Origin of the sequence: Chryseobacterium echinoideorum, from assembly GCF_007474535.1 — a bacterium.
GTDB classification, from domain to species: domain Bacteria; phylum Bacteroidota; class Bacteroidia; order Flavobacteriales; family Weeksellaceae; genus Chryseobacterium; species Chryseobacterium echinoideorum.
In genome coordinates this window covers 115343-156838 of sequence record NZ_VKNW01000010.1, presented here as the reverse complement: position 1 = coordinate 156838, position 41496 = coordinate 115343, and the positions used below count along the sequence as shown (strand labels likewise).

36 protein-coding genes (1 of these 36 running past the window's edge) are annotated in these 41496 nt (G+C 34.6%); 12 read left to right on the top strand and 24 right to left on the bottom strand.

The annotated features are described in order from the left end of the window. The 9 genes from FOL89_RS14000 to FOL89_RS13960 all read right to left on the bottom strand — a co-directional run. On the bottom strand, window positions 1-681 hold a 681-nt coding region (locus FOL89_RS14000), incomplete at its 3' end, for a restriction endonuclease subunit S (RefSeq protein WP_185146985.1). 138 nt (window positions 682-819) lie between these two features. Continuing rightward, the gene (locus FOL89_RS13995; protein ID WP_144283422.1) at window positions 820-1305 is read right to left on the bottom strand and encodes a hypothetical protein; all 486 of its coding nucleotides are present in this window, start codon (window positions 1303-1305) and stop codon (window positions 820-822) included. Further along, window positions 1302-2048, bottom strand: coding sequence for a DUF3800 domain-containing protein (locus tag FOL89_RS13990; RefSeq protein WP_144283421.1), 747 nt, complete (start codon window positions 2046-2048; stop codon window positions 1302-1304). The genes FOL89_RS13995 and FOL89_RS13990 overlap by 4 nt, the downstream gene beginning before the upstream one ends. Window positions 2049-2057: 9 nt before the next feature. Beyond that, entirely contained in the window at window positions 2058-3617 is a 1560-nt protein-coding gene (locus tag FOL89_RS13985) for a type I restriction-modification system subunit M (RefSeq protein ID WP_144283420.1), read from the bottom strand. Between the two features lie 113 nt (window positions 3618-3730). After that, window positions 3731-4894, bottom strand: coding sequence for a hypothetical protein (locus FOL89_RS13980; protein WP_144283419.1), 1164 nt, complete (start codon window positions 4892-4894; stop codon window positions 3731-3733). A gap of 259 nt (window positions 4895-5153) precedes the next feature. Then, window positions 5154-6107: a toprim domain-containing protein gene (locus FOL89_RS13975; protein WP_144283418.1), complete on the bottom strand. Its 954-nt coding sequence runs from the start codon at window positions 6105-6107 to the stop codon at window positions 5154-5156. Between the two features lie 221 nt (window positions 6108-6328). Next, window positions 6329-7555, bottom strand: a complete 1227-nt coding sequence (locus tag FOL89_RS13970; protein WP_144283417.1) for a primase-helicase family protein — start codon at window positions 7553-7555, stop codon at window positions 6329-6331. 62 nt (window positions 7556-7617) lie between these two features. After that, window positions 7618-7896, bottom strand: a complete 279-nt coding sequence (locus tag FOL89_RS13965; protein WP_144283416.1) for a helix-turn-helix domain-containing protein — start codon at window positions 7894-7896, stop codon at window positions 7618-7620. A gap of 315 nt (window positions 7897-8211) precedes the next feature. Beyond that, window positions 8212-9435 carry a site-specific integrase gene (locus FOL89_RS13960; RefSeq protein WP_185146984.1) on the bottom strand — a complete coding sequence of 408 codons (1224 nt, stop codon included), beginning with the start codon at window positions 9433-9435 and terminating at the stop codon, window positions 8212-8214. A gap of 390 nt (window positions 9436-9825) precedes the next feature. Here FOL89_RS13960 and FOL89_RS13955 point away from each other — a divergent pair, with 390 nt between their 5' ends. The 3 genes from FOL89_RS13955 (at window position 9826) to FOL89_RS13945 (ending at window position 15203) form a co-directional block, all read left to right on the top strand. After that, entirely contained in the window at window positions 9826-12354 is a 2529-nt protein-coding gene (locus FOL89_RS13955; protein WP_228444924.1) for a DUF5686 family protein, read from the top strand. A gap of 161 nt (window positions 12355-12515) precedes the next feature. Next, window positions 12516-14633: a methylmalonyl-CoA mutase gene (gene scpA / locus FOL89_RS13950; protein WP_144283413.1), complete on the top strand. Its 2118-nt coding sequence runs from the start codon at window positions 12516-12518 to the stop codon at window positions 14631-14633. A gap of 66 nt (window positions 14634-14699) precedes the next feature. After that, window positions 14700-15203, top strand: coding sequence for a hypothetical protein (locus tag FOL89_RS13945; protein ID WP_144283412.1), 504 nt, complete (start codon window positions 14700-14702; stop codon window positions 15201-15203). A gap of 40 nt (window positions 15204-15243) precedes the next feature. Here the strand turns inward: FOL89_RS13945 and FOL89_RS13940 are convergent, their stop codons facing one another. Then, on the bottom strand, window positions 15244-17628 hold the full coding sequence (locus tag FOL89_RS13940) for a TonB-dependent receptor (RefSeq protein WP_144283411.1): 2385 nt from the start codon (window positions 17626-17628) through the stop codon (window positions 15244-15246). Between the two features lie 573 nt (window positions 17629-18201). Between FOL89_RS13940 and FOL89_RS13935 the strand changes: the two genes are divergently transcribed. The 3 genes from FOL89_RS13935 to FOL89_RS13925 all read left to right on the top strand — a co-directional run bounded on the left by FOL89_RS13935 (window position 18202) and on the right by FOL89_RS13925 (window position 20840). Next, the gene (locus tag FOL89_RS13935; protein WP_144283410.1) at window positions 18202-19593 is read left to right on the top strand and encodes an RtcB family protein; all 1392 of its coding nucleotides are present in this window, start codon (window positions 18202-18204) and stop codon (window positions 19591-19593) included. A gap of 61 nt (window positions 19594-19654) precedes the next feature. Then, the gene (gene prfH / locus FOL89_RS13930) at window positions 19655-20353 is read left to right on the top strand and encodes a peptide chain release factor H (protein ID WP_144283409.1); all 699 of its coding nucleotides are present in this window, start codon (window positions 19655-19657) and stop codon (window positions 20351-20353) included. Further along, window positions 20340-20840 carry a tetratricopeptide repeat protein gene (locus FOL89_RS13925; RefSeq protein WP_144283408.1) on the top strand — a complete coding sequence of 167 codons (501 nt, stop codon included), beginning with the start codon at window positions 20340-20342 and terminating at the stop codon, window positions 20838-20840. The genes prfH and FOL89_RS13925 overlap by 14 nt, the downstream gene beginning before the upstream one ends. A gap of 19 nt (window positions 20841-20859) precedes the next feature. Here FOL89_RS13925 and FOL89_RS13920 read toward each other — a convergent pair whose 3' ends face one another. Both FOL89_RS13920 and FOL89_RS13915 read right to left on the bottom strand, forming a co-directional pair. Further along, complete coding sequence (locus FOL89_RS13920; protein ID WP_144283407.1) at window positions 20860-21147, bottom strand: cytochrome C; 288 nt, start codon at window positions 21145-21147, stop codon at window positions 20860-20862. Window positions 21148-21174: 27 nt separating this feature from the next. Further along, window positions 21175-21468, bottom strand: coding sequence for a c-type cytochrome (locus FOL89_RS13915; protein ID WP_144283406.1), 294 nt, complete (start codon window positions 21466-21468; stop codon window positions 21175-21177). A gap of 244 nt (window positions 21469-21712) precedes the next feature. Here FOL89_RS13915 and meaB point away from each other — a divergent pair, with 244 nt between their 5' ends. Continuing rightward, on the top strand, window positions 21713-22696 hold the full coding sequence (gene meaB / locus FOL89_RS13910) for a methylmalonyl Co-A mutase-associated GTPase MeaB (RefSeq protein WP_144283405.1): 984 nt from the start codon (window positions 21713-21715) through the stop codon (window positions 22694-22696). A 13-nt stretch (window positions 22697-22709) separates the two neighbouring features. Here the strand turns inward: meaB and FOL89_RS13905 are convergent, their stop codons facing one another. Then, on the bottom strand, window positions 22710-23255 hold the full coding sequence (locus tag FOL89_RS13905; protein WP_144283404.1) for a DUF4251 domain-containing protein: 546 nt from the start codon (window positions 23253-23255) through the stop codon (window positions 22710-22712). Between the two features lie 103 nt (window positions 23256-23358). On the opposite strand from FOL89_RS13905, the gene FOL89_RS13900 reads away from it, so the two are divergent. Both FOL89_RS13900 and FOL89_RS13895 read left to right on the top strand, forming a co-directional pair. Continuing rightward, window positions 23359-24165: a M48 family metallopeptidase gene (locus FOL89_RS13900; RefSeq protein ID WP_144283403.1), complete on the top strand. Its 807-nt coding sequence runs from the start codon at window positions 23359-23361 to the stop codon at window positions 24163-24165. Between the two features lie 64 nt (window positions 24166-24229). Continuing rightward, the gene (locus FOL89_RS13895) at window positions 24230-24541 is read left to right on the top strand and encodes a hypothetical protein (RefSeq protein WP_144283402.1); all 312 of its coding nucleotides are present in this window, start codon (window positions 24230-24232) and stop codon (window positions 24539-24541) included. Between the two features lie 30 nt (window positions 24542-24571). Here FOL89_RS13895 and FOL89_RS13890 read toward each other — a convergent pair whose 3' ends face one another. The 9 genes from FOL89_RS13890 to FOL89_RS13850 all read right to left on the bottom strand — a co-directional run bounded on the left by FOL89_RS13890 (window position 24572) and on the right by FOL89_RS13850 (window position 33518). Then, complete coding sequence (locus FOL89_RS13890; RefSeq protein ID WP_144283401.1) at window positions 24572-25210, bottom strand: outer membrane beta-barrel protein; 639 nt, start codon at window positions 25208-25210, stop codon at window positions 24572-24574. Then, complete coding sequence (locus FOL89_RS13885; protein ID WP_144283400.1) at window positions 25194-26009, bottom strand: ABC transporter ATP-binding protein; 816 nt, start codon at window positions 26007-26009, stop codon at window positions 25194-25196. Before FOL89_RS13885 ends, FOL89_RS13890 begins: the two co-directional genes overlap by 17 nt. Then, window positions 26009-26761: an MlaE family ABC transporter permease gene (locus FOL89_RS13880; protein ID WP_144283399.1), complete on the bottom strand. Its 753-nt coding sequence runs from the start codon at window positions 26759-26761 to the stop codon at window positions 26009-26011. Before FOL89_RS13880 ends, FOL89_RS13885 begins: the two co-directional genes overlap by 1 nt. A gap of 81 nt (window positions 26762-26842) precedes the next feature. Further along, window positions 26843-28213: an exopolysaccharide biosynthesis polyprenyl glycosylphosphotransferase gene (locus FOL89_RS13875; protein ID WP_144283398.1), complete on the bottom strand. Its 1371-nt coding sequence runs from the start codon at window positions 28211-28213 to the stop codon at window positions 26843-26845. Window positions 28214-28256: 43 nt separating this feature from the next. Continuing rightward, entirely contained in the window at window positions 28257-28886 is a 630-nt protein-coding gene (locus FOL89_RS13870; protein WP_144283397.1) for a 7-carboxy-7-deazaguanine synthase QueE, read from the bottom strand. A gap of 7 nt (window positions 28887-28893) precedes the next feature. Continuing rightward, a complete protein-coding gene (locus FOL89_RS13865) occupies window positions 28894-29778 on the bottom strand; it encodes a bifunctional 5,10-methylenetetrahydrofolate dehydrogenase/5,10-methenyltetrahydrofolate cyclohydrolase (RefSeq protein ID WP_144283396.1) in 885 nt (294 codons plus the stop codon). Window positions 29779-29798: 20 nt separating this feature from the next. Continuing rightward, window positions 29799-30623: a class I SAM-dependent methyltransferase gene (locus FOL89_RS13860; RefSeq protein ID WP_144283395.1), complete on the bottom strand. Its 825-nt coding sequence runs from the start codon at window positions 30621-30623 to the stop codon at window positions 29799-29801. A gap of 2 nt (window positions 30624-30625) precedes the next feature. Continuing rightward, on the bottom strand, window positions 30626-32266 hold the full coding sequence (gene pgi / locus FOL89_RS13855) for a glucose-6-phosphate isomerase (RefSeq protein ID WP_144283394.1): 1641 nt from the start codon (window positions 32264-32266) through the stop codon (window positions 30626-30628). A 337-nt stretch (window positions 32267-32603) separates the two neighbouring features. Further along, a complete protein-coding gene (locus FOL89_RS13850; protein ID WP_144283393.1) occupies window positions 32604-33518 on the bottom strand; it encodes a DUF4349 domain-containing protein in 915 nt (304 codons plus the stop codon). Between the two features lie 202 nt (window positions 33519-33720). Here FOL89_RS13850 and FOL89_RS13845 point away from each other — a divergent pair, with 202 nt between their 5' ends. After that, window positions 33721-35079 carry an acyl-CoA dehydrogenase family protein gene (locus FOL89_RS13845; protein WP_144283423.1) on the top strand — a complete coding sequence of 453 codons (1359 nt, stop codon included), beginning with the start codon at window positions 33721-33723 and terminating at the stop codon, window positions 35077-35079. A gap of 74 nt (window positions 35080-35153) precedes the next feature. Here FOL89_RS13845 and FOL89_RS13840 read toward each other — a convergent pair whose 3' ends face one another. After that, window positions 35154-36266 (bottom strand): AI-2E family transporter, encoded by a 1113-nt coding sequence (locus FOL89_RS13840; protein ID WP_144283392.1) that lies wholly within the window; start codon window positions 36264-36266, stop codon window positions 35154-35156. A gap of 139 nt (window positions 36267-36405) precedes the next feature. After that, entirely contained in the window at window positions 36406-38814 is a 2409-nt protein-coding gene (gene lon / locus FOL89_RS13835) for an endopeptidase La (RefSeq protein WP_144283391.1), read from the bottom strand. Window positions 38815-39073: 259 nt separating this feature from the next. Between lon and FOL89_RS13830 the strand changes: the two genes are divergently transcribed. Beyond that, window positions 39074-41215, top strand: coding sequence for a peptidylprolyl isomerase (locus FOL89_RS13830; RefSeq protein ID WP_144283390.1), 2142 nt, complete (start codon window positions 39074-39076; stop codon window positions 41213-41215). 128 nt (window positions 41216-41343) lie between these two features. Next, window positions 41344-41496, top strand: the beginning of a protein-coding gene (locus FOL89_RS13825) for an MlaD family protein (protein WP_144283389.1). It continues 798 nt past the right edge of the window; 153 of the gene's 951 nt are visible here — the first part of the coding sequence; the start codon lies at window positions 41344-41346; its stop codon lies beyond the right edge, outside the window.

Here is a 41496-nt window from a genome sequence, read left to right as displayed (position 1 = left end):
CTTCTCAAATTTTTTAAATCTAATTTTTTGAGAAAATAAATTTTCACTTAGCCCTTTAATTAAGGTTTCTAATTGTTCAATTATTTTACTTTGGGTTGTAATGCGTTCGTCAATGAGTGAAAGAAAGGTTGCAATTTTGGTTTGCTCATTTTTATCAGGAAAAAATAATTTAATTCCTTTAATACTTTCAAAATTTAACCCTTCTCGACCACTTCCTGTTTGTAAGCTATTAAAAATGGTTTGCCCTTTATTCGAAGACAATATTGGTTGAACAAATCTAGGGTTATAATTTTGAGTCAACCTTACTATGCATACGTGTTGATTAACATTTCCAATCTTAAAGTTTTCAGGAACTACACAACTTCTTCCTAGTGATGCACCTGTTATATTTAGAAGTATATCGTGAGGTTTTACCACACTGTTTTTCATTTGAATATTTACCGATTCTGGAATAAATACAGAATTTTCTAATTCTAATTTGTCATTATTTACATTTTGACTTCGTATGAATAAGACTCCCTCATTTGTATAAACTGCATCTCCACCTAAAGGAGTTTTACCACTATTTACTTTTTCTGCTACATCCCCCAACTTCTTCACTTCCCACTCTCCTTCAAAGCTTGGGAATCTCAAATTTGGAACTTTACCACCACTTTTATTTTCTTTTTGTATATCGGTCATACTATTATCTTCTTTTTCAGCATTAAGGATTTAATCTATTTGCTTTTTTATTTTTATTGTGTATCTTTGCAAAAGCTCAGTAACCATTCCTTTATTGGTTGTAAGTGTTAAAGGAGTATAAGAAGCCGTTTAGTTCCGCTAAGCGGTTTTGGCTTTTATATACGCTTCGTATTCTTTTAATAGCTTTCTTTTTCTATGTTCTGTTTCAATATAGTAAGCCGTTATGAACATATAATATTCTCCTCTGTCGGTTAAAATCACAATATAATTTTCGGTTTCATTAAACAAAACAATCCGTTCGTCTTTACCTCTTACGTTTTTCCAAATGAGGATTTCTTCGTGTTCAAAGTTTTCTATAACAAACTTTGGAAAACGGATACGTTCCATTCTTCTAAAATCTGGTTTTCTATTAGCTTCGTCTTCTCCTTCGTGGGTAATATGGTAAAATGTACGATGCATTCCGTCCACTTCAGGATATTTTCTTACAGCTACTTTTAGCCCTTCATAATTGGGTTGAGTTTTAATAAAATCATTATGAAAAACCAAATAAACTGCTTCAAAATATGACGTGAAATCACCGCCAAAATCACTAAATGGTATTAATTCAGGAAATACTAAACTCATACAAAATAAGGTTTTTGTGGTTCCCAAATAAAAACATTGAACTTTCTCTCTTTTAGCAATGTAGATTTTGTTAAGGAATATTTAGAACGGTGTTTAATGAGATTGATTAATTCATTTTTTGCTTTACTGTTTGCTAATCCTCTATTCACATAAGCGGTAGCTCCCACTAACAAATCTGTCAATTGCAAAATTTCTACTTCGTGAGATCTTACCTGTTGTACTTTTTTAATAATTTCTTTAGAATAGTCGTATTTGTCATTCCTTAAAACCTGTTCCAGTTTGTGAACTTTTTCTTTACTTCTGGTATCTTTAATATCTATGTAGATATGATGAGAGTTTTCAGGATTCAAGATAGCTTTCAACATTCCAAAATACATTTTATAGTAAAATGTATCGTGTGTATGATTGAACTTTTCATAATCTATTGCAGATTTATTAGAAACTACAAGCACCCGAAACTGCAAGTCATCATCATCAAAAAAATAATTGATTACATCTTTGTAATACTCGATTTTTGATTTTGAAACTTTGTTCCATTTTAGTTCATAGTAGGTGCGATTTTCATTATCATTCTTTTTATTTTTAGGAATAAGGTTGTGTTTGAGTTTAAAACTATACAATCTTTCAAAAATTTCTTCCTTCTTTTCAATCGGACAATAAACAGCCCCGATAACCATAACAGGCTCTTTGTCATTCTGTAAATGACAACTTTCATCGCAATATATATTGATTGTTGGCTTCATTATAAAAAATTAAAAAACAAGTCCCAATTCTTTGAAATACACATCAATCTCTTTGTCCAGCTCTGCACGTTTTGCTTCCAAAGATTTTATTTCTTGCATTACCGCTTGAATGTCAATTTCTTCTTCGGCTTCAAAAGTATCTACATAACGAGGAATGTTAAGATTGTAATCATTATCTGCCACTTCTTGTAAGGTTGCCAAATGACTGTATTTTTCAATAACTGTTCTATTGCGAAAGGTTTCTACAATTTTATTGATGTGTTCTTCCCTCAGCATATTTTGGTTTTTTACCTTTTCAAATTCTTTACTGGCATCAATAAACAAAATGTGTTCAGGATCTTCTTTACATTTTTTAAACACCAAAATACAAGTAGGAATACTGGTTCCGTAGAAAATATTGGCAGGTAAACCAATGACGGCATCCAAATAATTTTTCTGTTCAATTAAATATTTACGAATATGCAATTCGGCTGCACCACGAAACAGTACACCGTGTGGTAACACAATAGCCATTGTTCCGTTTTCTGCCAAATGATAAATCATATGCTGAACGAAAGCAAAATCGGCTTTGCTAGAAGGTGCTAACTTTCCGTACTGACTAAAACGGTCATCGTTTAAAAACAAAGGATTCGCACTCCAATTCGCCGAAAAAGGAGGATTCGCCACAATGGCTTCAAACGGCATATCGTTCAAATGCTGTGGATGCTCCAACGTATCTTCTTGCTTAATATCAAACTGACGATAATGTACGCCGTGAAGAATCATATTCATTCGAGCAAGATTGTACGTGGTGCGGTTCATTTCTTGTCCGTAAAAATTGCTTACATCTTTTACTTCTCTTGCAACCCTTAATAACAAAGATCCTGAACCACAAGTAGGGTCGTAAACCGATTTCAACCTATTCTTACCTGTAGTAACAATTTTTGCCAAAATTTTAGAAACTTCCTGAGGCGTATAAAACTCGCCTGCTTTTTTTCCTGCTCCGCTTGCAAACTGACCAATTAAATATTCGTAAGCATCGCCTAAAACATCTAATTCGGTATCATTGAGTTGAAAATCAATTTCATCTAAATGTAGTAACACCTTTACAATAATTTCGTTTCTTGCATCGGCGGTTTTGCCCAGTTTGGTACTGTTGAGATCCATATCTTCAAAGAGATTATCAAAATCTTCTTCGCTTTGGGTTCCCATTGTGCTCAACTGAATATTGGTCAATATTTTTTGTAAATCTTCTAGAATAAATGTGTTGGTATCACTATTTCCACGTTTGGCTATTTCGCTAAAAAGTTCAGAAGGTTTTAGAAAGTATCCTAAGGTTTCCAATGCTTCTTCTCTAATCGCATCAATATATGCTGAACCTTCTACGGTATCTTCTTTTATTTCTCTGAATTGGATTTTATCTTCTTTTAAAATGGAATTGGCGAAAATTTCCATTTTTTCAGCCAAATATTTATAAAAAATAAATCCCAAAATATAATCTCGGAATTCATCGGCATTCATTTTCCCACGTAGCGTATTGGCTATATTCCAGAGCTGTTGTTCTAGTATTTTCTTTTGTTCTTCTGACATTTGAAAAATGTGTGTTATTAAATTAAGGATTTTGAAACCCAAAGGTTTTGCTAAAATACTAATTTTTTGACTTAGTACATTACTTAAAAAAATCTAATAATTAGAATAAATCATTATCGTCCCAATCTTTTATTTTTAACATATTCTCTAATGTCCTCATTTTGGTTTACTGTATATTTTCTAACAGTCAACAAATTAAAAATATAAGCAGTTTTATTTGAATCTTTAAAAATCTCCACAAACGCAGAATCTGGAATATTATTTTCCTGTGCTATTTTTTCACAAATCCTAGCAACTTCATCAGAAATTTTGAAATTATTAGATTTTAAGCGGTCATAAAAAGATACTTTCAAACGTTCATTTTCAATGGTTCTCTTAATCACATTAACTATTGATTCCAGATATTTTTTCTTTTCAACAGCAAAAACGGTTTCATTGGTTAAGAGAGCGGAGTTTTTGCTTTTGAAAAAGAAAACTTCTTTTTTTAGACTTTCAATTTTGGTTTTCAGTTCTACAATTTGTTTCTCTTTGGATTCCAGTTCTGTTTTGTTTTTGAGGATTAGAATGTTATTCGTTTTGATTGCCTTTTTGTAGTTTTCAATGGTTTTATCCGTTTTTATTTTCTGAAAACCCAAAAAATCGGATTCTTTTACAATTAAATCTTCAGATTTTTTAGATTCCAATTCAGTTTTTATTTCATTGTATCGTTCCTCCAAAATTTTCAAATCTTCTTCCTTTTTCTTGATTTTAAATTCAACAGCTTCCAATCTTGCTAATGAACCTGAAATACCTCTTTCCATTTCCAAACATTCCGCTGCCAAATCCTGCATTTTGGAATAATGAAAAGATTGATGTTTTAAGGTTTTTCCAGTTTCCAAATCTTGCCAATCTGCAACTAAATGAGCGTGATAATTCGGTTTCCATTCTTTGGTGTCTTTATCATAATGTCCTTCATCTTTGTGGATAGCAATTTGAAAAACTCGGATTTTCAATTCTTCCTCAAGTCTTTTTGATAGGTTATGCAAATCCTGCATCGTTGTATTTTCTTTAATTACTACAACCGCTTCCCGAATGGGCATTGCATTTTTCTGTAATTTTCTGCCCGATTTTTCTTTGCAAAAAGCTTCTATTTTTAGTAGTCGGTCTGCAATTTTTTGTTCCATCCAATATTCGTTTTTATGAGTTAAATCTTTGCGGATGTAATCAAATGATTTCTTCCTGAAATTATGAATTTCGGAATCAGATTTTGCCGCTTTGAAATTGATTGATGTCTTCATTTTTGTTACATTTGATGATGATTAAACCTGTGTCTTTTTTATTCAGGTTACATAACAAGCTGTATCTATTTTATACAGGTTGTACAATGACCTTCCATTATTTTTTACAGGTTAAGAAGATTGAACCTTGTACTATTTTATACAGGTTAAAGCCTCGCAGAGCGAAGAAGAAACTTTGTTGGGAGAGTATCGACCTTCAAAGTTGCGAATGAGCTCCTAACTTCTGCGTGTAGTTGGTAAAAAATATGCGCTCGCATTTTCAACGTTTTCTTTGGTAAATTTGATGGGGTTGTTTTATTTCTTCCTCTTCAGTTTTCAGAATGGAGTTTGAAATTTCTATTGAATTTTTGTTTTCCTTTTTTGATTTTAAATAGTCATTTAAATCTTTGTGTAGAGCATAAATTTCGGAATGATCTTTTGCTTCGGGAAATGATTTCAGAATTGAATTTTTACAAGTTTCTCCAGCTTTGTCATTGTCTAAAAACAAATGGATTTCGGAATAGTTTTTTAAATATTCTTTGGTTCTATTCAATAATGAAATGGAATTCATCACCAATACATCGCCTTTGTAAAATGGTTTCATTTCAACAAAAGATAATGCATCCATAAAACCTTCAAAAACGACTATTCTTTTTCCTGTTTCATTTTGACTGTGGCTTTCATTATTGAAATTTAGGATTGAAATATCTTTCTTTAGTAATGAACCTTTGTAGAATGAATTCCTCAGTTCCCAACCTCCAGAAAGATTTTCAAAACCGATAGCATAAAGGTTTTTCTGGTCAATCCTAAAATGAATTTCTTTGACTAACGGATAAACCTTTGTCGAAAGCCCCCTTTGTTGAAGATAATCTTTCAAATTTTCATTTTGAAGTTCTTTAATTTCTGTGATTTGATAGTTTTGTTTTAAGCTATTTTGTTTTTGAATACTATTTTGCAGTTGAAAAGAAGAAAAAATTTGATTTTCTGCCCATTCTAAAACCACTTTTACGGAAGCTTTCAAATATTTTTGCATAAAATCGGTATTGTTTCCGCCAATGCCTTCGGAATGGAGATACCAAATGTTGTTTCTTTTATCCAGTTTAAAAGAGGCTTGGTTTTCTGTGGAAAAAGGATTGCAATACCAAGCTTCTTTTTCATTTTGTTTTGTTGGAAGGTGTCCGAGAATTTGAAGGACTTCTTCCAACGGAATTGTATTAAATTGTCTGCAATTCATCTTGTAGATTTTTCGGGTATTAATTATTGTGATTTTCTGTAGAATTGTTGAGAAAACACAATAAATGATTGATTTTATAATAGTTAGTCATTCAACAAAAGCTCAACAACTCAACAAACTTGAATTTTTATGCTCAACAAACATTCAACAAAAAAGTGGGTTTAAAAGTTTGTTGAGGATTTTGTAGAGAACTAATTGTTTGATTTTCTTTTTTTTATGAATCAATTCAACAATTCAACATATTTTTGAAGAACGAAATCTTTTTTAACGGTAAAAAATCGCCCAACGGAATTGTTTTGATAGAAAATTCCTGCAAAATCAATGTCGTATCTGATGTAGGTTAAGCCGTTGTTTTGTGGATTCAGCTTCCAAGTTTCTTTTAAAATTGTTCGAATGTCGTTTCTTGTCCAATACATTGGTCGAAACATTCGGTTCATCATATTGAGAATATCTTGCGGAACGACATTAATTTCTTCATCGTTGTTGCTTTCAAAAAATTCGTACAACAGCTCAATCATTTTAGATTCTAGCTTATTGTTATTCTTGAAAACCAGTTTTTGAAGTGCTTTTGTTCTTATTTCATCAGCTGAAAACCACATTCTTGTTTTCTTCTCAGTTGAAAATGGTCTCTCAATTAAAAACCGAAGAAAATGGGGTATTTCGGAGATAAGATTGTCGAGAAACTCTGTGTTTTCAACCTTTATTGGATTAATTTTGAGAATCCAAAACCTGATTTCGTTTTCATCGATTTTAATAAAATTTTCTTCGTTATTGGAACACAAAATAAACTTGGCGAAAAAATCAATTTCCTCTCGGTCTTTTCCCTTCGCTTCCAACTTATCTTTATTTGTGGTCGATAAATATTTTAATCTTTCCGTAATTTCTTTTTTATCAAAAAATACTTCATCAATCGCTACAACAAGCATTGCCGCCCAATCCGAATTAAATTGACTTCCGAAGGAGTCACCTTTAATGTAAGTCATATTCAATCCGAAAATTTCTTTCAACCATTTGATGAAAGTTGATTTTCCAGTAGCTCTTTCTTTGGAAACCAAACAAAGAATCGGTAAAATTTGCGTGGGATATTGAAGAAGGATTTTCAAATAATCTAAACCTAATTCCAATTGTTCCCCGAAAATATGCTTCACAAAATTCAGAGAAAAAGGAATTTCATTTTTGAAGTTTTCGTTTTCAGATGAAGGAGAGAATGGAATTTCGTTGTAAATATTATAAAAACCTCGAACAATTTGTTGATAATCTAAATGCTCCGGGATACAGCAAAAACCATCATATTTTGAAATCGACGAAAGGAAAGATTTGCCGTGATCGCTAATGATTGTTTCGCGATTCCAACGCACCAAAACCGAGGTTGTGTCCCCCGAAATTAATGGTTTTTCTATGATTTTGTAATAGGTGGTTCCGACTCGGATGTAAGGTATTTTGCTCATTTTAAAAAGGTTTTTAATACGAATTGTTATACAATAGAAATTATACAGTGCAAACTGACCGTTTACTTTCTTTGGTTTTTTCCGTATTCCAAAAGTTCCTTTTTAGAATAATAGTATCGCCCATTAAAATTGTAATGGGGCAGATTCTTGTTTTTCCGCCATTCAATAATTGTTGGAACAGAAATGTGCAAAAATTTTGTGGCTTCGATTTGAGAAATTAAATCTTCGGGTTGTTCTTCTGCTTTGTTAGTCGGCAATGTAAATTCGGTTGCTTTCTTTAGAATGATTTCAACCGCTTTTTCCAAATCGGATTTGGAGTGGGAGTAAAGTTGTACTGACATTTGATTGTATTTTAATTATTTTAAATTCAAATGCAATAATATCAACTTAATTATTGAAAATCAAATAGTTGTGATTAGTCCAGAACAGTCTAAATTAATCCAAATTAGTCCAGAATAATTTTTTTGCAATCCAGATTAATCTAAATTAATCCAGATTAGTCTTTTCAGCGAAATTCAATTTTTAACTAAATTTAACTAAAATTTTTTCTTTTTAACAAAGTTTAACGTTTTTTACTTGATTCAAAAATAAAGGATGCTGTATTTCGTTTAAAAATCCTTTTATTGGATTTAACAAAACGAGAACTTCTAATCAATTTATCCCCACGCTTTATTCATTTGTTCGTCTGTAAATGCTTCCGTCACTTTCATATATTTGTCCAAAACTGCATCTTTTTTGATGTTTGCAATCTTCTTAATGGCTTTAGGTTCCATTCCCAAAAGTAGAGAATTGGTTATGAATGTTTTTCTTGCTGTGTGACTTGTAATAAACTTACATTTTGGTTGAGTTAAAGACTTTTTCTTGTTGCCAACAAACCAATGAACAGTAAAAAGTTGATTGATTTCTGCTATCTCACAACATTCTTTGATGTATTCATTAAATTTTTGTGATGAAATTATAGGTAAAGGTTCATAGATTGTTCCTTTGTATTTTTCCAAAATAGCTTTTGCATATTTATTGAGTTTAATGGCGTGATTTTGGGTTTTAGTTTTTTGGATAGAAAGAACAATATGATCTTCAGAAATATTTGCTAAATGTAATTTCGACAAATCAGAAAATCTTAATCCAGTGAAACATCCCATACAATAGAAGTCTCGGACTTGAGATAGTCTATCATTATCAAAATCTTTTTCATAAAGTTTCATCAACTCATCAAATGATAGATAAACAATATCAATATCGTGTTCAGTTGCTCTGAATTTTTCAAACGCTCGTTTCGTGTTATATCCTTTTTCGGTTGCCCAATTTAAAAATGATTTTAAAACCTTAATTACTTTTGCAAAGTAATTTTGTTTCATTTTTTTGGTTTCATAAGAATAGTCTCTCAATTGTTCAAAAAAAGCATCGTCAATATTGTCAAATGAAAGCGAAAATCCATTTTCTTTACAAAAGAATTCCAAATAGTTTTTTATTGTGTTTTGTCCCTTAATTGTATTAGGGGTTTTAGTGAGTTTTCCTTTTTCGATGTATTCTTCAAAGCAAGAAAAGAAATCAAATTTATTATCTGCAGGGTCTTCTTTCTTTTCAAATATTTCATTGAATTTTTCAACCGAAAAAGGAATGTCATTACCCTTTAAAAAAAGAAATAACTTGTTTACTTTTTCTTCAATTAGTTGTAACTCATTATTTATTATTTCATAATTGTTGTTGGGTTCTTTTTTAAAGTTGGGTTTAACTCTATGTCCATTCCAATGGCTTTCTAATACAGAAAGACCTGTGTTTTTTCTTATTCTTTTTCCGCCGTGTCTTACAACGAGTTGAATTGGAATTAAACTATTTTGAGCTATTTTTTCTTTTCTTAATTCAAAAACTATCTTCATTGTGAAATTAAATTTAATAAACATAAATAAAGGGTGGCTAAAAGGGTGGCTAAATTTGAAATTAAATTAACTAAATTTCAAAAAAACCAAAGTTTATTTTTCCTTTATAAATCAAAGATACTGAATATAAACGGATTAAAAATAAGAAAATTTTAGAAAAGTATTATGGTAGTCCCGTATGGGGTACTTAAAAAGCCTGATGATCATTGATTGTCAGGCTTTTTTGTTTTAAAAATTTTGATGATAGTAGGATGTAAATTTTTTAAATATAATATCCGTCACTTATTTTCGTTAGATTTGCAGTTTTATACAAAATGATGAACTTTAATAAATAATAAACTGTAAAAATGCAGCACACTTTTTGTTTATGCTAAATGCTCGAAAAAACGAATGATGTTTACCCACTACTTTAAATACTGTATACTCTATATTACCCTCGTTTTTACAGGATTACTACACGCACAAAATACAGCAGTTGGAAGAATTGTTGACGAAAAGACCAGTAAAGATGTTTCTGGCGTTGAAATTTTTATTAATGATCAATCTGCTCCTTTTTTAACAACGGCTTCTGGAAATTTCACTATAAAAGCAGATACTGTTATTTATAAATTAAGATTCTCAAAAAAAAATTATTCTCCAGAAACAGTAAATATTACTCCGGAAAACACCGATGATATTTTAGTTAAGCTGTCTTCAGAAAAAATAAGTAATATTGAGGAGGTTGTTATCAACAATCAAAAAACTAAGTTTAAAAATAAAAAGGAAAATCCGGCGTACAGAATCATGCAGGAAGTCTGGAAGCGTAAGAGAAATAATGGTCTGGAAAAATTTGATACATATACTTTTAAAGAATATGAAAAGATTCAGTTTGATGCAAATAATCTCGACAGCACTTTTATGAATCGAAAGATTTTTAACAAACTGGATTTTATTTTTGACTATGCAGATTCTACAGCCAATGGTAAAATGGCTTTGCCGGTTTTTCTGAATGAGTCTATTTATCATAATTTTGGAGAGAATAAGCCATCTAAAAGAAATAAAAAGCTTTTGGTAGCGCAAAAAACTTCCGGTTTTCAGGATAATCAGGTGATTACGCTTACAGCAAAAAATCTTTATAGGGATATTAATATTTATGATAATACCTTAAACTATTTTGATATCGGCTTTCCAAGCCCGGTAGGAACAGATGGTTTCAGTACGTATGATTATAATTTAATAGACACTGTTTCAGTTCGTGGCGAAAATGCCTATAAAATCCGTTATCAGCCAAGAAGAACTGAAGTATTGGCATTTCAAGGATATTTATATATTGATACAGATTCTTATGCAATTCTTGAAGCTACGCTAAAATCAACCAACAAAATCAATGTCAATTTTATCAATGCTATTTCAACAGAACTTGAATATGATAATCCTGATGATGAGACTTTTCTGCCGAAAAAATTTGTCACAGCAATAGAGATGACACCTTTTTCCAAAAAGAAAACGGCAAAAAGTATCATTGCAAGAAGGTCTGTCGATTATTCAGATTATGAGTTTAATAAGCCTCTGGCAGATTCTGTTTTTACAAGAAAAAAAGAAGAATATGCTGCTGATTTTGTAGATAAAGATGAAGCTTACTGGAGTCAGGCAAGACCAGACTCTCTATCCAGGGAAGAAAAAGGAGTCTATGAAATGCTTGATAAATTGCAACAGACTCCAAAATTCAACAGAATTGTAAAACTTTACGAAACATTAGCTTCAAGATATTACAATATTACGAAAGGAATTGATTTGGGACCCATTACTTCTGTATATGGCAAAAATGAAGTGGAAGGAGACAGAATAAGAATTGGGGCAAGAACGTATTTCGGGCAGAATGATCCTTGGAGGATTGAATTTTATAATGCTTATGGTTTCAAAGATCAGCAGTTCAAATATGGAGTTGAAGGCCGTTATATGTTTAATAGAGTCAATCGTTTCATGATCGGGGCGGGAACCAAAAGAGATATTACTCAGCTTGGAGTACAGCTAACTACGGAGGATGGTATTCTATCGCGTTCATTCGCGTCATCGACCGTTTTTGCCAGAGGAGAAAATGCTTCTTTAAGTTCAGTAAATCAAACCAGCTTTTTTACTTCAATTGAGCCTTGGAAAAACTTTCAGGTAAGAGTAGACGGGACATTGCAGAGCATCAAATCTGCCAATCCTTCAGGGTTTAATCTGATGTATTATCAAAACGGAAATCTCAGAAAAACAACCAACGATTCTCGTGTTACATTAAGCTTAATTGCAAGACCTGGAGCAAAATTTTCTCAGACAGGTGTCGACAGATATGAGCACGGTACTTTAGCACCCACGATTGTATTAAAATATACAAGAGGTATTGAAGGTTTATTTAATGCAGATTTTAATTATAACAAGCTGCAGTTTATGTTTTACAAACCTATTATTTTAGGAAATTTAGGAAAAACTTTTTTAAGCTTTGAGGCAGGGAAAACATTTGACACCGTTCCTTTGGCTTTACAGAATATTATTCCGGGTAACCAGTCGTACGGAATCGTTCCTAATACTTTTGCGCAGCTGAATTATTATGAATTTGTAGCTGATACCTACACAACGCTTCATATTGAGCATCATTTTAACGGTAAAATTTTGTCCTATATTCCTTTAATAAAAAAATTAAAGCTTAGAGAAGTTGTCTTTATCCGTGGTGCTTACGGGTCATTAAGTGATGCCGCGAAGAATATCAATGTGGAAGGGTTTAAATATTCTGCTCCAAACCAACAGGTATACTACGAATACGGTTTCGGAATTGAAAACATCGGTTTCGGAAACATCAGACTTTTACGCATAGATTTCAACTGGCGAGGAAATTATCTTGATCGTCCGGATATTTCAAAATTCGGAATCAAAGCAGGTTTTCAGTTTAATTTTTAGATAAAATATAGTTTTGATAAAGTTTAAAACTTAATAAATCAATAATACCCACCAATTTCAGTGGGTATTTTTTTATTTAATATAGCTCTTTTTACTACTGAAAATTAGTATTAATATATTCTTTCAAAATTGCTTATTTTTAAAATCTTAAATCTGAACTCATGCGCAAGCAAATCAAAAACAAAATTCCACAATTTAATATACCTGAAACCCAGCATACTATCTATCCCTTTGAGAAAGACGGGTTAGAATTGAAATCAAGATATATCGGCGAAGATGTAAAAGATAAGAGCATTGCAGAAAGTTCTCCGGGAATTGCGCCCTATCTTCGAGGTCCATATTCTACCATGTACGTTCAAAAACCATGGACAATCCGTCAATATGCAGGATTTTCTACTGCCGAAGAATCTAATGCGTTTTACAGAAGAAATCTTGCCGCCGGACAAAAAGGACTTTCAGTAGCCTTTGATTTGGCAACACACAGAGGTTATGATTCAGACCACGCAAGAGTGGTTGGTGATGTCGGGAAAGCAGGTGTTGCAATTGATTCTGTCGAAGATATGAAAATCCTTTTCGACCAGATTCCTTTAGATGAAATTTCAGTTTCAATGACAATGAACGGTGCCGTTTTACCGATTTTATCTTTTTATATTGTGGCAGCAGAAGAGCAGGGGGTATCTCAGGATAAACTGTCAGGCACGATTCAGAATGATATTTTGAAAGAGTTTATGGTGCGGAATACTTACATCTATCCTCCGACACCATCCATGAAAATTATTGCTGATATTTTTGAATACACTTCAAAAAATATTCCTAAATTCAATTCGATCTCAATTTCCGGATATCACATGCAGGAAGCGGGTGCTACGCCGGTTCTGGAAATGGCCTATACGTTAGCCGATGGTCTGGAATATGTAAGAACAGGAATAAAAGCAGGAATGAACGTGGATGATTTTGCACCGAGATTATCCTTTTTTTGGGCAATCGGGATGAATCATTTTATGGAAATTGCCAAAATGCGTGCAGCAAGATATATTTGGGCAAATCTTTTAAAACAGTTTAATCCTCAAAATCCTAAATCTTTAGCTTTAAGAACGCATTCGCAGACTTCTGGTTGGTCTTTAACCGAACAGGAGCCCTTTAATAATATAACCAGAACTGCTATTGAAGCGTTGTCTTCAGCCTTGGGTGGAACACAATCTTTACATACGAATGCTTTGGATGAAGCCATTGCTTTGCCCACAGATTATTCGGCAAAAATTGCAAGAAACACCCAAATCATTCTTCAGCAGGAAAGCGGCATTTGTGATGTTGTGGATCCAATGGGCGGAAGTAATCTTGTCGAATCTCTCACACAACAGATGATTGAAGAAGCAATGAAATATATTGATGAGGTAGAAAAAGAAGGCGGGATGACCAAAGCCATCGAAGCTGGGATTCCGAAAATGAGAATTGAGGAAGCTGCCGCCAGAAAACAGGCGAAAATTGACAGCGGAGAAGAGTTTATCATTGGTGTTAATTCTTTTAAATCTTCTTTAAAACAAAATCCGATCGAAATTCTTGACATCGACAATACCGAGGTTCGCAGAAAGCAGATTGAAAGATTAGAAAAAATAAAGTCTGAACGTGATTCAGCATCTGTTGAAGATATTTTAAATCAAATCCGTGAAACAGCAAAATCAGGATCCGGAAATCTTTTGGAACTTTGCATTGAAGCGGCGAGAAGACGGGTAACTTTGGGGGAAATGAGCGATGCAATGGAAGAAAGTTTCGGGCGTTATAAAGCTAATATCAGAACTATACAAGGTGTTTACGCTATGAATGCAGGTAAAAACGAATATTTTGGAAAAGCCCTTGAACTGACTCAGAAATTTGAGGAAGAAGAGGGTCGAAGACCAAGAATTATGGTCGCAAAAATGGGACAGGACGGTCACGACAGAGGTGCAAAGGTAGTTGCAACTGCCTTTGCGGATATGGGATTCGATGTGGATGTTGCTCCGTTATTCCAGACTCCGGAAGAAGTTGCCAAACAGGCGGTGGAAAACGATATCCATATTTTGGGTGTTTCATCTTTAGCGGCTGGACACAAAACATTGGTTCCACAAGTGGTTGAAGAACTGAAAAAGCTTGGAGCAGATGATATTACTATTGTAGTCGGAGGAGTAATTCCACAACAGGATTATGAGTTTTTATACGCAAACGGAGCCGATTTTATCTTCGGACCCGGAACCAACCTGCCGAAATGTGCAGTGGATATTCTAGAAGGGTTTCTAGATTAAAATGTGATTAGAATCTGATAAATTGCACAGCTTTTGTACTCTAAGTCATAATCAAAACAAAATATTATGGCTTATACAGTAATTTCAGTATTTCCTTCAACAGTAAATTCGGAGGATATTATTTCAAAACTAAAAAATCACGGGATTAATAATGATGATATTATCGTTTCTAGATCCAATGTAGAAAGTGCAGAACCTGATCATCAATATGAAGAAGATGAAAAAACAAAAAGCTTTTGGGATCATCTTTTTGTTAATGACAATGAGTTGCTGCACGCTTATAAAACTAAAAGTGTAGGAAGTTTGAATATAGTGGTGTATGCTGATACTTTTGAAAAGGCTCAGAATGCAAAATCTATTTTAGATGAAAACGGAGCGATAGAGGTTTATAAAAAAACAGATGAAAACAGAGTTGATAATAATGCCTCAGATCTTCCGCAAGATGTTTATAATGGAATTATAGCTAAAGCAAGACACAATCTTTACTTTTTAGGATCTGAACGAGTGTATCACTCTAATGTTATCAAAGGAATGGATGATCCGATGGATGATTTGGGATCTGAAGATTAAATAAAAAAGGCGTTATAAATTTTACTAACGCCTTTTTTATTTAAAATTCAAAAATCAATCCAAAATAGGGCAGCGGTGTATTTCTGTCCTGTTTTCCGGTTTCCAAAAGATAGGTTTGCTGGTCTTGCGGAGCAGAAGGATTACTGATGATGCCGTTATAATTTTCATCACGCTGAAGATTCACGACAGGCAGATTACTCGGGCTTTCAGAACCATAAATATTTACAACATCTACGTAAGCAGTTAGCTGCCATTTTTTGAAAATCCATTTTTTCTCTGCACGAATGTCCAATTGATGCGCTACATTTCCTCTTAATGAATTAAGCTGTGTGAAATTCTGAAGAGGACCATTATTGATATTCCAGATATTTACCAAAGCACTTCTCTGCAAATCGTATGGCGTTTCAGGGAGACCGCTCTGCAAACGGAATCTTGCACCGATGTTCCAGTTTTTACCAAAATATTTTCCGGTTGTTAATGTCAAAATGTGTCGGCTGTCCCAGGATGATGGCAACAGCTTTTCATTCACATTGCTAAATTTTGAATAGCCGAAAGTATAGGCAGCAATTCCGTAAAAATTATTAAGTGTTCTTTTCTGCGCCAATACTTCAAACCCATAGGTTTCTCCGCTGCCTCTTGAATCTAGGGGTTCATTTCCGACCACGCCAAAGTCAGCACCAATGTTAGCAATACTGATCTGGTTTCTCAGTGAGAACGGATAATTTTTGTAGCGTTTATAATAACCTTCAAGGGTAATTCTCAGATTATTTTTACCGTTAAATTCAAAACCGCCTACCAAATGTGAGTTTTTGATATAGCTTAAAGTATTTTTGTTGGTGAAGTTTCCGTTTTCAGAAAAACCCAAAGCCGTGTAAGCTGGAAGCTGATAGAAAATTCCTGAATTAAAATTAAATGTAAACTGTGGCACAAAACGATAACTTAATGATAATCTCGGCGAAAATTGTTCGAGCGGATTATTGGTCTTATCGGAATAATTGCTTGCATCAAGACGTGTTCCCGCAGAAATCTGAACTTTCTCGTCGAAGAACTTTTTGGCTGCCTGAATATAAACACCGTATTGCATTACATTGAGATTCACATCAAGATTATCAAAATTAACCGCATTTTGAGTGACATTTTTTATAATCGAATGATTCTTATAAGTGGCAAAATTCAGATTGGTTCCAAAGCTCAACTGAACATCTTTAATGCTTAGGTTTCGGTCTATGCGCAACTTGTTTTCTATTTCCTGAGATTTGTAATCGTACAGAAGATTTTCAGGTGTTTCAATATTTCTTAAATATTTTATTGCTTGATTATCAAGTGTATTTCTGCTTACCGTAAACAGCCAGTTTCCGTTTTCCGCAAGATGTCTGTAGCCGGCTCCCACAGTATAGTTCCATTGAGGCGATTTTGGAAGACGTTCTATTAAGGTAAGGTTCGTTAATGTTTTTTCTGCGTCATTATTAAATTCAAAACGGTCGACTGCGCCAATTCCAATAAAATATAATTCATCACCGCTTTTATATTTTTTAGAAACTTTAAAATTAGCATCATAATATGAAGGCAAAAAAGGCAACCCTATAGCTTTGAATAATAATTGTAAATTTGATTTTCTCACAGAAAAAAGCCCGCTCCAACTTTGATCCTTACTCAAAGGTCCGTCTGCCATCAATTGTAAGTCATCCAAACCTATAATCGCTTTGTAGCCGAGCTTATCTTTTCTGGCTTGCTTGAGATTGAATTCAAAAAGAGAAGACAAAACACCATTTCGTCTTGCCGGAAAAGCACCGCTGTAGAAATCCACATCTTTAATGAAATCCACGGTTATGATTCCTCTCGGTCCGCCACTTGCGCCCTGCGTCTGGAAATGATTGATGACCGGAACCTCGATTCCGTCGATATAAAATTTGTTTTCTGCCGAACTTCCGCCACGGATAAAAAGGTCGTTCCGAAACGTTGCTGTACTTCCCACACCCGGAAAACTGAGAATTGCCTTCGAGACATCGCGGTTGGAGCCCGCATTTTTCTGGATTTCCTCACTCGTAATATTTCTCAGGGAAACCGGACTTTCTGCCATAGTTTTATAGACTTTTTTGCTGATGACCACTTCCTGAATGTTCTGCTCGGATTTTTGAAGTCCAACCGAAAAACTTAGGTTTTGATTGGGAACCACATTAATATCGTTTAGAAATCTAGCCGCATAGTTCTCCGCCGAAATCTCGAATGTGTAATTTCCCGGTGTCAGTTCCGAAATCTGCACATTCCCTCTTCCGGAAAAAACCATCTCCGAATTCTGGATTTTCACGTTCACATCCAGAGGTTTCTTGCTGAACTCATCATAAACCGTGATGTTCACACTTCCCAACTGTGCAAAAATAAAGTTGGAAATCAAAAAAAGAATGACAATAAAACTGCGTTGCATTTTAAAATTTTCACAAAAATAATTCAAAAAAACTCCTAAATTATTGTTGTAACTAGAAAAAATAATATATTTGCATCTGAAAATCAAGTTCAACCAATAAAAAACAACGAAGCAATGTTCAGATATAATCAACATTCAACAGTAGGATTGCCTTTTGCAAAGGCAGGGCTTCGTGGTTTGGTACATTCATAGAATAACAGTATATTGAAATATCAAAACCCGAAGTCGTAAGATTTTCGGGTTTTTCATTGCGCAATATTTCAAACTCAAAACAGTTTCCCCGAAATCAAATTTTATCAGGAGCTTAATCCGGCTTTCCGCTATATCTTTTTTTGCCAGCGCATTTTCACGCCAACGCAAAAAAAGGATGTCGCTACAATCCGGGCTAGTTACAACGCTGTGTCATTCTGAAAGTAGCGAAGCGAATTGAAGAATCTATAGATTCTTTCTTCGTTCAGAAATCGAAGATACGACGAAGTCAATGACAAAAACATATAAACTAAAAAAATAGTTGACGAAAATTCGATGTGAGAAAGTCTATTATATCACATCTATTATCTAAAATCTAAAAAGATGGGAAATTTAAAACTAAAAGGAAAAGATATATTAAAATTAGGGTATCCAAATAATCAAAGCGTGAACATCGCTTTAGAAGTAATGAAAAGGAATTTTGCAACCAAAAATATTCATCACGTAAAATCTATTTTAAAGGAAATCCAGCAGAATCCGGAGAACTTCGAGAAAGATTTAACCTTCGGGCAAATTGCAGAAGCTTTGCTTTCATCCAAGAAAACAGAAAAAAGAATGCTCAACACAAACCGAGCTTCTTTTCAGATTTTTGGAAATAATATTTCGGATGAAGCCAAAAACCAACTGTACACTGCGTTGAAATTGCCGATTGCAACGCAAGGTGCTTTAATGCCCGATGCGCACAGCGGTTACGGACTTCCAATCGGTGGCGTTCTCGCCGTAGAAAATGCCGTGATTCCCTATGGAGTCGGAATGGATATCGGTTGCAGAATGTCGCTCAGTATTTTGGACACGCCGATTTCATATCTCGACGGCGCAAAAGATAAATATGAAAAAGCGCTTGCCGAACATACCAAATTCGGGATGTACGAAACGCACAAATCTCACATCGACCACGAGATTTTCGATAGAGACACGTTCGATTTAATTCCGATTTTGAGAAGATTAAAAGGGAAAGCCATCAAACAAATGGGAAGTTCCGGCGGCGGAAATCACTTTGTGGAATTCGGAGAAGTAGAAATTACGGAAGAAGATCAACAAATCAATCTTCCAAAAGGAAAATATCTCGGGATTCTTTCGCACAGTGGTTCCCGTGGATTGGGAGCAGAAATCGCTCAGCATTATTCGAGAGTGGCGACCGAGCAATGTCCGTTACCAAAAGAAGCGCAAAACTTTGCCTGGTTGGATTTGAACACGCATCTCGGTCTAGAATATTGGACAGCGATGAATCTCGCAGGAGATTACGCATCAGCCTGTCACGACGATATTCACAGAAGATTGGTAAAAGCAGTTGGTGGAAGAGTGAAAGCCAGAATCGAAAATCATCACAATTTCGCATGGAAAGAAATCCACAATGGAAAAGAAGTGATTGTTCACAGAAAAGGCGCCACTCCTGCCAACGAAAATGAGCTGGGAATGATTCCGGGTTCAATGACTGCAAAAGGTTTTATCGTTCGGGGGAAAGGAAATCCTGATTCTTTAAACTCAGCTTCGCACGGTGCAGGAAGAGCATTTTCGAGGGGAGAATGTAGAAATCTTTTCACTCAAAATGATATTAAGAAAGAATTGAAACTCAAAAATGTCATATTGATGGGCGGAAATGCCGAAGAAGCACCAATGGCGTACAAAGACATCAACGAGGTAATGAACGCACAAAGTGAATTGGTCGATATTCTCGGAACATTTCAACCTCGAATTGTGAGGATGGACAAATAATTTATCAACAAATAAACCTAATGGGTTTTCAAAACCCGTTAGGTTTAAATTTAAAGTAAAAATGGACAAAATAATACAAATCACCTCAGGAAGAGGACCTTTAGAATGTCAATGGGCCGTTGCTAAAGTTCTGAAGGTTTTTCTTGAGGAAGCAAAACAAAATAAAATTGATTACGAAATCATCCATCGTGAAAATGGTGATGAAAACCTGACTTTGAAATCTGCGACTTTACTTTTAAAAGGAAAAGAAATTGATGAATTTCTGAAATCTTGGCTCGGAAGCATTCTCTGGATTGGGAAAAGTACTTTCAGGAAATTTCATAAAAGAAGCAACTGGTTTATCGGGATTTTTGAACTCGGAGGTTTGGAGAAAATTGAATTTAATGAAAAAGAAATTCAGTTTCAAACAACGAGAAGCCAGGGAAGTGGGGGACAAAATGTGAATAAGGTGGAAACCGCCGTTCGTGCAACGTATTTGAAAACCGGACAGAGTGTTTTCGTGCAGGATTCCCGTTCGCAACTGGAGAATAAAAAGATTTCCGTGATCAGACTCAAAGAAAAAGTAATGGAATTTCACATCCAACAATTGGAAAAACAGATGCAGAAAACCTGGAATAATCATCTGAATGTTCAGAGAGGAAGCCCAATCAGAACATTTTCGGGAACCGATTTTAAAAAGAATCATCAGGAAAAATCTTTCAAAAAAGAAAGAAACAAACTGAAAAATGAATTAAAAAACTACAGAAATGACCTTAACTAAAAGTAAATATTATTTCGAAGCGCTGGATAATTATCCATACAGCTTACCGGATTGTCTGGAAGCCTTAAATTATGCGCTTTCCTACGACCCGGAAGATGCAGATTCGCTTTGCCTGATGGGAAGAATCTACAGCGAAATGCTCATCGATTATGAAAAAGCAAAACTCTATTTCGAGGAAGCGATGCAATGCGATGTGACCAATCTGAATACACCAAAATACTATATCAAATGTCTTTTGGACAACGAGGATTTTCAGGACGCTGAAAAGCTGATTAACTATTCTTTAAAAATAAAAGGAATTGATAAAGCGACAATCTGGTTTTACAGGGCTTTGCTTTCCGAGATGAGAGGAAGCTTTGTCAATGCCATCAAATTTTTGAAAAATGCTGAAAAATACTGCTTCACCGAGAATAGTCTAAATGAAGTCAAAGAGAGAAAAAAATTCATCAAATCGAAAATGATGAAGAGAAAAAAGGAGACTCAATAAGTCTCCTTTACTTTTGACATTATTTTTTATTTACAGAAATCAGATAATCATAAACCATCTGATGCTGTTCATCGGTAAGTTTTGCTTTAGGAGCCATTCTGCTTAAAGTTTTTATCCATCCCTGGTCATCATGTTTTGCGGGATCCGGTAATTTGTGGCATCTGTTGCACGAGTTTTCAAAGACCGTTTTTCCCTGAGCAAGATGTTCTGCAGAGCTGAATTTTGGACCTGTAACAGCCATGCTTTTTGGACCGCAAGAGACCGCAAAGGCAGCACCAAGAAGAGTGATTGCAATAGTTTTTTTCATGTTAATATCTTTTTTTGGGGTTAAAATTTATTTTTTTACCGAAACAACATAATCATATACCCACTGATGCTGTTCATCATTAAGTTTTGCTTTAGGAGCCATTGAGTTCATTATTCCCACCCATTCTATTGAGGTGTACTGGGTAGGTTCAGGAAGGTCATGGCATCTTTTGCAGGCATTTTCATAAATAGTCTTTCCTTGTGCAATCTGCTCTGCTGTACTGGTCACCGACTTTGGGGCTTCCGAAGTTATGGTAGATTTTGGAGTACAAGAAACAGATAAAAGACCGATGATTGATCCTGCTAAAAATAGTTTTTTCATATATAGATTTATATTTTTTAAATTGATAGGTAATCGCATTACTTTCTTCAGTGTTTATTTCTAAATTGTGCGATTCTATTTTCTTTCAAGAATTTATTTAAACAAAAATAATGAAATTATATGCAGACTTTTGTTTATAGGTTAATTTAGAAGAATTAAAATTAAATGAGTCTGTCGGTTTGAAGGTTATTTTATATTTTTGGTATTGAATTTATTAAAATAGTTTCTAACCGATCATTATCAAATGAAATTTTCTACGGAAGCACTTATTGAAGGAATACAGTCATGTAATAAACGCCTGATTGGTAAAGCCATTACTTTGGTTGAAAGTACAAAACCCGAACATCGGGTTCAGGCAGAGAATCTTTTAAAGAAAATTCTTCCTTTGACAGGGAAATCAATAAGGATAGGAATTACCGGTGTTCCCGGTGCGGGAAAATCTACCTTTATAGAAAATTTTGGCAGATTGGCTATCTCTAAAGGTAAAAAAGTTGCTGTTTTGGCTATTGACCCAAGTTCGGCGATTAATAAAGGAAGCATTTTGGGAGATAAAACCAGAATGGAAGAATTGGCAAAAGAAGAAAATGCTTTCATTCGTCCTTCTCCAAGCTCAGGTTTTTTGGGTGGTGTTGCCAATACGACTTTCGAGACAATGATGATTTGTGAAGCAGCTGGTTACGATTATATTTTAATTGAAACAGTAGGAGTGGGGCAGTCTGAAGTGTTGGTTTCAGATATTACAGATGTTTTTTTGTTTCTGAAAATTATTGGGGGAGGTGATGAGCTTCAGGGAATCAAGCGCGGAATTATGGAAATGGTGGATGTGGTTTTTATCAACAAGGTGGATGAATATAATCTGCAAAAAGCTAAAAATACAAAGCTTGAGCTAAAACGTGCTTTAGATTTTATTCCTGCTAAAGAAAAAGAATGGAAAGTTCCTGTCTTGCTTGGATCTGCATTAAATAACGAAGGCTTAGCTGAGGTTTATCAAAAAATTGATGATTTTATAGCGTTAAAAAAGAAAACAGACCGATTTGAAGCTGTGAGAAAACATCAGGCAGAAAAAAGATTTGAGTATTGGGTGCAGGAATTTATTCTGGCTTCGGTAAAAAACAGCGATTCAGCAGAAGAATCTTATATTCAGCATAAAAAAAATGCTTCGATGCTGACTGCTAATCCAAGTACCGAAGCAAAACTATTTGTGGAAAAGTTTTTAAAAAAGCCTTAATGGTTTAATATACTTAAGGTTTTTCTTTTTTAATTTCTTCATTTTGAGAAATATATCCATTATAAGTAATTGGCTGCCTGTCATTACTCTGTATTGACGTGGAGGCTTTTCCGTTTTTAGATATATCAATAAAAATTTCAGAAACATTTTTCACATCATTCGGTTTGATTTTGATAATCCAGTTTCCTTTTTTGCTTTGAGATTTTGTAAGCGTGTAATCTTTGGAGGTAAATCTGTAACTGTTATCTGTTGTCCCATAGCTAGGATTGAAAGTTCTTCCGAAATACGGCAGTGCTACATCCAAAATATTTTTTCTGATTTCTATGGAATATCCTTCCCCTGATAAATCAAAAATTCTTTGTCCTGCCGCATTAGGCATTGAATTAGCGATATTAACAACATCCTGATTCATAGGAAAAGCCCTATCTGCATGGAATGTAAATTCTTCGCTGTTGATAAGATTATTGGTAATCTGAGAATCTGCTTTTCCTTGCGCAGAGCAGTTGTGCAGAAAAATAAACACAGATAATATTGAGAGTATTTTTATATATTTTTTCATGATAATAAATTTAGTAAATTTATCTATCAAAATCTGTGCAATTAAAACAAATCTTTTGTTTTGGAACAGAAATTGTTAAACTTGAGGTATAATAAACATAGTTATGAAAATCACACATTTATTAGGAATAGGAGCAATTACTTTGGCGGTTGCAGCTTGTACAACTAATCCAATGACGGGAAGGAAATCATTGCAAATAGGAACTTTAAATCCCCAAATTACTTCTGCGGCGGTTCAGCAATATCAGCAGACTTTAAAAGAAGCAAAGGTAGTAACCGGAGCTCAATCTCAGATGGTAAAAAAGGTAGGTAATAATATTAAGCTGGCAGCAGAAAAATATTATTCAAGTATTGGAAGAAGTTCAGATCTTGCAAATTATAAGTGGGAATTTAATCTTTTACAGGATAATCAGATAAATGCTTGGTGTATGCCGGGCGGAAAAGTAGCAGTTTACACCGGAATTCTGCCAATCACCAAAGACGAAACTGGTCTTGCTGTGGTAATGGGACACGAAGTTGCGCATGCATTGGCCGGTCATGGTAATGAAAGAATTTCACAGGCAATGGTTGCTCAGTACGGAGGTGCTATTTTAGGTGGAGCTATTTCTAATGCACAGCTTGCAAAAGTTTTTGAAGCTGCTTATCCTATAGGTTCTCAGGTTGCACTTTTAAAATACGGCAGAACTCAGGAATCTGAAGCGGATGAAATGGGTTTAAATTTAATGTCGATTGCAGGTTACGATCCTAGACAGGCTATACCTTTCTGGAGCAGAATGGAAGCCCAGTCATCAGGAAACAGACAGCCGGAGTTTTTGTCTACTCACCCTAGTCCGCAAACCAGAATAAGTGATATTCAGAAAGATCTGCCCAAAGCTTTAGAATATTACAGAGCCGCAGGTGGAAAATCTTAAAATCAGGTAATAATAACAAAGCCTTTTCTAATGAATTTTGAATAGGCTTTAATATTTTAAAGTTATGAAAAGCATTACAGTAGTCGGAATGATACTTCTTGCAGTATCAGCTTTACTTTTTTATCTAACTACAGACTTTACTGTAGAAAAAATTACTATTTCTCATGTAATGGGCGTGATGGCAGGTATTGGAATTGGGCTTATTTTTGGCGGAATGATAGGGTACATAAGTAAAGGAAGTGCTATTAAAGCTGAAGCAAAAAAAAGAGAATTTAAGCAGCTTCAGAAAGAAAAAGAAGAACTTGAAAGACAGTCTTTGGAAATTGAAAAACAAAAAGCTGAACTAGAACAGCAAAAAAGAACTCCTCAAATATAATTTGAGGAGTTTTATCATATAAAGAGATGATTAAAACTTATATCCTAAACCGAGTAAAAACAGGCTTAATCTATTATCATAATTAATCTCCTGATCGGATCCTGCTATATTATTAATGAATTTTCTCTGATCTTTAGAAAACGCACCTTCATATCTTGCGGATAGAATTACTTTGGAAATTTCGCTTTGTAATCCTAACTGATAACCAACGGTAAATGATTTTGTATTTACTTTCTGAACAAAATTATCAAAGTTATCATCTTTAGCCAAATTGAAACTTCCTACAGGACCTGCATAAGCACTGAGCATATTTCCAAGGACATTTACACCTACCAACACAGGAATGTCAACTCTGCTGCTTTTCGCTTTGATAGTGGTTTGCTCTGCATTTGCATCATTCTGTACCGTCACTTCGTTGCTGAAATTGGTGTAATAAATTTCCGGCATTACATATAGAGCGGTAGGTAAGTCAATTTTTAAAGATAAACCTACGTTAAAGCCAGTAATATTTTTACCTTTTTGTTCTACCGCATTGGTTGCAGCTGTTTTAAGATTTTTCCATGAAGCTGAACTTGTAGGAATCAGAACATTGGCTTTTCCGGCTAATGAAATTTGCGCTGAGGCTAGCATACTAAAGCCTATAAAAGCCGCACTAATTATTTTTTTCATTATCTTCAATTTTGGTGATTGTATTATCAATTGTTTTATTATTCTCTAAAAGATATTCTCTTAATTCTTTAAATAATTCTGATGAGTAAACAAAATCAATAAGATTTTCGTTGCCTGCCGTGATCAGAACATCTTTATTTCCTTCCCATTCTTTAATGCCCAATCTTAGATAAACGATTTTTTCTCCAATCGTCATTACAGAATTCATATCATGGGTATTGATGATGGTGGTGGTATTATATTCTTTGGTAATTTCAAGCAATAGATCATCAATAATATTAGAGGTATAAGGGTCTAGCCCCGAGTTGGGTTCATCGCAGAACAAGTATTTCGGATTATTTACGATTGCTCTTGCAATTGCCACACGCTTCTGCATCCCTCCGGAAATTTCAGATGGAAATTTTTTGTTGGCTTTATCCAGGTGAACTCTTCCGATAACCTCAAATACTCTTCTTTTCTTTTCTCTGAAAGTCAGGTTGGTAAACATATCTAATGGAAACATGATGTTTTCTTCTACCGTAAGAGAATCAAAAAGGGCACTTCCCTGAAATACGGTTCCTATTTCTGCCCTTAGCTGCTGCTTTTCCTCTCTGTTCATCACATTAATATTCCTTCCGTCAAATAATATTTCTCCTGAAGAAGGTTGGTAAACATTCAGCAGGCTTTTCAGAAAAACCGTTTTACCGGAACCACTCTGTCCAATGATAAGGTTTACTTTTCCTTCATCAAATGTTGTGGTAATTCCTTTCAGTACTTCCACGGTCTCAAAACTCTTCTTCAGATCTTTTACCTCAATCATTAGCTTAATATTAATTGTGTTAAAATTAATTCGGAAATAATAATGAAAACCATTGTCCACACTACTGCTTGCGTACTTGCTCTACCTACTTCAAGAGATCCTCCGTTTACAAAATATCCGAAATAGGAAGGTACCGTGGCAATAATAAATGCAAATACTATTGTTTTACTAAATGCATAGTAAATAAAAAGATTTGGCATATACATTTGTATTCCCGTAATATAATCGGCTGTCGTCCAGTTTCCCGTAAGGATTCCTGCAATATATCCTCCGCCAATGCCAAAAACTATACTTATGGCAATAAGAAGTGGGTTAAAAATAACACATGCTATGATTTTGGGGAATATGAGAAAATTAGGGGAATTAACTCCCATAATATCCAACGCATCAATTTGTTCTGAAACTCTCATCGTTCCGATACTTGATGCGATATATGAGCCTACTTTTCCAGCTAATATCAAACTGATAATGGTAGGTGAGAACTCAAGCACCAGTACGGCCTTAGTTGCATAACCTACAAAAGATGGCGGAATAGGGAAAGAGGATGCGTCAAAATTATTAAACATCTGAATGGCAACAACTGCTCCTACGAAAATGGAAGTAAAAATAACCAACCCGAAAGAGTTGACTCCCAAATCATTGATTTCACGCATAAGAAGTTTCCAGAAAACCTTCATTTTCTGTGGCTTCTGTATAGATTTACCAAGAAGCAACATGTACTCTCCTATTGCTGTAAAAAACTTTTTTAACATTCTGCTAAATTAGGCTATTTTATTGAATTTTAAATGTTGGATAATATCTGTTGGTAAAGCAATTTATTATCCTTTCTTTCTTTATTTTGCTTTTTTATCTCCTGTTATAAACAGTATAATTGTTTTAAGAATAATAGCTAAATCCATTATAAAGCTCCAGTTCCTTATATAAAAAGAATCGGCAAGTATTCTCTTATTCATTTCTACTTCTACATCACCCGTATCGCCCCGAAGACCGCTTACCTGGGCTAAACCAGTAATTCCAGGATAAGTATGACTTCTGAGAGTATATCTCCCAATTTTGGGTTTGTAAAAATTATCTACAGCCAGCATATGAGGTCTTGGACCCACGATAGACATTTCACCTTTCAGGACATTAATAAACTGAGGCATTTCGTCCAAACTTGTCTTTCTTAAAAACTTTCCTACTGCCGTTATTCTTACATCATTTTCTCCGGTGGTCTTTTGAGAAGAATCTTCATTTACCACCATCGTTCGAAATTTAATACAATTAAAGATCTCTTCATGATAGCCATATCTTTTCTGAATAAAAAAAACAGGTCCTTTTGAGCTTCTTTTGATTAAAACTGCAATGATTGGAAACAACCATGAACAAATCAAAACTAAGACCAATATCGAAAAAATAACATCAAAGACTCTTTTTAATAAGAAATTAGAATAATAATCTAAAGGGTATTTTGCCTGATTCAAAACCGGCTGCGTTTCTATATATCCTAAGTCATAAAAGAAAAAGCTGTTTTTTGAAATATTGGGAATAAGTGTGATATGAACTTTGTTAGCTTCTGCAAGAAGAAATATTTCACTTTGCTCAGTCGGACTCAATTTATTTTCGGTGGGAATAAAAAGAGTGTGTATTCCGTTTTTTTTCCAGAAATCTACCAGATTTTCTTTATTGAGTCCAGTTTGGTTATAATCAAAAACTTTATATCCAAAATCTTTTCTGTCTTTAATAATCTTTTTCAGAACATTGGTAGAATCTGTTTCGCTCAGGAACATGACGTTTCTATGATTAATTCCTTTAGACCGTATAAACCGTATAGAAAAATAAACAACAGACTTTATTATAAAAATCACAAAGAAAAGAGACAGAGACAGCCAGGTCAGTTCAGACCCAAAAAATTGATTGGAGCTCACTTTTCTGATTAAGACCAAACCAATCGTGAAAAGAAGAAAATGAATAATAAGTCTTTCTACAAATAGAATATAGGTAAGGTTTCGTGAAATATTGTAAATTTTGGTTCTTCCGCTTAGTAAGATCCAGAAAAAAATTACCAGCATCAAAGGAAAGGAGTTTTCGTACCACAGTTCTTTGTCATGTACCATGGCACTGTTGGTGCTGATAAAATAATAGACGAATGCCATTGCAATTACCAGCAGGTCTAGCAATATGATAGCTGTTTTGAGATAACGTGAGTATCTTATTCTTTGCATTGATGTCTATTGAAACAAGCCGCAGGAGCGAAGATAGATAATTTTATGGAATATTGAGATATTTATGGGTCTGAACCGATGCTCTCCATTCCGGATTTTCTAAAATGAAGTCTGTAATTTTCGGGTACATTTCATCACGCTTGCTCCATTCGCTCTGAAGATATAAAGTACAGTTTTCCGATACTTTTGCAGCCTGTTCCTGTGCAAATTTGAAGTCATTGTTGTTGAAAACAATGACTTTGAGTTCATGTGCTTTGGCGTAAATTTCTTCTTTCGGAAGCCCTGTTTTCTTTGGCGAAAGCGTAATCCAGTCGATTTGTCCGCTCATAGGGTAGGCTCCCGAAGTTTCAATATGAATAGAGCAGCCAAGTTCTTTTAATCTTCCTGTTAATATATCAAGATTCCACATCAGAGGTTCTCCTCCTGTTAAAACAATGGTTTTACAGTGCTTTGCTGCAGTTTCTGCAATATCTTCTGCGTTCATTAAAGGGTGAAGATTTGGATCCCAGCTTTCTTTCACGTCACACCAATGGCATCCGACATCGCAGCCTCCTAGTCTGATGAAATAGGCTGCTTTTCCGGTATGGGCTCCTTCTCCCTGAAGAGTGTAAAAATGCTCCATTACAGGGAGCATTTTACCTTCTTTTAATAATATTTCTTCTGTTAAATTCATTTTAAAATTAGTCGTTATAGACCGAAGTTTTATAGGCAATGATGGTATTTTTCATCAACATTGCTCTCGTCATAGGCCCAACTCCTCCCGGAACAGGGGTAATCCAGCTGGCTTTTGCAGCACAGCTCTCAAAATCTACGTCACCCGCAAGATAATATCCTTTCGGAGAATCATTGTCTACTCTTGTAATACCTACGTCAACAATCACAGCTCCGTCTTTGATCATCTCACCTTTCAAGAAATGAGGATCTCCTAAAGCGGTAATAACAATGTCTGCTTTTCTAGTATATTCTTCGATGTCTTTTGTGTAAGAGTGTGTCAAAGTAACTGTTGAGTTTCCAGGGAAATCTTTTCTTCCCATCAAAATACTCATTGGTCTTCCTACAATTTTACTTCTTCCGATGATCACACAATCTTTACCTTTTGTTTCAATATTATATCTTTCCAGTAATGTTAAAATTCCAAACGGTGTTGCAGGTAAGAAAGTATCCATTTCCAGAGCCATTTTTCCGAAATTTTCAGGGTGGAAACCGTCGACATCTTTTCTTGGATCAATCGCATTAATGATTTTCTCCTGATCTATCTGATCCGGTAAGGGCAACTGAACGATAAATCCGTCTACAGCTTTCGACTTATTTAATTCGTCGATTTTTTCCAACAGTTCAGATTCTGAAACTGTGCTTGGAAATTTCACTAAGCTAGACTGGAAACCAACTTCTTCACAATCTTTTACTTTTGCATTTACATATGCCTTGCTCGCTCCGTTGTTTCCAACAAGAATTGCTACCAAATGCGGTGCTCTTCTCTTGCTGGCAAGGATTTTTTCTACTTCAGCCTTGATTTCCTGTTTTATTTCTTTGGATACTTTTAATCCGTCAAGAATTTGTGCCATTTTACTTTTATTACTTTTTATTAGATTTTTTTTAACACTACAATGTCTTGGAATTCGTCTGCACCTTCTTTTTCAACATCATCTCTCCAATATCCTCCTTTTATTTGTACTACTTTTAAGCCTGCATTGGCTGCCAACTCATTTAGTAAATGGATGCTGATCGCAATATTTGCAGCTGTTACCTTGTCATCCATTAATTTAAACCCTTCAAAAACATGAGGAAAATACATACTTCCACTTTCTTTTTTAGATTCATCATAAAGAAAAAAGGTTGCCAGACATAAACCATTCATTTTTAGAACCCGGCTAATTTCACTCAAATACCTTCTGATTTCCGAAACCTGCATATGCGTGAAAACAGAAAATAGAAATGCTTTATCAAAATTTTCGTTTTCATAAGGAAATGTAAAATCTTCTGCTTTCTGACTGAAAGTATTGTACAGATCGTTATAAATTGGCGTGAATTTAAACTTGAAATGAGGATGTTTATTGTTGATGTTTTTGTTACACCAGACAATTCCTTTTTCTACAGCATCAAATCCGTCATAAGAGCCTTCTTTAATTACATCTGTAAGTGCAACGGCAGTTCTGCCGATTCCGCATCCTACATCTAAAATATGGTCGTTACTTTTAAGATCAATATATTTTTTTAAAACTTTTGTCTGTCGGATTCCATGAGCGATAAAATCGCTGCTTCCTACGTAAATATCCCCTTTTTTAGGTTCGTTTTCAGATCTTTTTCCAATAATACCCTCATAAAAATCTACAGGAAAATAATAGATTTTTCTTCCAAGAAGTCTTAAACCCGGAGGCAGTTTATAATAATATGTTCTTAAAAGTGACATTATTATTTATTTGTTTTATAATAATTAATCAACCCATTTGTAGAACTGTCGTGAGAGTTAATGGTCTCATTATTTTCAAGTTCCGGCAAAATTTTATTGGCTAAGACTTTTCCTAATTCCACTCCGAACTGGTCAAAACTGAAAATATTCCAGATCACGCCCTGAACGAAAATTTTATGCTCATACAAAGCAATCAATTGTCCTAACGAAAAAGGATTTAATTCATTGAATAATATGGAGTTAGTGGGTGTGTTTCCGTGGAAGACTTTATAGTTTAATAGAAAATCAATTTCCTTATCAGATTTTCCTGAAGCTTTTAACTCGGCTTCTACTTCTTCTTCTGTTTTTCCAAAGGCAAGTGCTTCAGTTTGAGCAAAAAAGTTTGCTAACAATTTGTCCTGATGATCAGAAACTTTATTTGGGCTTTTCGCATAAGCAATAAAATCCGCAGGAATCAATTCTGTTCCCTGGTGAATTAATTGATAGAAAGCGTGTTGCCCGTTTGTTCCAGGTTCTCCCCAAATAATGGGTCCTGTTTCATACTCTACGAATTCGCCGTTTCTGTCCACACATTTTCCATTACTTTCCATATCTCCTTGTTGAAGATACGCTGCAAATCTGTCTAAATATTGAGAATAAGGAAGAATAGCATACGTGGTTGCTGCATAGAAATTACGATACCAGATTCCTAAAAGTCCCATTAAAACAGGAATGTTTTCAGCAAAATCTGCTGTCTGGAAATGTTGATCGGTATCATAAGCTCCTCTTAATAATTGTTCAAAATTTTCATAACCTACGGAAAGAACGATGCTCAAACCAATTGCACTCCACAATGAATATCTTCCGCCAACCCAATCCCAGAATTCAAAAATATTTTCTTCTGCGATTCCGAAGTCTTTAACTGATTGAATGTTAGTGGATAAAGCGACGAAATGTTTTGCCACATCCTCCTGTTTGCCGACTTGTAAGAACCAATCTTTAGCAGAATTGGCATTTGTCATGGTCTCCTGAGTTGTGAATGTTTTTGAAGCAATGATGAATAAAGTTGTTTCAGGATTTAAGTTTTTTACAACTTCTGCAATATGATTTCCATCTACATTAGAAACGAAATGAACATCTAATCTTGTTTTAAAATGCTTCAACGCCGAAACCACCATTACTGGTCCCAAATCTGAACCTCCAATTCCGATATTGACAACATCCGTAATTTCTTTTCCGCTAAAACCTTTGTGTTCTCCTGAAATAATTTTTTCAGAGAAAGATTTCATGTGATCAAGCACTCTTTTGATTTGAGGCTTGATGTTTTCATCATCAACCAAAATTTCTTTATCAGAAAAATCCCTCAAAGCGGTATGCAAAACTGCTCTTCCTTCAGTTTCGTTGATTTTATCACCCGAAAACATTTTAGAAATAGCGTCTTTCAATTCACATTCTTCAGCTAGATTTAATAAAAGTTCTTTAGTTCTTAAATCGATTAAGTTTTTAGAATAATCAAATAAAAAATTATCTTTTTTGATAGAAAACTCTTCAAAACGCTTCGGATTATACTGAAAAAGACTTCTCAAATCAAAGTCATTATTCCCGAAATGTTCATCAAGCGCTTTCCAACTGTTAGTTTGTGTAGGATTTATTTTAGATAGCATAAATTAAGTTTACGATTTAAAAAGCTGAATTTCTGTAGTTATGGGCTAAATGTCTCTGAAATTCAGACAGTATATTTTAAACTACAAATTTACGTAAAAATAAAACCTTAGTGAAATTACATTATTGAACTTTTTTACTAAAATTTGGTCCTAGATACATAATCTGATTTTAATATAGATTTTTGTTCTCAAATTCAATTCTTTATCGTTGTTTTTTTTTAATCTTCTGGGTTTTGATTTCTATGAAACGGCTCCCATATATAAAGTTGTTTTCTGCAAAATTAAAAACCTCTACAAAAAGCAGAGGTTGTCAGAATTTATATAAATAACCAAAAGGTTAGGATGCCGGATGGTCTGTTGTTTTGATTTTCAGTCTTTTATTAGATTGACTTTTGCGGTAAAAGTAAAATCCCAGAGCAAAAATTATGATAACCGGCCAGATGGTGATTAGTCCGACTATAATTCTCTGAATCAGATAAAAACCTTCCACAAAAGCATTTTTCACATCATACATAAAATTGAATTTGTATTTATTGTCAATGTTTTTCGAGTTGGTAATGGCGATTTCTGCAATTCTTAGCTTAGGTTCTTTAATGTAAATATCTACTGTGCTGTATTTCAGATTATCGGTTACATCAAGATTGGCAAGTTGCTGAAGGTTTTCTTCAGACATATTCTCATCGCTCATTTTTACTTTATCTTTTGTGGTTTTGAGTTCAGAAATATTCTCGCTGGTTTTTTTAATTCTTTTGCCTTCCATTTCTGCATATTTGATGCTTGAAGTCACATCTTCAGCATTGATGATTCTGGAATTTAAAAAAAGCTTTTTATTATTAATCAAAGATAGAAGTTCGCCAAGCTTTGCTGTGGGAACTCTTACCTGCATTGAATTTTCAGTTTGATATTTTTTAATCATCATAGCATTTTCGTCAGAAGTATTGTAAGTTTCCTCAGAGATTACTCTGCTTTGTAAATTACTGTGCGTAACAAATCCGCCAAGTTCCTGTATTGATTTTTCTATGGAGATAGTTGCATCATATACATCTTTTACTTCCATATCTACATTGGCTGTTTTGATAAACTGCTTATCTTTTACAGACATGGTTGCTACTGAAGAAATACTGTCTGCAGAAATTTCGTTACTATAGTTGGTGGTTTCTGAATTACTTTCTAAAGCTTCGCCTTTTTTGCATGAATAAATTCCTAATAAAAGTGCTGTTGCGATGGTTAATCTGATGTAAGTCGTTTTCATATATTTATTTTTTAATGTTTTACTTAGGTCAAAGTTCCAGCAGAATTGTTTGTAATGTTTGAATATTACAGGTAAAGATTTTGTAAATAAATAATTGTTTTAAGATGGTGATTTTAAGTTTTTTGTAAAACAAACATGGATGGATGCGTGGTATTTCGGATTGATTTTTGCTAATGTTTTACAAAATCAAATCTCAATCCGTATGTCTAAAACTTTTTCCAAAATCAGAAACGCCATAGAATTATTTAAATCAATAGATTTTGATCAGCTTAGCGAAATTTCACAAAAAGTGAATCTTCGCAAGCTGATGGAAAATTTTTCTAAGTTGGATGACAAACAGCTAAAGGGAATGATGAAAATGCTGGATCCGAATAAAAAGAAAAAAGAACTGCCTGCAATTGACGGAGACTTTTATGATGTTTCGCACACATTGACTCCCGAGCAAAGAGAAGTGCAGCTTAAAGTAAGAGATTTTATGGAAAAAGAAGTAAAACCATTGGTCAACCATTATTGGCTGCATGATGAATTTCCACATGAGTTAATTCCAAAATTTCAGAAATTAAATATTTGCGGTGTCACTTACGAAGGATATGGCTGCCCCGGAATGCCGTTTTTAATGGAAGGAGTTATTGCAATGGAAATGGCTAGAATTGATGCCTCTATTGCAACATTCTTCGGTGTACAATCTGGTTTGGCAATGGGGTCTATTTACATTTGCGGTTCGGAAGAGCAAAAGCAAAAGTGGCTTCCTCAGATGCAGAAGTTTGAAAAAATAGGAGCTTTTGGACTGACAGAACCTGAAGTTGGCTCCGGAGCAGCAGGTGGCTTAACCGTAACCTGTAAAAAAACGTCTGAAGGCTGGGTTTTGAACGGACAAAAGAAATGGATCGGAAACGCTACGTTTGCTGATTTAGTGATTATTTGGGCAAGAGATTTAGATGATGGTGAAGTAAAAGGCTTTATTGTTGAGAAAGATAACCCAGGTTATTCTGTTGAAAAAATTAAAGGTAAAATGGCTCTGAGAATTGTTCAGAATGGTTTGATAACTTTAAAAGATTGTGTAATCACTGAAGAGAATCGTCTGCAAAAAGCTAACTCGTTCAAAGATACTGCAAAAGTTCTGCAAATGACAAGAGCCGGAGTCGCCTGGATGGCGACAGGTTGTGCAAGAGGAGCTTATGAAAGCGCATTAGATTATACAAGAAAAAGAGAACAGTTCGGTAAGCCGATTGCTTCGTTTCAAATGATTCAGGGGCATTTGGTGGAAATGCTTTCAAACCTGACAGCAATGCAGACAATGGTTTTCAGGCTTTCTGAAATGCAGGATGAAGGAATTCTGAAAGATGAGCATGCTTCTTTAGCCAAAGTTTTTTGTACCATGAGAACAAGAGATGTGGTTTCAAGAGCGCGGGAAGTAATGGGCGGAAACGGAATTTTGCTGGAATATGATGTGGCAAGATTTGTAGCCGATGCAGAAGCTATTTATTCTTATGAGGGCACGAAGGAAATTAATTCTCTGATTGTCGGAAGATCCATTACAGGATTCAGTGCATTTGTGTAAAATGATGTGAATGGTCAATTGTCAATTTTTAAATTCATTTAAGAAATAAAAATCACAATTGACCATTCACTTTTTTAATCCATTTCTTTCAGCGTAATATTCTTAGAAATTTTATAGCTTTTTTTCTTTTTATTGGGCTTTTCTTCTTCACCCAAGAGTTTTCCCCAAGGTTTGAGACCTTCCACTCTTTCAAAAATAATTTTAATAATAGCAATAGCAGGAATACAAAGAAACATTCCGGAAATTCCCCACAGATGTTCGCCAACCAAAATTCCGATAAACGAAAATAAGGCATTAATTTTTACTTTTGAACCTACCACAAAAGGAAGAACAATATTTCCATCTATTGCATGGATGATCACATAACCGATGGCAACATAGATACAGGTTGAAAGAGTGCCTGTCGCAAAAGCAATAAAGCAAGAGATGAGTAGCGATATGAAAATCCCAATGTACGGAATCACATTAAGTAAACCCGTTAAAACGCCAAGCAGAATTGCATATTTTACCCCTAAAATAGTTAAAAATGTTGTTGTAAGAATTGAAACGATGATAATCTGAAGACATAGCCCAATAATGTACCGTTTTGTCATTATTCTAACTTCTGCAACTGCTTCCTTAACATTTGTTTTATGTTTTTCGCTAAATACATTAACAATGAAATTGTGTAATATTCTCCTGTAATTTAAAATAAAAATAAAAAACACAATAAAGAATGCTAAAAAACCCAGACTGCTGGAAAAAACGCCTAAGGTAAATCCTAAAATTATTGCTGTAGAAGAGAGAAGTTTCTTCAATCCCTGATCCAGATAAGTAAACTGCTCATCAATTTTTACATTAAATGTTTTGGAAACCCATTTTTGCAAATCGTGGAAAACATGTGTTGCCTGATCGGTGAGCTGTGGAATATCTCTGGTGAAACTCGAAAGCTGAGACCCGAAGAAAAACAACAATCCTGTAAGTACAATAAGCAATATCATCACAGAGAAGATGGTAGAAAATGATCTGGGAAATTTTAATTTTTTTTCTAAAAAATTGGCAATAGGCAAAAAGATCATTGCCATCAAAAATGCCAAAAAAAACGGAGCCAAAATGCTTTGTCCTAGTTTTATAAGATACCCTATTCCGATGATTGAAACTACGGCTAAAGTGAGTCTCGTGAGGAATGGAAGTTTGAAATAATTCATATAAGATGTTCTACTGTATAAAAATAATGAAATGTAGCTGATTTGAAATGTTTTTCTTTAAAATAATCAGGAAGCTATTCAAATAAAAAAAACACGTCTTTAAAAAACGTGTTTTAATTTTTTTGCCAAGTTATGCATATTACTTTTCCAGAGCAATATCCAAAACTTCTCTCATCCATCCTACGTAATGTATTGTAAGGTTTTTGAGATAATCCTGTTTTATTTCTTCCACATCTTTTCGGTTGGCTTCGCAAAGGATCACTTCTTTGATTCCGGCTCTTGTGGCTGCCAAAAGTTTTTCTTTAATTCCGCCTACAGGAAGTACTTTTCCGCGTAGCGTGATTTCTCCTGTCATGGCAAGATGAGGTTTCACTTTCCTGTTGGTAAACGAAGAAACCATTGAGGTCAGCATTGCAATACCTGCAGAAGGTCCGTCTTTTGGTGTTGCACCTTCCGGAACGTGTACATGAATGTTTTTCTTTTCAATATGCTCTTCATCAATTCCGAGATCAAGATGTTTTGCTTTAATATACTCCAGAGCAATGGTAGCAGATTCTTTCATCACAGTTCCAAGATTTCCGGTCATTGAGAGATTTCCTTTTCCATTGCTGATGATGCTTTCAATAAATAAAATATCACCTCCAACGCTTGTCCAAGCCAAACCGGTTACAACTCCCGGAACATCTGTTAATTCTGATAAGCTTTTTGGTCTGGGAACACCTAAGATTTCATCAACTTTATCAATTGAAATTTTAGCATCATACTCTTTCACCAAAGCAGTTTGTAAGGCAGCCCAGCGTGCAATGGCAGCAATTCTTTTTTCTAAGGTTCTTACACCACTCTCAGAAGTATGCGCTTCAATGATATGTTTAAGTTCAGGATTTCCAAGCTTGAAAGATTTTGTATTCAAGCCGTTTTCTTCCTGTTGTTTTTTGATTAAATGTCTTTTGGCGATTTCAATTTTTTCTTCTAGTGTATAACCCGAAATTTGAACGATTTCCATTCTGTCTAAAAGAGGAGTCTGGATTGTAGAAAGTGAGTTTGCTGTAGCAAGAAACATGACTTTAGACAAGTCATAGCCCATTTCAAGAAAATTATCGTAGAAAGAATTGTTTTGTTCAGGATCCAGAACCTCTAGTAAAGCCGAACTAGGATCGCCATGCATTCCTTTTCCTACTTTGTCAATCTCATCCAGAACAATTACCGGGTTTGAAGTTCCTGCCTTTTTGATAGACTGAAGAATTCTCCCAGCCATTGCACCAATATAGGTTTTTCTGTGACCGCGAATCTCACTTTCGTCATGAAGTCCGCCCAAAGAAACACGCACGTATTTTCTTCCTAAAGCATCAGCAACAGACTTTCCTAACGAGGTTTTACCAACTCCGGGAGGTCCTGCCAACAATAAAATGGGAGACTTCATATTATTTTTAAGCTTCAGAACAGCCATGTGCTCCAAAATCCTTTTTTTGATGTCTTCCAAGCCAAAATGTGCTTTGTCTAAAACTTTTTGGGCTTTTTCTATGTCGAAAATATCTTTGGTAAAAGTTTCCCACGGAAGATCGGTAAAGAAATCAAGGTAATTTCTCTGAACATTATAATCGGGAGAATTGGGGTTTTGTCTTTGAAGCCTGTTGATTTCCTTTTGAAAATGCTCTTCAACCTCTGGTTTCCATTTTTTCTCAGCAGCTTTTTTTTGAAGTTCTTCGACATCACTTTCCGGCCCTCCTCCCAACTCATCCTGAATTGTTCTGATCTGTTGGTTCAGAAAGTATTCCCTTTGCTGTCTGTCGAGATCTTTTGATGTTTTCTGGTGAATCTGATTTCTGAGTTCCAGTTTTCTGAAATCTGCATGCATCATTTCATAGCACTTGTTGGCTCTTTCCATAAGGCTTTTCTCCTCAAGAAGCTTCTGCTTTTCAGAATAAGGGAAATTAGCATTGGTACAGATGAAATTCAGGAGATCATCATTGTTGTTAATGTTTTTTATCGCAAAATTGGCAGCGTTGGGAATATTAGGATCAAGCTCAATGATTTTAAGAGCAAGATCTTTGATGTTTTCCAGCAACGCTTCATACTCCTCTTTATTTTTTGCTTTCGTATCTTTCAGCTTAACGATTTCAGCATTAAAATAAGGCTTTGTTTCAGTGATATTTTTGATTCTAAACCTTTGAAAGCCTTTGGTAATAGCCGTTATGTTTCCTTCGGGAAGCTTAATGATTTTAATAATCTTGGCTAAAGTTCCGATCTGATAAAGATCTTTTTCATTAGGTTGTTCAATATCTGAATTTTTCTGACTTACAATTCCGATAAATTCTCCTTTTTGCTGGGCTTCTTCCAATAATTTGATAGAATTTTTCCTTCCGGCTGTAATCGGAATGACAACATTGGGAAACATCACCATATTTCTTACCGGAAGAATCGGAAAAATATTCTGCGGCAATTGGTTATCCTGATTTATATCTAAATCGGATAAATTGATTTCTTCTGCAACAATATTAAAACCGTCGCCGATGATATCATCAAAATTTATATCTTCAAATTCTGTCATAATAAATTGAATGACAAATTGTCATTTATAGTTAAAGTAGTTATAACCCTCTCACGAAATCTTCTCTTACAGAAGTGTTTGTGTAAAGTGTGAGAAAGTTTGTCAAGATTAATGCCATTTCTTACTCATCAGGAAATGCGGTCAAAATTTCCATTTTAGAGATATTTGAATTTTAAAATTTTAAAAACACAACATATATTTCTGTAATTTCTTAAAAATGTGTATTTTCGCACACTGATATAAAAACTATATTTATAAAATGGCAATTTTAGGACAGATTAGAAGTAGACCTTGGCTTTTGATGGGAGTAATCGCACTGGCTCTTTTGGCTTTTTTGGTAAATCCTGAAAGCATTGATAAGGTTTTTGGTAAAAACCCTGATGTTTTAGGTAAAGTAAATGGTGAAAAAATCACCCGTGAAGAGTTTAACGATCAACTTTTTGTATTGCAGCAGCAGGCAGATCAGCAAGGGCAGCCTAAAAATGGTCTTGAAGAGCAGGCTTGGCAACTTTTGGTACAGTCTAAGCTCGTAAAGCAGCAGTTTGAAAAAATGGGCTTCGAGATGACGGATGATTTGTTCTGGAGCCAGATTCAATACGATCAGATGTTTGCTCAGAATCAGCAGTTGTTTGATGAGAAGGGGAATTTTAAACTTCAGGAACTTAAAAAAGAAGTAGAAACTTTACAAAATACAAATCCGGACGGATATAATCAGTGGCTTAAAACCAGAAAAACAATTGAATACAGAATTATGGCAAGACAGGTTTTTGCTAATATTTCTACAGGTATTACAACAGGTAAAAAAGAAGCTGAGGAATTGATGAAACAAAGAGATCAGCTTGCAGATATTGATTTTGTGAAAGTAGATTATGCTTCTTATCTTCAGAAAAATAAAATTAAAGTTACCACAAAAGATCTTCAGGATTATATCAACCAGCATCCGGTAATGTTTAAAACAGAACCAAGCAGAAATTTAGGAATTGTCTATTTTCCTTCTCAGCCAAGTCCGGCAGACGATGCTGCTGTTCAGAAAGAAATTAACAAGCTTTTTTCTCAGGGAACTGATGCAAGCGGAGGAAAGGAAAATTTCCAGAATACAACAAACGATTCTATGTTTGTAATGGCAAATTCTGATATGCCTTACAATAATCAGTATATCACTTCTGCACAGATGCCTCCTTCATTGAAAGATAAAATTGGAACTGCAGCAATCGGTCAGGTAATCGGACCATATAAAGAGCAGAATTTCTACGTGCTTTCAAAATTGGTTGATAAGAAACCTTCCGATTCTACTTTGTCAAAGCATATTTTAATTGCTTATAAAGGTGCGGAAAGATCTACTGCAACCAGAACTAAAGAACAGGCGAAGAAAATTGCGGATAGCCTTATGGCAGTAATTAAATCAAATCCTGCAAAATTTGCTGAGGGTCTTAAACTTTCTGATGAGCCTAATGCTGTAGCAAGAAACGGTAGTGTTGGCTGGACTACTCCTGAGAGTCAGTTTGCGCCGGGTTACCTAAACTTTCTGGCTTCAAACCCCAAAGGTTCTACAGGATTGGCAGAAACAAGTTTCGGGTATCACATTATTAATGTAGAAGATAAAAAAGCAGGTACGATGAGCTATAAAGTGGCTCACGTTGTAAAAGAGGTTAAGCCTTCTGAAGCTACAGAAACTGAAGTTGATAAAAAAGCAAGAAGGTTTGCTCAGCAGGTTTTAGGGAAATCATTCAATGATTTTGTGAATATTGCTAAAAAATCAAATTTCCAGTACTCTAATGCTAAAACAGCTAAAAGATTTGACGGAAGATTACAAGGTTTAGGAACAGATAAAGATGCCGAAATCATTGCATGGGCTTTTGATAAGAAAAGAGAAAAAGGAGATTCTGAACTATTCAATGTAGAAGGAACAGGAGATAAAGTGGTTGTCTATCTGAACGGAAAACAAGAGAAAGGTCTTGCAGATCCTGAATCTGTAAGAGAGCAGATTGAAACAGTGGTTCAAAATAAACTTGCTGCTAAGCAGATCTCAGAAAAAATTGGTAAAACAGCTAATTTGGATCAGGTAGCAAAAATGTTTGCAACAACAAAACAATCAGGACAGATCAATATGCTCAGTCCAAATATCGCAGGAGCTATGGAGCCTAAAGTTGCAGGAGCTGCATTTGGTATCGCTAAAGGAAAAGTTTCTAACCCGATTGAAGGCGGAACCGGAGTTTATGTAATCGTTAAAAAGAACGAAACACTCAATAAACAACCGGGAGATATAAAAGAGTTTACAGAATCTATTACTCAGAGAAATTCAGGAATGTTTGGACAGGCTTGGTTAAAAAGCCTTCAGGACAATGCAGATATCGATGATTACAGAATCGAAATCTGGAGTAAACTTGGAAATCAACAGTAAAATATTCTTAAATCATACATAAAAAAGTGGCAGAGTTTTTGCCACTTTTTTTACGTTTAACCCATAGCAATACAGAAAAACATTAATATAAATGTGCTATATTTGCTACATTAGAAAAAATTGAGAAAGTGAAATTCAGTAAAGAATTAAAAGCAGGTTTAATAGCACTCTTGGCCATTGTCGGCTTTGTTATTTTATTCCAGTTTATGAAAGGCAGAAGTCTTTTTACAACAGACAATATCTTTTATGCAAAATACGACAATGTTGAAGGTTTGGCACAG

Coding starts and splice junctions, on each gene's coding strand:
- FOL89_RS13915 (WP_144283406.1), bottom strand. CDS start 21,468: ATGAAAAAACTATTTTTAGCAGGATCAATCATCGGTCTTTTATCTGTT.
- FOL89_RS13845 (WP_144283423.1), top strand. CDS start 33,721: ATGTCTAAAACTTTTTCCAAAATCAGAAACGCCATAGAATTATTTAAA.
- prfH (WP_144283409.1), top strand. CDS start 19,655: ATGGACAAAATAATACAAATCACCTCAGGAAGAGGACCTTTAGAATGT.
- FOL89_RS13985 (WP_144283420.1), bottom strand. CDS start 3,617: ATGTCAGAAGAACAAAAGAAAATACTAGAACAACAGCTCTGGAATATA.
- FOL89_RS13935 (WP_144283410.1), top strand. CDS start 18,202: ATGGGAAATTTAAAACTAAAAGGAAAAGATATATTAAAATTAGGGTAT.
- FOL89_RS13970 (WP_144283417.1), bottom strand. CDS start 7,555: ATGAGCAAAATACCTTACATCCGAGTCGGAACCACCTATTACAAAATC.
- FOL89_RS13905 (WP_144283404.1), bottom strand. CDS start 23,255: ATGAAAAAATATATAAAAATACTCTCAATATTATCTGTGTTTATTTTT.
- FOL89_RS13875 (WP_144283398.1), bottom strand. CDS start 28,213: ATGCAAAGAATAAGATACTCACGTTATCTCAAAACAGCTATCATATTG.
- FOL89_RS13830 (WP_144283390.1), top strand. CDS start 39,074: ATGGCAATTTTAGGACAGATTAGAAGTAGACCTTGGCTTTTGATGGGA.
- FOL89_RS13885 (WP_144283400.1), bottom strand. CDS start 26,009: ATGATTGAGGTAAAAGATCTGAAGAAGAGTTTTGAGACCGTGGAAGTA.
- FOL89_RS13980 (WP_144283419.1), bottom strand. CDS start 4,894: ATGAAGACATCAATCAATTTCAAAGCGGCAAAATCTGATTCCGAAATT.
- FOL89_RS13880 (WP_144283399.1), bottom strand. CDS start 26,761: ATGTTAAAAAAGTTTTTTACAGCAATAGGAGAGTACATGTTGCTTCTT.
- FOL89_RS13895 (WP_144283402.1), top strand. CDS start 24,230: ATGAAAAGCATTACAGTAGTCGGAATGATACTTCTTGCAGTATCAGCT.
- FOL89_RS13860 (WP_144283395.1), bottom strand. CDS start 30,623: ATGTCACTTTTAAGAACATATTATTATAAACTGCCTCCGGGTTTAAGA.
- FOL89_RS13925 (WP_144283408.1), top strand. CDS start 20,340: ATGACCTTAACTAAAAGTAAATATTATTTCGAAGCGCTGGATAATTAT.
- FOL89_RS13965 (WP_144283416.1), bottom strand. CDS start 7,896: ATGTCAGTACAACTTTACTCCCACTCCAAATCCGATTTGGAAAAAGCG.
- FOL89_RS13955 (WP_228444924.1), top strand. CDS start 9,826: ATGATGTTTACCCACTACTTTAAATACTGTATACTCTATATTACCCTC.
- FOL89_RS13995 (WP_144283422.1), bottom strand. CDS start 1,305: ATGAGTTTAGTATTTCCTGAATTAATACCATTTAGTGATTTTGGCGGT.
- FOL89_RS13850 (WP_144283393.1), bottom strand. CDS start 33,518: ATGAAAACGACTTACATCAGATTAACCATCGCAACAGCACTTTTATTA.
- meaB (WP_144283405.1), top strand. CDS start 21,713: ATGAAATTTTCTACGGAAGCACTTATTGAAGGAATACAGTCATGTAAT.
- FOL89_RS13975 (WP_144283418.1), bottom strand. CDS start 6,107: ATGAATTGCAGACAATTTAATACAATTCCGTTGGAAGAAGTCCTTCAA.
- FOL89_RS13900 (WP_144283403.1), top strand. CDS start 23,359: ATGAAAATCACACATTTATTAGGAATAGGAGCAATTACTTTGGCGGTT.
- FOL89_RS13890 (WP_144283401.1), bottom strand. CDS start 25,210: ATGAAAAAAATAATTAGTGCGGCTTTTATAGGCTTTAGTATGCTAGCC.
- FOL89_RS13990 (WP_144283421.1), bottom strand. CDS start 2,048: ATGAAGCCAACAATCAATATATATTGCGATGAAAGTTGTCATTTACAG.
- FOL89_RS13870 (WP_144283397.1), bottom strand. CDS start 28,886: ATGAATTTAACAGAAGAAATATTATTAAAAGAAGGTAAAATGCTCCCT.
- FOL89_RS13920 (WP_144283407.1), bottom strand. CDS start 21,147: ATGAAAAAAACTATTGCAATCACTCTTCTTGGTGCTGCCTTTGCGGTC.
- FOL89_RS13865 (WP_144283396.1), bottom strand. CDS start 29,778: ATGGCACAAATTCTTGACGGATTAAAAGTATCCAAAGAAATAAAACAG.
- lon (WP_144283391.1), bottom strand. CDS start 38,814: ATGACAGAATTTGAAGATATAAATTTTGATGATATCATCGGCGACGGT.
- FOL89_RS13940 (WP_144283411.1), bottom strand. CDS start 17,628: ATGCAACGCAGTTTTATTGTCATTCTTTTTTTGATTTCCAACTTTATT.
- pgi (WP_144283394.1), bottom strand. CDS start 32,266: ATGCTATCTAAAATAAATCCTACACAAACTAACAGTTGGAAAGCGCTT.
- FOL89_RS13840 (WP_144283392.1), bottom strand. CDS start 36,266: ATGAATTATTTCAAACTTCCATTCCTCACGAGACTCACTTTAGCCGTA.
- scpA (WP_144283413.1), top strand. CDS start 12,516: ATGCGCAAGCAAATCAAAAACAAAATTCCACAATTTAATATACCTGAA.
- FOL89_RS13945 (WP_144283412.1), top strand. CDS start 14,700: ATGGCTTATACAGTAATTTCAGTATTTCCTTCAACAGTAAATTCGGAG.
- FOL89_RS13960 (WP_185146984.1), bottom strand. CDS start 9,435: ATGAAGATAGTTTTTGAATTAAGAAAAGAAAAAATAGCTCAAAATAGT.